This window comes from Stenotrophomonas sp. 112478_Sma (genome assembly GCF_056479905.1).
In genome coordinates this window covers 1,550,364-1,605,562 of sequence record NZ_CM151072.1, presented here as the reverse complement: position 1 = coordinate 1,605,562, position 55,199 = coordinate 1,550,364, and the positions used below count along the sequence as shown (strand labels likewise).

56 protein-coding genes, 4 tRNA genes and 1 pseudogene (2 of these 61 cut by a window edge) are annotated in these 55,199 nt (G+C 67.2%); 25 read left to right on the top strand and 36 right to left on the bottom strand.

What is annotated here, in order from left to right; all coding sequences use genetic code 11:
- The 5 genes from ACZK08_RS07625 to ACZK08_RS07605 all read right to left on the bottom strand — a co-directional run.
- Nucleotides 1-1,252, bottom strand: the 5' portion of a protein-coding gene (locus ACZK08_RS07625; RefSeq protein ID WP_065181291.1) for a cryptochrome/photolyase family protein. It extends 164 nt beyond the left edge of the window; 1,252 of the gene's 1,416 nt are visible here — the first part of the coding sequence; its start codon is at nt 1,250-1,252; its stop codon lies off the left edge, out of view.
- An 85-nt stretch (nt 1,253-1,337) separates the two neighbouring features.
- Nucleotides 1,338-1,958: an inorganic diphosphatase gene (locus tag ACZK08_RS07620; RefSeq protein ID WP_065174967.1), complete on the bottom strand. Its 621-nt coding sequence runs from the start codon at nt 1,956-1,958 to the stop codon at nt 1,338-1,340.
- Between the two features lie 10 nt (nt 1,959-1,968).
- Nucleotides 1,969-3,333: a purple acid phosphatase family protein gene (locus tag ACZK08_RS07615; RefSeq protein WP_065181290.1), complete on the bottom strand. Its 1,365-nt coding sequence runs from the start codon at nt 3,331-3,333 to the stop codon at nt 1,969-1,971.
- A complete protein-coding gene (locus ACZK08_RS07610) occupies nt 3,330-4,442 on the bottom strand; it encodes an NHL repeat-containing protein (RefSeq protein WP_065181289.1) in 1,113 nt (370 codons plus the stop codon). The genes ACZK08_RS07615 and ACZK08_RS07610 overlap by 4 nt, the downstream gene beginning before the upstream one ends.
- Nucleotides 4,442-6,955, bottom strand: coding sequence for a TonB-dependent receptor (locus ACZK08_RS07605; protein ID WP_065181391.1), 2,514 nt, complete (start codon nt 6,953-6,955; stop codon nt 4,442-4,444). Before ACZK08_RS07605 ends, ACZK08_RS07610 begins: the two co-directional genes overlap by 1 nt.
- 210 nt (nt 6,956-7,165) lie before the next feature.
- Between ACZK08_RS07605 and upp the strand changes: the two genes are divergently transcribed.
- Nucleotides 7,166-7,798: a uracil phosphoribosyltransferase gene (gene upp, locus ACZK08_RS07600; RefSeq protein WP_053517320.1), complete on the top strand. Its 633-nt coding sequence runs from the start codon at nt 7,166-7,168 to the stop codon at nt 7,796-7,798.
- A 52-nt stretch (nt 7,799-7,850) separates the two neighbouring features.
- Here the strand turns inward: upp and ACZK08_RS07595 are convergent, their stop codons facing one another.
- From ACZK08_RS07595 to rsmD, 6 genes are all read right to left on the bottom strand, one after another.
- The gene (locus ACZK08_RS07595; protein WP_053517318.1) at nt 7,851-8,738 is read right to left on the bottom strand and encodes an MBL fold metallo-hydrolase; all 888 of its coding nucleotides are present in this window, start codon (nt 8,736-8,738) and stop codon (nt 7,851-7,853) included.
- A gap of 120 nt (nt 8,739-8,858) precedes the next feature.
- Entirely contained in the window at nt 8,859-10,589 is a 1,731-nt protein-coding gene (gene ggt, locus ACZK08_RS07590) for a gamma-glutamyltransferase (protein ID WP_065181288.1), read from the bottom strand.
- A complete protein-coding gene (locus ACZK08_RS07585) occupies nt 10,586-10,867 on the bottom strand; it encodes a YfhL family 4Fe-4S dicluster ferredoxin (protein WP_053517316.1) in 282 nt (93 codons plus the stop codon). Before ACZK08_RS07585 ends, ggt begins: the two co-directional genes overlap by 4 nt.
- Nucleotides 10,868-10,999: 132 nt before the next feature.
- A complete protein-coding gene (locus tag ACZK08_RS07580) occupies nt 11,000-11,491 on the bottom strand; it encodes a hypothetical protein (protein ID WP_053517314.1) in 492 nt (163 codons plus the stop codon).
- Nucleotides 11,492-11,549: 58 nt separating this feature from the next.
- Nucleotides 11,550-12,059 (bottom strand): pantetheine-phosphate adenylyltransferase, encoded by a 510-nt coding sequence (gene coaD, locus ACZK08_RS07575; protein WP_053517312.1) that lies wholly within the window; start codon nt 12,057-12,059, stop codon nt 11,550-11,552.
- Nucleotides 12,060-12,085: 26 nt separating this feature from the next.
- On the bottom strand, nt 12,086-12,664 hold the full coding sequence (gene rsmD / locus ACZK08_RS07570; protein WP_065181287.1) for a 16S rRNA (guanine(966)-N(2))-methyltransferase RsmD: 579 nt from the start codon (nt 12,662-12,664) through the stop codon (nt 12,086-12,088).
- A gap of 635 nt (nt 12,665-13,299) precedes the next feature.
- On the opposite strand from rsmD, the gene htpG reads away from it, so the two are divergent.
- Nucleotides 13,300-15,192, top strand: coding sequence for a molecular chaperone HtpG (htpG, locus tag ACZK08_RS07565; protein WP_053517309.1), 1,893 nt, complete (start codon nt 13,300-13,302; stop codon nt 15,190-15,192).
- Nucleotides 15,193-15,262: 70 nt separating this feature from the next.
- Here the strand turns inward: htpG and ACZK08_RS07560 are convergent, their stop codons facing one another.
- Nucleotides 15,263-15,562: a hypothetical protein gene (locus ACZK08_RS07560; RefSeq protein WP_065174961.1), complete on the bottom strand. Its 300-nt coding sequence runs from the start codon at nt 15,560-15,562 to the stop codon at nt 15,263-15,265.
- Between the two features lie 129 nt (nt 15,563-15,691).
- Between ACZK08_RS07560 and ftsY the strand changes: the two genes are divergently transcribed.
- From ftsY to ACZK08_RS07545, 3 genes are read left to right on the top strand one after another with little or no spacing between them, the layout of a single operon-like run.
- Nucleotides 15,692-16,993 (top strand): signal recognition particle-docking protein FtsY, encoded by a 1,302-nt coding sequence (gene ftsY / locus ACZK08_RS07555; RefSeq protein ID WP_065181286.1) that lies wholly within the window; start codon nt 15,692-15,694, stop codon nt 16,991-16,993.
- The gene (gene mutY, locus ACZK08_RS07550) at nt 16,986-18,098 is read left to right on the top strand and encodes an A/G-specific adenine glycosylase (RefSeq protein WP_231107715.1); all 1,113 of its coding nucleotides are present in this window, start codon (nt 16,986-16,988) and stop codon (nt 18,096-18,098) included. The genes ftsY and mutY overlap by 8 nt, the downstream gene beginning before the upstream one ends.
- Before the next feature lie 5 nt (nt 18,099-18,103).
- On the top strand, nt 18,104-18,373 hold the full coding sequence (locus ACZK08_RS07545) for an oxidative damage protection protein (protein ID WP_053517303.1): 270 nt from the start codon (nt 18,104-18,106) through the stop codon (nt 18,371-18,373).
- A gap of 18 nt (nt 18,374-18,391) precedes the next feature.
- Here ACZK08_RS07545 and ACZK08_RS07540 read toward each other — a convergent pair whose 3' ends face one another.
- The 10 genes from ACZK08_RS07540 to ACZK08_RS07495 all read right to left on the bottom strand — a co-directional run bounded on the left by ACZK08_RS07540 (nt 18,392) and on the right by ACZK08_RS07495 (nt 25,440).
- Nucleotides 18,392-18,841: a DUF6491 family protein gene (locus ACZK08_RS07540; protein WP_053517332.1), complete on the bottom strand. Its 450-nt coding sequence runs from the start codon at nt 18,839-18,841 to the stop codon at nt 18,392-18,394.
- A gap of 106 nt (nt 18,842-18,947) precedes the next feature.
- On the bottom strand, nt 18,948-19,766 hold the full coding sequence (locus ACZK08_RS07535; RefSeq protein ID WP_065174957.1) for an ATP-binding cassette domain-containing protein: 819 nt from the start codon (nt 19,764-19,766) through the stop codon (nt 18,948-18,950).
- Complete coding sequence (locus ACZK08_RS07530; RefSeq protein ID WP_065174956.1) at nt 19,759-21,000, bottom strand: lipoprotein-releasing ABC transporter permease subunit; 1,242 nt, start codon at nt 20,998-21,000, stop codon at nt 19,759-19,761. Before ACZK08_RS07530 ends, ACZK08_RS07535 begins: the two co-directional genes overlap by 8 nt.
- A gap of 23 nt (nt 21,001-21,023) precedes the next feature.
- Complete coding sequence (locus ACZK08_RS07525) at nt 21,024-21,473, bottom strand: hypothetical protein (protein WP_081284346.1); 450 nt, start codon at nt 21,471-21,473, stop codon at nt 21,024-21,026.
- On the bottom strand, nt 21,424-21,672 hold the full coding sequence (locus tag ACZK08_RS07520) for an FAD assembly factor SdhE (protein WP_053517299.1): 249 nt from the start codon (nt 21,670-21,672) through the stop codon (nt 21,424-21,426). The genes ACZK08_RS07525 and ACZK08_RS07520 overlap by 50 nt, the downstream gene beginning before the upstream one ends.
- A gap of 90 nt (nt 21,673-21,762) precedes the next feature.
- A complete protein-coding gene (locus ACZK08_RS07515) occupies nt 21,763-22,548 on the bottom strand; it encodes a succinate dehydrogenase iron-sulfur subunit (RefSeq protein WP_053517298.1) in 786 nt (261 codons plus the stop codon).
- 67 nt (nt 22,549-22,615) lie between these two features.
- The gene (gene sdhA, locus ACZK08_RS07510; protein ID WP_111185438.1) at nt 22,616-24,406 is read right to left on the bottom strand and encodes a succinate dehydrogenase flavoprotein subunit; all 1,791 of its coding nucleotides are present in this window, start codon (nt 24,404-24,406) and stop codon (nt 22,616-22,618) included.
- Nucleotides 24,407-24,437: 31 nt separating this feature from the next.
- A complete protein-coding gene (sdhD, locus tag ACZK08_RS07505) occupies nt 24,438-24,824 on the bottom strand; it encodes a succinate dehydrogenase, hydrophobic membrane anchor protein (RefSeq protein WP_053517295.1) in 387 nt (128 codons plus the stop codon).
- Complete coding sequence (sdhC, locus tag ACZK08_RS07500; protein WP_004153151.1) at nt 24,821-25,213, bottom strand: succinate dehydrogenase, cytochrome b556 subunit; 393 nt, start codon at nt 25,211-25,213, stop codon at nt 24,821-24,823. The genes sdhD and sdhC overlap by 4 nt, the downstream gene beginning before the upstream one ends.
- A gap of 56 nt (nt 25,214-25,269) precedes the next feature.
- Nucleotides 25,270-25,440: a DUF1674 domain-containing protein gene (locus tag ACZK08_RS07495; RefSeq protein ID WP_074901279.1), complete on the bottom strand. Its 171-nt coding sequence runs from the start codon at nt 25,438-25,440 to the stop codon at nt 25,270-25,272.
- A gap of 39 nt (nt 25,441-25,479) precedes the next feature.
- Between ACZK08_RS07495 and ygfZ the strand changes: the two genes are divergently transcribed.
- Complete coding sequence (gene ygfZ / locus ACZK08_RS07490; protein ID WP_065181282.1) at nt 25,480-26,352, top strand: CAF17-like 4Fe-4S cluster assembly/insertion protein YgfZ; 873 nt, start codon at nt 25,480-25,482, stop codon at nt 26,350-26,352.
- Nucleotides 26,353-26,421: 69 nt separating this feature from the next.
- On the opposite strand, the gene ACZK08_RS07485 is transcribed toward ygfZ, so the two are convergent.
- On the bottom strand, nt 26,422-27,504 hold the full coding sequence (locus ACZK08_RS07485) for an ABC transporter ATP-binding protein (RefSeq protein WP_065181281.1): 1,083 nt from the start codon (nt 27,502-27,504) through the stop codon (nt 26,422-26,424).
- A gap of 354 nt (nt 27,505-27,858) precedes the next feature.
- Here ACZK08_RS07485 and zwf point away from each other — a divergent pair, with 354 nt between their 5' ends.
- The 5 genes from zwf to eda all read left to right on the top strand — a co-directional run bounded on the left by zwf (nt 27,859) and on the right by eda (nt 33,785).
- A complete protein-coding gene (gene zwf / locus ACZK08_RS07480; protein WP_065174952.1) occupies nt 27,859-29,295 on the top strand; it encodes a glucose-6-phosphate dehydrogenase in 1,437 nt (478 codons plus the stop codon).
- Nucleotides 29,292-30,299 carry a glucokinase gene (gene glk / locus ACZK08_RS07475; RefSeq protein ID WP_065181280.1) on the top strand — a complete coding sequence of 336 codons (1,008 nt, stop codon included), beginning with the start codon at nt 29,292-29,294 and terminating at the stop codon, nt 30,297-30,299. Before zwf ends, glk begins: the two co-directional genes overlap by 4 nt.
- The gene (gene pgl, locus ACZK08_RS07470; RefSeq protein ID WP_053517289.1) at nt 30,296-31,018 is read left to right on the top strand and encodes a 6-phosphogluconolactonase; all 723 of its coding nucleotides are present in this window, start codon (nt 30,296-30,298) and stop codon (nt 31,016-31,018) included. Before glk ends, pgl begins: the two co-directional genes overlap by 4 nt.
- Nucleotides 31,019-31,076: 58 nt before the next feature.
- Nucleotides 31,077-32,996, top strand: coding sequence for a phosphogluconate dehydratase (gene edd, locus ACZK08_RS07465; protein ID WP_478452648.1), 1,920 nt, complete (start codon nt 31,077-31,079; stop codon nt 32,994-32,996).
- Between the two features lie 129 nt (nt 32,997-33,125).
- Nucleotides 33,126-33,785 carry a bifunctional 4-hydroxy-2-oxoglutarate aldolase/2-dehydro-3-deoxy-phosphogluconate aldolase gene (eda, locus tag ACZK08_RS07460; protein WP_065181278.1) on the top strand — a complete coding sequence of 220 codons (660 nt, stop codon included), beginning with the start codon at nt 33,126-33,128 and terminating at the stop codon, nt 33,783-33,785.
- A gap of 107 nt (nt 33,786-33,892) precedes the next feature.
- Here eda and ACZK08_RS07455 read toward each other — a convergent pair whose 3' ends face one another.
- The 3 genes from ACZK08_RS07455 to ispG form a co-directional block, all read right to left on the bottom strand.
- On the bottom strand, nt 33,893-34,540 hold the full coding sequence (locus ACZK08_RS07455) for a response regulator (RefSeq protein WP_065174949.1): 648 nt from the start codon (nt 34,538-34,540) through the stop codon (nt 33,893-33,895).
- A gap of 201 nt (nt 34,541-34,741) precedes the next feature.
- A complete protein-coding gene (locus tag ACZK08_RS07450) occupies nt 34,742-35,491 on the bottom strand; it encodes a phosphatase PAP2 family protein (RefSeq protein WP_053517284.1) in 750 nt (249 codons plus the stop codon).
- Nucleotides 35,472-36,737 carry a flavodoxin-dependent (E)-4-hydroxy-3-methylbut-2-enyl-diphosphate synthase gene (gene ispG, locus ACZK08_RS07445; protein WP_065181277.1) on the bottom strand — a complete coding sequence of 422 codons (1,266 nt, stop codon included), beginning with the start codon at nt 36,735-36,737 and terminating at the stop codon, nt 35,472-35,474. The genes ACZK08_RS07450 and ispG overlap by 20 nt, the downstream gene beginning before the upstream one ends.
- A 114-nt stretch (nt 36,738-36,851) precedes the next feature.
- Between ispG and ACZK08_RS07440 the strand changes: the two genes are divergently transcribed.
- On the top strand, nt 36,852-38,078 hold the full coding sequence (locus tag ACZK08_RS07440) for an ATP-binding protein (protein WP_065174948.1): 1,227 nt from the start codon (nt 36,852-36,854) through the stop codon (nt 38,076-38,078).
- Entirely contained in the window at nt 38,075-38,644 is a 570-nt protein-coding gene (locus ACZK08_RS07435; protein WP_053517280.1) for a response regulator transcription factor, read from the top strand. The genes ACZK08_RS07440 and ACZK08_RS07435 overlap by 4 nt, the downstream gene beginning before the upstream one ends.
- Before the next feature lie 46 nt (nt 38,645-38,690).
- Here the strand turns inward: ACZK08_RS07435 and pgi are convergent, their stop codons facing one another.
- From pgi to pcnB, 6 genes are all read right to left on the bottom strand, one after another.
- Nucleotides 38,691-40,205, bottom strand: a complete 1,515-nt coding sequence (gene pgi, locus ACZK08_RS07430; protein WP_065181276.1) for a glucose-6-phosphate isomerase — start codon at nt 40,203-40,205, stop codon at nt 38,691-38,693.
- The gene (gene panD / locus ACZK08_RS07425; RefSeq protein ID WP_053517331.1) at nt 40,202-40,582 is read right to left on the bottom strand and encodes an aspartate 1-decarboxylase; all 381 of its coding nucleotides are present in this window, start codon (nt 40,580-40,582) and stop codon (nt 40,202-40,204) included. Before panD ends, pgi begins: the two co-directional genes overlap by 4 nt.
- Nucleotides 40,583-40,701: 119 nt before the next feature.
- Entirely contained in the window at nt 40,702-41,541 is an 840-nt protein-coding gene (panC, locus tag ACZK08_RS07420) for a pantoate--beta-alanine ligase (protein WP_065181275.1), read from the bottom strand.
- On the bottom strand, nt 41,538-42,353 hold the full coding sequence (gene panB / locus ACZK08_RS07415) for a 3-methyl-2-oxobutanoate hydroxymethyltransferase (RefSeq protein WP_053517276.1): 816 nt from the start codon (nt 42,351-42,353) through the stop codon (nt 41,538-41,540). Before panB ends, panC begins: the two co-directional genes overlap by 4 nt.
- A gap of 34 nt (nt 42,354-42,387) precedes the next feature.
- The gene (gene folK, locus ACZK08_RS07410; protein ID WP_065181274.1) at nt 42,388-42,873 is read right to left on the bottom strand and encodes a 2-amino-4-hydroxy-6-hydroxymethyldihydropteridine diphosphokinase; all 486 of its coding nucleotides are present in this window, start codon (nt 42,871-42,873) and stop codon (nt 42,388-42,390) included.
- 3 nt (nt 42,874-42,876) lie between these two features.
- Nucleotides 42,877-44,256 carry a polynucleotide adenylyltransferase PcnB gene (gene pcnB / locus ACZK08_RS07405; RefSeq protein ID WP_065181273.1) on the bottom strand — a complete coding sequence of 460 codons (1,380 nt, stop codon included), beginning with the start codon at nt 44,254-44,256 and terminating at the stop codon, nt 42,877-42,879.
- Nucleotides 44,257-44,308: 52 nt separating this feature from the next.
- Between pcnB and ACZK08_RS07400 the strand changes: the two genes are divergently transcribed.
- Nucleotides 44,309-44,383, top strand: a tRNA-Glu gene (locus ACZK08_RS07400).
- A gap of 173 nt (nt 44,384-44,556) precedes the next feature.
- Here the strand turns inward: ACZK08_RS07400 and ACZK08_RS07395 are convergent.
- On the bottom strand, nt 44,557-45,978 hold the full coding sequence (locus ACZK08_RS07395; RefSeq protein WP_053517272.1) for a sugar porter family MFS transporter: 1,422 nt from the start codon (nt 45,976-45,978) through the stop codon (nt 44,557-44,559).
- A 192-nt stretch (nt 45,979-46,170) separates the two neighbouring features.
- On the opposite strand from ACZK08_RS07395, the gene fdxA reads away from it, so the two are divergent.
- Nucleotides 46,171-46,494, top strand: coding sequence for a ferredoxin FdxA (gene fdxA, locus ACZK08_RS07390; protein WP_049411316.1), 324 nt, complete (start codon nt 46,171-46,173; stop codon nt 46,492-46,494).
- A 122-nt stretch (nt 46,495-46,616) separates the two neighbouring features.
- Here the strand turns inward: fdxA and ACZK08_RS07385 are convergent, their stop codons facing one another.
- Nucleotides 46,617-47,135, bottom strand: a complete 519-nt coding sequence (locus ACZK08_RS07385) for a hypothetical protein (RefSeq protein ID WP_065181272.1) — start codon at nt 47,133-47,135, stop codon at nt 46,617-46,619.
- 32 nt (nt 47,136-47,167) lie between these two features.
- A complete protein-coding gene (dapA, locus tag ACZK08_RS07380) occupies nt 47,168-48,061 on the bottom strand; it encodes a 4-hydroxy-tetrahydrodipicolinate synthase (protein ID WP_053517270.1) in 894 nt (297 codons plus the stop codon).
- A 164-nt stretch (nt 48,062-48,225) separates the two neighbouring features.
- Between dapA and ACZK08_RS07375 the strand changes: the two genes are divergently transcribed.
- From ACZK08_RS07375 to ACZK08_RS07330, 10 genes and pseudogenes are all read left to right on the top strand, one after another.
- Entirely contained in the window at nt 48,226-48,786 is a 561-nt protein-coding gene (locus tag ACZK08_RS07375; RefSeq protein WP_025879444.1) for a glycine cleavage system transcriptional repressor, read from the top strand.
- Between the two features lie 81 nt (nt 48,787-48,867).
- The gene (locus tag ACZK08_RS07370; RefSeq protein ID WP_065174941.1) at nt 48,868-49,347 is read left to right on the top strand and encodes a peroxiredoxin; all 480 of its coding nucleotides are present in this window, start codon (nt 48,868-48,870) and stop codon (nt 49,345-49,347) included.
- An 81-nt stretch (nt 49,348-49,428) separates the two neighbouring features.
- Entirely contained in the window at nt 49,429-50,829 is a 1,401-nt protein-coding gene (locus ACZK08_RS07365; protein WP_065181271.1) for a PhoH family protein, read from the top strand.
- Entirely contained in the window at nt 50,826-51,332 is a 507-nt protein-coding gene (locus ACZK08_RS07360) for a hypothetical protein (RefSeq protein ID WP_065181270.1), read from the top strand. The genes ACZK08_RS07365 and ACZK08_RS07360 overlap by 4 nt, the downstream gene beginning before the upstream one ends.
- 11 nt (nt 51,333-51,343) lie before the next feature.
- Nucleotides 51,344-52,012 (top strand): YoaK family protein, encoded by a 669-nt coding sequence (locus ACZK08_RS07355; RefSeq protein WP_053517265.1) that lies wholly within the window; start codon nt 51,344-51,346, stop codon nt 52,010-52,012.
- A gap of 97 nt (nt 52,013-52,109) precedes the next feature.
- On the top strand, nt 52,110-52,919 hold the full coding sequence (thiD, locus tag ACZK08_RS07350; RefSeq protein ID WP_053517263.1) for a bifunctional hydroxymethylpyrimidine kinase/phosphomethylpyrimidine kinase: 810 nt from the start codon (nt 52,110-52,112) through the stop codon (nt 52,917-52,919).
- Nucleotides 52,916-53,843: pseudogene (locus tag ACZK08_RS07345) on the top strand (alpha/beta hydrolase family protein). The gene thiD and the pseudogene ACZK08_RS07345 overlap by 4 nt, the downstream one beginning before the upstream one ends.
- Nucleotides 53,834-53,910: transfer RNA gene (locus ACZK08_RS07340), tRNA-Arg, on the top strand. The pseudogene ACZK08_RS07345 and the gene ACZK08_RS07340 overlap by 10 nt, the downstream one beginning before the upstream one ends.
- 58 nt (nt 53,911-53,968) lie before the next feature.
- A tRNA-Arg gene (locus ACZK08_RS07335) sits at nt 53,969-54,045 on the top strand.
- A gap of 32 nt (nt 54,046-54,077) precedes the next feature.
- Nucleotides 54,078-54,154 (top strand) — tRNA-Arg (locus tag ACZK08_RS07330).
- 483 nt (nt 54,155-54,637) lie between these two features.
- Here the strand turns inward: ACZK08_RS07330 and ACZK08_RS07325 are convergent.
- A protein-coding gene (locus ACZK08_RS07325) for a LysR family transcriptional regulator (protein WP_065181268.1) crosses the window boundary here: on the bottom strand, nt 54,638-55,199 show its 3' portion. Its footprint extends 359 nt past the window's final position; only the last 562 of its 921 coding nucleotides appear in the window; its start codon lies beyond the right edge, outside the window — the gene reads right to left on this strand; its stop codon occupies nt 54,638-54,640.

The following is a 55,199-nucleotide window of genomic DNA, read 5'->3' as shown; positions in this document are numbered from 1 at the left end:
CCCAGCGGGTGATGTAGCGCGCCTGAGGATCGAACTTTTCGGCCTGGGTGACCGGATTGAACACGCGGAAGTAAGGCGCTGCATCCGCACCGGTACCGGCCACCCACTGCCAGCCCATCGTGTTGTTCGCCAGGTCGGCATCGACCAGTGTGTCCCAGAACCAGCGTGCGCCATGCAGCCAGTGCGCGCGCAGGTGCTTGCACAGGTAGCTGGCGACGATCATCCGCACCCGGTTGTGCATGTAGCCGGTATGCCACAGCTCGCGCAGGCCGGCATCCACGATCGGTACGCCGGTGTTGCCGCGCTGCCAGTCATGCAGCTGGCCGGCGCTGGGCGTGGCCCACGGAAAGCGGTCGAAGCGCGGGTTGAGGTTGCCGGTGGGGGTCTCCGGAAAGTGATGCAGCAGGTGGTAGGCGAAGTCACGCCAGCCCAGTTGCCGCAGGTAGCCGTCGATGTCGGCGTCGGTACCGGCGCTGCGCAGCCCTTCCAGCGCATGGGCGATGCGCCAGGGCGCGATCTCGCCGAAGTGCAGGTGCGGTGACAGCCGCGAGGTGCCGACCCGGTCCGGCAGGTCGCGCTGCGCGCGATAGCCTCGCAGCGCGCCGTCCTCGAACACCGAAAGCGCCTCCAGCGCGCCGGCCTCTCCCGGCTGCCAGTGCTCCCAGAAGCCCTCGTCCCAGCCGAGCGCCGGTGCCAGCCCGAGCGCCTGCAGCGACTCGCCTTCGACGGCATGCGCTGCCAGTGCCGCGGGCGCCGCCTGCAGCCCGGGCAGGCGCCAGTGACTGAGCACGTTGCGCCAGTAGGGGGTGAACACCTTGTACGGCTGCCCCTGCTGGGTGGCGATGTCCCACGGCTCGAACAGCAGACTGCCGTTGCAGCTCTGCGCATCGATGCCCTGCTCGCGCAGCGTGCGCTTGATGGAGGCATCACGTGGCTGGGTGGCGGGCTCGTACTTGCGGTTCCAGTACACCGCCGTGGCACCGGTCCGTGCGATCAGTGCCTGCAGCACCGGCAGGCTGTCGCCGATCTGCAGCACCAGGGAAGAACCGCGGCCACGCAGATCCGCATCCAGCGCGGCAAGCGAGCGATGACGCCACGCGTTGGATGCCGCTCCCGGCGCCCACTCGCCTTCTTCGTGCGGCGCGTGGATGTACACCGGGACCACATCGTGCCCCGCATCCAGTGCGGCCTGCAGGGCCGGATTGTCCTGCAGCCGCAGGTCGCGACGGAACCAGACCAACGCTACCGACACGTGCACCGCCTTTGCTGTGGAAGGCGGCCATGATAGCCAGCACAGGTGAAGACCGCGCAGGGGTGCAACGCCGTCCGCAGGCGGACTACTTCCCGGCGTCGAAACGCTGCATGGCTTCGCGGATCAGCGTACGCGCCTCGGCCGCGTTGCCCCAGCCCTGCAGCTGCACCGGGTTGCGTCCGGCTGGCAGATCCTTGTACACGCGGAAGAACGCCTCGATGCGCTGCCGCTCGATCTCCGGCAGATCGGCCAGATCGCGGACGCCTGCATAGCTCGGATCAACCTTGTCGGTCGGCACGCCGATGACCTTCTCGTCATGTTCGCCGCCATCGATCATCTTCAGATAGCCGATCGGGCGGAAGCGGATGATCACGCCGGGGTGCAGGGGCTCACGGGTCAGTACCAGCGCGTCCAGCGGATCGTTGTCACCCGCCAGCGTGCGCGGCATCGAACCATAGTTGGCCGGATAGGCCACCGGCATCGACTGGAAGCGGTCGACGTGGACCAGCCCGTCGTCCTTGATCTCATACTTGGTGAAGCTGCCAGCGGGAATTTCCACGGCCAGGTTCACCTCCTGCGGTGCCTGCTGCGGCTGGGCCGCCAGGAACGGATGCAGCACCGCATCAGCGGCGGCCACCGCACCGGCCAGCAACAGCAGGGCGGCACCGATGGCAGCAAGAGGAACGATGCGTCGGGGCATGGTCATCGGCGTCTCCTTATTCCCAGCAACGGTCGGCGCGACCCTTGGCAGTCTGCGCGCGCGGGCAGTCGCGTGGCGTGATGCGGCCTTCGGTCAGCTCCGTGCGCTGCTTGCCCCCGCTGGCGTCACGGTGCAGCTCGAAAGCATCGTACAGCTGCCCGGTCACCGTGCGCGCCTCATAGCGCAGGTGCTGCGGATCGATGCGCAGCACCTGGAACAGCTGGGTGTCCTCGGCCACCGGGGCCATCGTCCTTCGGGCTTCATCGGAAAGACGGTACTGCTTCGGTCCCGCCACGGTCACCACATACTGTGGTGTGGCGGCCTGTCCTTCGCCACGGCGGCCATAGGTGTGGTCGTGCCCCTGCAGCACCAGGTCCACCTGGTGACGACGCACCACCGGCAGCAACACGTCACGCAATGCGGCGTTCTCGCGGCCTTCGCGCGGCGAGTAGAAGGGCTGGTGCAGCAGTACGATGGTCCACGGCTGCGGATTGCCGGACAGCACCTTGTCCAGCCAGTGTGCCTGGGCCTGGGCGGTGCCGAGATCGAGTGCCGAGGTTCCATCAAGCACCGCCACGCGCACGCCCTGCGCATCGAACCAGTAGCTGGTCTGCTGCGCGGCAGCGGCGCCATTGCCCGGCAGTGCGAAGGTCACCGGCCAGTGCCGGCCCAGCACACGGCGTTCCTGCGGAGTGTCCTCGAACTCCTCGAAATACTCGTGATTGCCGATGGCAGGCGCCACCAGTGTTTCCTGCGCCAGCCAGGCGGTGGCGGCGAACCATTCGCCCCATTCACTGTCGTCCACACCGTCGCCGCCGCTGACCAGGTCACCCGCGAACAGGCTCAGGCGAGCGTCCGGTGCCGCCTTCTGCGCGGCCCGGATCACTCGGCTGACGTGACTGAGATTCTTGTTCTGGGTATCGCCGAAGTACAGCAGCGTCAGCGGCTGCCCGGCGGCCGCCAGCGTGCGCAGCTGGTTCCATGCACTCCAGCCTGCCCTGCCCTGCACACGGTAGATGTATGCGGTATCCGGCTGCAGGCCATCGATGTCAACGCGGTGATGGTGCGACAGGCCGTTCTCGGTCTGCAGCGCCTGCGTGGTCGCGCGCAGCGCGCGAATGCCTTCGATGGCCGGCGAATCGCCGGCACGCGCGATCTCCAGCAGTGGCGCCTGTACGCTGCCATCCGTGCGCCAGGCCACGGCGAATCCGTGGCTGGGGTCGGCCGAGGGCGAGGCAACGATGCGATCCGGCAGTGGCGATGCCGCATAGTGGCGGCTACCCGCAGGCACCTGCGTGTTGGGTTCGACCGCCGCGGTGACCAGCAGAGGCAGGGCCAGCAGCAGGCTGGCGACGAACGCGCGCGTGCTGTGCCGCCTCATGCGCCACACTCCAGCGGCAGCGCCAACTGCCTGGCAACGCTTTCCCAGTCAAAGGCGACCACGCCCTGATCGTCATGCACCGCATACAGCGCACCGTGCGGGAACCGCGTGCTGGGCTGCTGCATCAGCCAGATGCCATCGGTGTTGGCCACGGTATTGCCCTGGAAGGCACCGACCGGCTTCAGCGTGTGCCGATCGAACAGATGGAACACGCTGCGCTGCTTGCCCTGCTCGGTGGTGATCCACCAGCCGTCCTTGCCGCAGGTCCGCAGGGTCACCCCTTCGGCCTGCGCCTTGAACACGTCACGGCCGAAGGTGGTGCCGGTGAAGCGGCCTGCCAGCGTATAGACCTTGAACTCGCTGGCGTAGCTCTCATCCTCTTCGGCAATCAGCAGACGGTCGTTGTCCGGATCGCCCCAGATCGATTCGACCACGCGCAGCGCACCGGCCTCACTGGTGTCGCCGATGTCGGCGATGCGATTCGCGTCGATCTTCGCGCCGTCGCGGGAAACGTGGTACTGGCGCACGCGCTTGTCCAGTTCCGCCAGCGGCGGCAGGATGTCGCGGCCCTGTGCGTCCTCGCCGTTGTCCCAAGAGTCCGTGACGTAGACGCTGTAGCCGTCCGCCCTGCGATCGACCCACAGCCCATAGGGCTTGCGCAGATCTTCGGCAGCGAACGTCGCCAGTGGTATGAAGTCCGGCAGGGACAGGACCTGGACCCGGTGATTGTCGCGTTCCACGATCCACAGCAGGTCGTCGGTCACGGCGATGCCATTGGGGCGATCGAACTGTCCCAGGCCGGTACCGGTGGCACCGACGTCGCGCAGGTGACGGCCGGTGCTGCCGTCATACACCACCAGTTTGTCGGTGGCCTTGGCGGTGGCGATCAGCCAGATCTGCCCGTCCGGCGTGCGCCAGCTTGCAGGCGAATCGATGTTGTCGGCGGGCGTGAGTGGCGACACGAACGCCTCGGCAACGGTGGCCACCGTGCGCGCCGGAGGCGTCGGCGACGCCGCATGTGCCGCCGGCGCGCGGTCGGCCGCTGGCGTGCAGCCCACGACCAGCGCGGATGCGATCGCTGCCACGAGCACCGGAACGTGCCGCCCCATCACAGCGCCACCTTCAGGCCCAACGCATAGGTGCGCCCATATTCTTCCATCTGCAGCGTGCGCGAGCGCGTGCCCTGGTACAGCTCCAACGGCTTGTCCAGCAGGTTCTGCGCCTCGAAGTACAGGCTGACGCGCGGGCTGAACCGATAATCCAGCGAGAAGTCGAGCTGCGTGTTGGGTGCCACGTAGATGTCGAATGCACGGCCCTTGCCGATGCTGTCCAGATATTCGCTGCGGTACACCGCAGCCAGGCGGGTGCTCAGGCCATATTTCTCGTAGCCGACATGCGCGCTGTACACGTGCTTGGAGGCACGCGGCAGCGTGAAGTCCTCGCCGGCACGGTCCGCGATGCCGGCATCGAATTCGGTATCCAGCCAGGTGCCGCTGGCCCCGACCAGAAGACCGTCGAAGCCTGCCGGCAGGAAGGCCAGCTGCTGCTGCCAGTTGAACTCGGCGCCGCGTACCGTGGCCTTGCGGCCATTGATCGGCTGGGTCACGTCGAAGCCGTCGTAGTCCGGATCATTGGTACGCACGGTTTCCACGATATAGCCGTCGATGGACTTGTGGAACAGGCCAAGCGAAACGATGCCGGTGCTGCCGATGTACTTTTCCACCGACAGGTCGATGTTCTTCGACTCGTACGGATCCAGCTCGGGATTGCCCAGCCGCACTTCCTCGTCGCCGCGGCTGTAGCCCACACGGGGCGAAACGTCGCCGAAGGACGGGCGCGAGACGGTCTTGTTGGCCGAGGCGCGCAGCACCCAGTCATCGGCTGCGTCGTAGCGCAGATGCAGGCCCGGCAGCACATTGGTGTAGCTGGTGTTGGCCACGCGCGGGGTGACGGTGAAGCTGCGCCCGTTGGCCGCCACCTCGACCTGGTTGCCCACCGCCTTGAAACGGGTGTTCTCCACGCGTGCGCCGCCGATGATGCGCAGCGCGCCGATATCCCAGGTCCCCATCGCATAGCTGGCGAAGATGTCTTCGCTGGCCACATAGTCCTCTTCCAGTGAGGCCAGGGCATTGGCGCCGGCATCCTGCGGCCGGGCGCTGTACTGGCTGCCATTGGCCGCCCAATAGGCCCGCATCGCCGCCGAATCCATGCCATCGCCCAGGTTGCCATGGCGATGCTCGGGGGCCGACGTGGTCCAGCTCGACAGTGCCACCTTCGGGCCCACCCGCAGCTCACGCTCGTCGGTATTGACATCGCGGTCGCGCCAGCGGCCCAGCAGGCCGAACTTCAGGCTGCTGCTGTCGCCGTCGAAGCGTACGTTGACCTGCGCGCTGTGCTCCTTGTCGTTGACCTGCTTGGGCGAAAGCACGATGCGGTCGAAGGCGTAGTTGCCGTTGTCCAGCCACTGCGGGTTGTCGAAACTGTAGGTCGGCAGCCGGCTGCGCTGGTCCAGGGTGCCGTTGAAGTCATCACCATCCAGTGTGAACCGCGCCTCCATCTCGTCGTTCACCCGCTCCTCGGTGCGGGTGTAGCCGATACGGTAATCGACCACCGCGCTGGTCAGCCGGTTCTCGCCACCGAGGCTGGCTGCGAAGGTGTTCTCCTTCTTGGTGCGGTAACGCATGCGCTTGTCGATCGCATCGCCCGGCATGTCATCCAGCCGGTACTGGTCGGTGCCGGTGCGCACCATGTCGGCATCGTCGAAATTGAAGATCACCCGCTGGCGGGTCTCGGCATCGTCGAACTGGCTGTACAACGTGCGCAGGTAGTACTTGCTGTCTTCATTCGGGCGCCAGTCCAGGTTGAGGTTGGCGCCGATGCGCTTGCGCTCGATCTCGTACTTGCGGTGCTGCAGGTTGATCGCGGTGACATCCCCCGGTGCAGCATCATCCTCGCCGTCGTACTCCACTTCGGTGTTGTCCGATTCAAACCTGCGCTTCTGGTAGTTCACGCCCAGCGCGATGCCGAACGTATCGGCGAACACTTCGCTGTAGTTGAAGGCGGCCTTCGGGCTGGTTTCGCCCGAGAGCTGCTGGTGGCTGCCCTCGATCTTGGCACGCAGGCTGCGCCCGTCGCGATCGAATGCCGAGGCCGATTCGACCAGGACCGCACCGCCGATCGCGTCGCCGGGCATGTCCGGCGTTGGCGACTTGACCACGCGCAGCCGCTCGGTGGAGTCGGAGGGAATGACATCCAGCGGTGCAGCGCGGCTGGAGTCCTCCGGCGTACCCACGGCGATTCCATCGACGCTGACGCTGTTGAGGTTGGCGTCCAGGCCCCGGATGACCACGAAACGGCCTTCGCCCTGGTCGCGGGTGACGCTGATGCCGGGTAGACGCTGCAGCGATTCGGCCACGTTCTTGTCCGGATACTGGCCAAGGGCGTCGGAAGACACGGCGTCTTCGATCGCGTCGCTGCTGCGCTTCAGATCGACCGCGCGGATCTGCGATTCGAGCTGCGCACGCACCTCGACGCGGTCCAGGTCGATCGCATCGACCGCCGCTGCCCCCGTGGCGGCGACCGTCTGCTGCGCGGCGGCCTGCAGCGGAGCGCTGGCCCCCATCGCCAGGGTCAGCGTGATGGCAACGGCCAACGGAGTCTTGATATGCACTGGGAATCCCCATTCCTGTTAAGAATGGGTCTGGACGGTATGTCCGCAAGGTTGCATGGCCATGACAGACGCCCTCGATCCGCGCCCGCTGGCTGCGCTCCGTTTGGGGTTCCGCACCCCGATCCGGCAGAATGATCGCCTCTCCCTTCCCCCTTTCCGACCATGAAGATCGTCGAAGTGCGCCACCCGCTGGTGCAGCACAAGATCGGCCTGATGCGCAACGCTGCGCTCAGCACCAAGGATTTCCGCGAACTCGCCAACGAGCTGGGCACGCTGCTGGCCTATGAGGCCACCGCTGACCTGGACACCGAGCCGCACACCCTGCCCGGCTGGGCCGGTCCGGTGACCGTGCAGCGCATCGCTGGCGCCAAGATCACCGTGGTGCCGATCCTGCGCGCCGGCCTGGGCATGCTCAGCGGCGTACTGTCGCTGATCCCTGCCGCCCGCGTGAGTGTGGTCGGCCTGCAGCGCGATGAGGAAACCCTGCAGCCGGTGCCGTACTTCGAGCGCCTCACCGGGCGCCTGGAAGAGCGCGATGCGCTGATCCTGGACCCGATGCTGGCCACGGGCGGCACCCTGATCGCCACCATCGACATGCTCAAGCGGGCCGGTGCGCGACGCATCAAGGGCATTTTCCTGGTCGCCGCTCCGGAGGGCATCGACGCGGTCAAGGCAGCGCATCCGGATGTGGAGATCTACACGGCGGCAATCGACGCCCAGCTCAACGAAAAGGGCTACATCCTGCCGGGCCTCGGCGACGCGGGCGACCGCATCTTCGGCACCCGCGTCGGCTGACCGGTGCGACGGGGTCAGATCCCTTTCGCAGAAAGGGCTCCGACCCCGGCACTCACCCCAGCGCGCGCGCCTTCAGTTCACCCTGCTCGTGCAGGGTCACGAAACGCCCCTTGTCGTCGCGCCCCAGCTGGGCCAGTGCGACCTGCGGGTCGTGGGTAAAGAACAGATGCACGTTGCGCGCCAGCTTGTCCTCCAGGAACTGCCGCTTCTCGTCGATCAGCAGTTCCGCGTTGCGGTCATATCCCATGGTGATCGGCACGTGCACCCACGAGCGCCCCGGAATCAGGTCAGCGCAGAACACCACACCACCGCGCGCGACCTCGCCTGCATGCCCATGGCCGACGATCTCGGCCAGCATCAGCCCCGGCGTATGCCCATCGCTGTAGCTGAAACGCACGCTGCTCCCCAGCGCCCGGGAGAACTCGCCGTCGACCACTTCCAGGCGCCCACTGGCCTGCAGCAGCCCGGGCAGCTCCGGGATGAAACTGGCGCGGTCGCGCGGGTGCGGCTGAAGTGCGCGCTGCCAGTGCTGTGCACCGACCACATAGGTGGCATTGGGAAACAGCAGTTCGGGCTCGCGCCCCTCGCTCCATGCTGCCAGCAGGCCGCCGGCGTGGTCGAAGTGCAGGTGGCTGAGGACCACCACGTCGATGTCCTCGTGTTCGAAGCCCGCCTCACGCAGCGAATCGATCAGCACGTGCTGGCTTTCCTGCACGCCATAGCGCTCGCGCATGCGCGGATCGAAGAACGCGCCGATGCCGGTTTCAAACAGGACCGTCTTGCCTTCCAGCGGGCTGGCCAACAGCGCGCGGCATGCCAGCTCGATACGGTTCAGCTCATCCGGTGCCGCCCATTTTTCCCACAACGCACGGGGTGCGTTGCCGAACATCGCACCGCCGTCGAGGCGCTGCGAGTTACCACGAATCGACCAGAGTTTCATGCGCCGATTATCGTCGGCAGGCCGTTAAATAATCGCTAGAACGAAACTGCAGCGCCCTGCCGTTGCGGGCAGGGCGCTGCGGCTCACCGTCGGCCGGATGGGACCCGGCGAGCCCGGCCGTTACCTGCCGGGCACCACCTGGGCGCTGCCGACCGGGTTGCGCGGATCGCTGCCGCCGAACAACCGGTTGCTCCTGCGATCCCATTCCACCGTCTGCAGATTGCCCCAGACGTGGCTGGAGCCGCGGCCACCGGCGGCGACATTCCCCGGCAGATCGATCTTGTGGCCCATCGCCTGCAGTTGCTTCACGGTGGCCGCGTCGAACGCGTTGTCTTCGGCCTCGATCAGGTCCGGCAGCCACTGGTGGTGGTAGCGTGGCAGCGCCGCGACCTGCTGCGCGTCCAGGCCGGCGTCGTAACCAAGGATGCCCAGCAGCACCATGGTGATGATGCGGCTGCCGCCGGGGGTGCCCAGCACCACGACCTTGTCGGCGTTCTCCATGAAGGTCGGCGTCATCGAGCTGAGCATGCGCTTGCCCGGCTTCGGTGCGTTGGCCTCGTAGCCCATCACGCCGAACGCATTGGGCGTGCCCGGCTTCAGCGCGAAATCGTCCATCTCGTTGTTCAGCAGCACACCGGTGCCCTTGGGTATCAGGCCCGAGCCGTACAGCAGGTTGACGGTCTGGGTGGCGCCGACGCGGTTGCCATCACGGTCGATGATCGAGAAATGGGTGGTCTCGTCGTCCTCCAGCGGCGTCGGATTGCCCGACAGCAGGTCGCTGGGCGTGGCCTTCTCCGGATGGATGGTGGCACGCAGGCCCTGGGCATAATCCTTGCTGGTCAGCACTTTCTGCGGGATCTGCACGAAGTCCGGATCGCCCAGGAAGAACGTGCGGTCGCGGTAGGCGCGCCGCATCGATTCGACTACCAGATGGGCGCGGTGCGCCGGGTCCATCTGCTTGAGGTCCCAGCCTTCGAGGATCTGCAGCATGCTGGCCAGGGCGATGCCACCGGACGACGGCGGCGGCGCCGTGGTGATCTTCCAGCCGTTGTAGTCGAAGACGATCGGCTCGCGCTGCTTCACCCGGTAGCCGGCCAGCTCCTCGGCGGTCCAGCGGCCACCGGCCTGCTTCACCCCGGCCAGCAGCAGCTTGCCGGTCTGGCCCTTGTAGAAGCCATCGAAGCCACCCGCCGCCAGCCGCTCCAGCGTCTGCGCCAGTTCCGGCTGCCGGAACACATCACCGGTGGCGATCGGCCTGCCGTTGCGCAGGTACACCTCGCGGGTCCCGGGGTAACGCTCCATCACCTCGCGGCGCGAGGCATAGCCCTTGGCCATCCGCTCGTACACCGGGAAGCCGTCGCGGGCGATGCGGATGGCCGGTTGCAGCGAAACCGCCAGGGGCAGCCTGCCGTGCCGGGCCGAAAGCTCCACCAGCGCCGCAGGCAGGCCGGGGATACCCGCCGACCAGGCGCCGTTGACCGAGCGGTCGCGGTCCAGGTTGCCCTTCCCGTCGAGGAAGGCCTGCGGCGTGGCAGCAGCCGGCGCGGTCTCGCGCGCATCCAGCATCACGTCCTTGCCGGTGGCCGCGTCATGCAGCAGGAAGAAGCCGCCACCGCCCAGGCCGGAACTGATCGGCTCGACCACCGCCAGCGTCGAGGACACCGCCACCGCGGCGTCGAACGCGTTGCCTCCCTGCGCAAGGATGTCCACGCCGGCCTGGGTGGCCAGCGCGTGGCCGCTGGCAATGGCAGCGCCATCGGGACGTTCGGCACGGGCCGGCGCATCGGCCCAGGCAAGCGGGCTCAGCAACAGGCCGAGCAGCAACACGGGACGGACGAGCAGCGTCTTCATTCGGATGGGGGCTCCGCGTAGAGTTCGGGATGATCGTGCTGCAGCCGGCGCAGTTTGGCCAGCAGCTGGTCTTCCGTTTCCACGATCTCCGGGTCCGGATCGATGCATTCGACCGGGCAGACGACCACGCACTGTGGCTCGTCGAAATGGCCCACGCACTCGGTACAACGGGCGGGGTCGATCACGTAGATGGTTTCACCCATCGCAATGGCCTGGTTCGGGCAGGCCGGCTCGCAGACGTCGCAGTTGACGCAGAGCTCATTGATTTTCAGCGACATGGCGATACTCCTCGCCCGCGCCTTGGGACAAAGGACCGGCCAGCGCGGGCGCGCGGGCCGGTCAGGTCATCGGTGACGCCCGCTACAGGCGCCACCCGGGCCACGTTGCAACGTGGCCGCCACGGCTCGGTCTTACTTGGCTTCGACGAAAATGTACTCGGCACCGGTCGGCTGCACGGCCGCCTGCACGCGGGCGTTGTCGGCCGACTGGCCGATGAAGACGACGCGCACGCCCTTCATCGAATCCGGCGACACGTCCTTGAACACGGCCTGGATCATGTCCGCCATCTTGCCCGAGGCCGACGAACCGAAGGCCAGCATGTTGCCCGGCTGCACGCCACGGGCCACGGCCTGGGTCGCGCTCTCGGTCTGGCGCTCGTACTTGGCCTGGAAGTCCGGGTCCGATTCCGGCGAGAGGTAGTACAGGAACGGGCTGTTGGAGATATTGCCCATGTTCTGGATGGCGACTTCCTGCAGGTACTTCTTCCAGCCTGCGTCGTCGTCCTTGGACGGGGCGACCAGCGCCTGCTTGGCTTCGTCGACCGGAGCGGCCTCTTCCTTCTTGCAGGCGGTGAAGGCCAGGGCCAACGAGGCGATCAGCATCGCGCGCATGGTGGTGTTCATGGTTTCCTCCCGGAATGGTGCGTGGTGTTGTACGTAAGGGGTGCGGGTACGGCGGGGCTTATGACTGGGTCGATTTCGCCTCGCGGACCCTGCGCAGGGCTTCAAGCACCGCGGCCGGCACGAAGCCGGACACGTCGCCGCCCAGGCGCGCGATCTCGCGGACCAGCGAAGACGAAATGAAGCTGTGCTGCTCGGCCGGCGTCAGGAACAGGGTCTCGACTTCCGGGATCAGGTGGCGGTTCATGCTCGCCATCTGGAACTCGTATTCAAAGTCCGACACCGCGCGCAGGCCGCGCAGCAGGACCCCGCCCTGGACGGAGCGTACGAAATGGGCCAGCAGGGTATCGAACCCGCAGACCTCGACGTTGCCATGGTGGCCCAGGGCATCCCGGGCCAGCTGCACGCGCAGTTCCAGCGGCAGGGTCGGCCCCTTGGACGGGCTCTGCGCCACGCCGACCACGACCTTTTCAAACAGCGGCGCGGCCCGGTTCACCAGGTCGATATGACCGTTGGTGATCGGATCGAACGTGCCGGGGTAGACGGCAATGCGGCGGTTGGCCACGGTCATGGGCGGTTGCAGATGTTCAGATGAAGTCAAAGTGTAGCAGCGGCGCGGCGGTACAGGGCAAAGCGCACCTCACGGGTGCCGCCCTCGCGGTGCAGCAGCCAGTCCGGCGGCAGCACCGGGACGTGACCGGCCGGCGACTCCAGGTAGAGCCAGGCGTCGGCTGCCAGATGCCGCGGCAGCTGGGCCAGCACGTCCTGCCAGAGGCCATCGGCGAACGGCGGGTCGATGAACACCAGATCCGCCTGCTGCGCGGGCGCGCCCTGCAGCCAGCGCAGGGCATCGGCCTGGACCACGGTGATCTGCGCGCTGGCCTGCAGCTTGGCGACGGCGGCCGACAGATTGCGGCCGAGCTGGGCATCGCGCTCGACCAGGGTGGCGTGAGCGGCGCCGCGCGAGACGGCTTCCAGGCCCAGCGCGCCGCTGCCGGCAAACAGGTCCAGCACGCGGGCCCCGGCCAGTCGGGGCATCAGCCAGTTGAACAGGGTCTCGCGCACACGGTCACTGCTGGGCCGCAGGCCCGGCAGGGTCGGCACCGGCAGGCGGGTATTGCGCCAGCGCCCGCCGATGATGCGGACCTGGCCGTCATTGCCTCCACGGCCGCTCATCGGGGCCACCGGCGAAGGGTGTTCGAGAATTTCAGCATGAGCGGGATTGTAGTTCGGGCGGGCGGCGCCCGGCACCCGCAGTAGCCAGAGCAACGGCTGGAGCAACGGCAAAGGCTGGCTGTGGGTTGGCGGGGTGGGTCAGGTTGTGGGGGACGCCGTGAATCCGTCCATGGAGGCTTGGCCGCGGCATCCATGCCGCGGACACCCCCACAACCTGATCCACCCCGCCTTCGACCGTTTCCTGCGATCTGTCGGAACGGCTCTTGGGGTCAGATCCGTTTTCCTGTGGAAAACGGATCTGACCCTGGCTTGGATCTCGAGATCTGAGAGATTTCATCCACGCACGGCGTGGATCTAGTGGCCACCGGCCAACTGTCGAAGGCGGGGCACTGTGGGTTCGCGGGGTGTGAGCCGCATGGATGCGGCGACCAAGCCTCCATGGACGGATTCACGGCGCCCCCGCGAACCCACAGTGCCCCGCCATCCCACGGAGTGCCCGCTCTTGCTTTGGCTCTGGCCTCTGCGGGTGCAGGGCGCCGCCCTGCCCGACCAACCCCCTTGATTTCGGGACAATCACCCCTACCCCTTGGCGAGGCCGCACGCGCTGGCGCGGCATTGCACACGGAGCCCTATCGATGACCGAGACGACCCAGACCGAAACCCTTGGCTTCCAGACCGAAGTCAAGCAGTTGCTGCAGTTGATGATCCACTCGCTGTACTCCAACAAGGAGATCTTCCTGCGCGAGCTGGTGTCCAATGCCGCCGACGCGGCCGACAAGCTGCGCTTCGAGGCGCTGACCCAGCCGTCCCTGCTGGAAGACGACAGCGACCTGCGCGTGCGCGTCAGTTTCGACCCGGCCGCCCACACCATCACCATCGAGGACAACGGCATCGGCATGAGCCGCGCCGAGGCCATCGCCCACCTCGGCACCATTGCCAAGTCCGGCACCGGCGACTTCCTGCGCCAGCTGTCCGGCGACCAGAAGAAGGATTCGCAGCTGATCGGCCAGTTCGGTGTCGGCTTCTACAGCGCGTTCATCGTCGCCGACGAAGTCGAAGTCACCTCGCGGCGGGCCGGCCTGGCCAGCAGCGAAGGCGTGCGCTGGACCTCGCGCGGCGAAGGCGACTTCGACGTCGCGACCCTCGACAAGCCCGAGCGCGGCACCCGCATCGTGCTGCACCTGAAGGACGGCGAACACGACTTTGCCGATGGCTGGCGCCTGCGCAGCATCCTCAAGAAGTACTCCGACCACATCGGCCTGCCGATCCAGATGCCGAAGGAAGGGGGTGAAGAGGGCGCGGCGGTCGAATGGGAAACCGTCAACCGTGCCAGCGCGCTGTGGACCCGTCCGCGCACCGAGATCAGCGACGCCGAGTACAGCGAGTTCTACAAGCACGTGGCACACGACCACAGCGATCCGCTGGCGTGGAGCCACAACAAGGTCGAAGGCAAGCTGGAGTACACCTCGCTGCTGTACGTGCCGGGCCGTGCACCGTTCGATCTGTATCACCGCGATGCGCCCAAGGGCCTGAAGCTGTATGTCCAGCGGGTGTTCGTGATGGACCAGGCCGAGCAGTTCCTGCCGCTGTACCTGCGCTTCATCAAGGGCGTGGTCGATTCCAACGACCTGTCGCTGAACGTCTCGCGCGAGATCCTGCAGTCCGGCCCGGTCATCGATTCGATGAAGGCCGCGCTGACCAAGCGCTCGCTGGACATGCTGGAGAAGCTGGCAACCGACAAGCCCGAGCAGTACGCCACGTTCTGGAAGGAGTTCGGCCAGGTGCTGAAGGAAGGACCGGCCGAGGACTACAACAACCGCGAGAAGGTGGCCGGCCTGCTGCGCTTCGCCTCCACCCGTGGCGAGGGCGATGCCCAGACCGTCTCGCTGGCCGACTACATCGGTCGCATGGCCGAAGGCCAGGACAAGATCTACTACCTGACCGGCGAGAGCTACAGCCAGGTCCGCAACAGCCCGCACCTGGAAGTGTTCCGCAAGAAGGGCGTGGAAGTGCTGCTGCTGACCGACCGCATCGACGAATGGCTGATGGGTTACCTGACCGACTTCGACGGCAAGGGCTTTGTCGACATCGCCCGTGGCGACCTCGACCTCGGCGCGCTGGAGACCGAGTCGGACAAGCAGGAACAGGAAGCGGCGGCCAAGGACAAGCAGGCCCTGATCGAGCGGCTGAAGGCGGTGCTTGGCGACGACGTGGCCGAAGTCCGCGTGTCGCACCGGCTGACCGATTCGCCAGCGGTGCTGGCCATCGGCGAACAGGATCTGGGGCTGCAGATGCGCCAGATCCTGGAAGCCAGCGGCCAGAAGGTGCCTGACAGCAAGCCGGTGCTGGAGATCAATCCGGGGCACCCGTTGATCGCCAAGCTCGATGGCGAGGCCGACGGTGATCGTTTCGATGATCTCGGCCGCGTGCTGTTCGACCAGGCCGCGCTCGCGGCCGGCGACAGCCTGAAGGACCCGGGCGCCTACGTTGCGCGCCTGAACAAGCTGCTGCTGGAACTGTCGGCCTGACACGCTGGGTGGTCGCCGGGCATGGCCCGGCGCTGCCAGGCGCTGGCTGTCATCTGCCAGGCCGGGCTGCTCAGGCCCGGCGATCCAGCAGCGACCCCAGCATCTGGTCCTGGCGGCGGACCAGCGAAGCGTTGGCGGCGAAGGCCACCACCTCCGCGTTTGCCGCCAGCAGATCAGCCAGCGGCGCGGCGGGATCGGCGCCGGCAGCGGTCACCCGGGTCTGCACCCCACCCTGCTCCACCGCCGCGCGCTGCACCTGCAGGCGCGGTGCATCGGCTGTCGCCAGGTTGGCCACGTTGTGCGCGGCCACCTGCACGCCTTGCCCTGCTGCCCGCATGCCGCTCCAGGCCGTTGCCATCACGTTGTCCATGGCGGTCTCCGGGCCGCCCGGTGCAGCCCTCCGAAGCCATTAGCGGCTGCCCGGCCGCGACCTTGAGTCCACATCGGGCAGACGGGCCCGGGTGGTAGCATATCCCTCTGATTTCAGCGCCTTTTGCCAATGCTCAGTTTTTTCCGCCGCAAGAAGCCCCAGGACGCCGCCACACCGGACGCGCCCAAGACCCAGCACTACTCGGCTGAAGAGCTGGCGGCGGCATTCCCGTCGGCCGCGCCCGTCGAGGACACCACGGTCGTAGCCGACGCCCCGCCAGCCGTGGCTCCGGCTGAGGCGGTGCCCGTCCCGGCGCCGCCCGCCGCTGCCCCGGCGTCCCCGCCGGCGCCGGCAGCGACCGAACGCGTCCTGGCACCGGAAGACTTCGAGGCCGAGGCACGTGCCGCCGCAGCCGTGCTCGCCCCGCTGGCTCCGGTGATCCCCGCACAGCAGCCCTCCGCACCGGCCGCCGACCTGCCGGTGCTGGTGGATGCCGCACCGGCCCCGGCGGGCAAGTCCGGCTGGCGCGAACGCCTGCGCAACAGCGTCATCGCGCGCAGCTTTGGCGGCCTGTTCTCGCGCAATCCCAAGCTCGACGATGACCTGCTGGACGAACTGGAAACCGCGCTGATCACCGCCGATGTCGGCGTCGGTGCGACCACCGAGCTGGTCGAAGGCCTGCGCAGACGCATGAAGGCACGTGAGTTCGCCGATGCCAACGCACTGCTGGGCGCACTGCGTGCCGACCTGATCGCGATCCTGCAGCCGGTCGCCAGGCCACTGGTGATCGATCGCAACGCCAGGCCCTTCGTGGTGCTGACCGTTGGCGTCAACGGTGTCGGCAAGACCACCACCATCGGCAAGCTGGCCAAGCGCTTCAAGGACGACGGACACAGCCTGATGCTGGCCGCCGGCGATACCTTCCGTGCCGCTGCCGTGGCGCAGCTGCAGGCCTGGGGCGAGCGCAACGGCGTGGCCGTGGTGGCCCAGGGCCAGAATGCCGACGCCGCCTCGGTGGCCTACGACGCGCTGCAGGCCGGCAAGGCGCGCGGCACGTCGGTGCTGATTGCCGATACCGCCGGCCGCCTGCATACCCAGTCCGGCCTGATGAACGAGCTGGGCAAGATCCGTCGTGTGCTCGGCAAGATCGATCCCGCTGCGCCGCACGAGGTGCTGATGGTGATTGACGGCACCACCGGCCAGAACGCGCTGTCGCAGCTGCGCCAGTTCAACGCCGCGGTGAACGTGACCGGCCTGGTGGTGACCAAGCTGGACGGCACCGCAAAGGGCGGCGTGGTGTTCGCACTGGCCCGTGAGTTCGGCATTCCGATCCGTTTCGCCGGCATCGGTGAACGCCCGGAAGATCTGCGTGAATTCGATCCGGAAGCCTTCGTCGACGCGCTGCTGCCCGAAGCGCTTGGCAGTGCCTGAGGCCACCGTCGTGCCTGCGGGCGACCCGTTCGTCGCCCGCCTGCTGCACTGGTTCGACGACCACGGCCGCCACGACCTGCCCTGGCAGCATCCGCGCAGCCCCTATCGGGTCTGGCTGTCGGAGATCATGCTGCAGCAGACCCAGGTGGCCACGGTCATCCCGTACTTCCAGCGGTTCCTGCAGCATTTCCCGACCCTGCCCGCGCTGGCCGCGGCCAGCAACGATGCGGTGATGGCGCAGTGGGCCGGGCTCGGCTACTACGCCCGTGCGCGCAACCTGCATGCGGCGGCCCAGCGGTGCGTGGAACTGCATGACGGCGAACTGCCGCGTGATTTCGACGCGCTGCATGCGCTGCCCGGCATCGGCCGCAGCACCGCAGGCGCGATCCTCAGCCAGGCCTGGAACGACCGGTTTCCGATCCTCGACGGCAACGTCAAGCGCGTGCTCAGCCGGTATCACGGCATCGAAGGCTTCCCCGGCCTGCCAGCCATCGAAAAGCAGTTGTGGGCCATCGCCGAAGCGCACGCGGCCCAGGTGCCGGATGGCCGGATGGCCGACTACACGCAGGCGCAGATGGACCTCGGTGCCACCGTGTGCAGCCGCGCCAGGCCCGCCTGCGTGATCTGCCCGCAGCAGCAGGACTGCGTGGCGCGCCGCGAAGGCCGGACCGCCGAGCTGCCCACGCCGAAGCCCGGCAAGGCCCTGCCCGAACGCGAAGCCGTGGCCCTGCTGCTGCGCGATGCCCAGCAGCGCGTGCTGCTGCAGAAGCGACCGGAGACCGGCATCTGGGCGCAACTGTGGACCCTGCCGCAGGCCGACGCCGGTGAAGCGCTGCAGGACTGGTTCGATGCACACGTGGACGGCTCGCTGGAAGATGCCGACGAGCTGCCGGTGCTGCAGCACACCTTCAGCCACTACAGGCTGCACCTGCAGATCCTGTCGCGACAGGTACGCGGCCTGCGCGTGGAAGAATCCTCGCTGCGCTGGGTCACCGCCGACGAACTGCCGACGCTGGGCTTGCCGGCTCCCATCCGCAAGCTGCTTGATGGCACTGCGATCAAACCGCCACAACGCAGATCCAAGAAACCCCGCAACCACGAGTGAGTGCCATGCCCCGAACCGTCTTCTGCCAGTACGAACAACGCGATGCCGAGGGCCTGGACTTCGTGCCCTATCCGGGCGAACTGGGCCAGCGCATCTTCAACCACATCGGCAAGCAGGCCTGGGCGGCATGGCTGGCGCACCAGACCATGCTGATCAACGAGAACCGCCTGTCACCGCGCGACCCGAAGCATCGCGCGTTCCTGGAAGGGGAACTGGTCAAGTTCCTGTTCGAGAAGGACGCGGAGAAGCCCGCCGGCTTCGTCCCGGAAGCCTGATCCGGAGATGGCGCCGGCCTAGTTCGCCGGCTCCTCGCGCTCCTGCACCTGCGCCTGCCGCAGCTCCTGTTCCGAAGCACGCAGCGCCTTCACGTCAAGCTTGCGGATGCTGCTGATGAAGCACGGCAGGCGCGGGCCTCCGGTCGGGTCCCGGACCAGCACCTTGTCGAAGCGGGCCGACACGCGGTTCATGCGGCTGGTCAGGCCAATGGCGGTCGCAAACGACAGATCCTGGCAGGGGCCGTTCAATTCCAGCAGGTAGGCCTCGCTGGGCCGGGTCCATACCGCCAGTGCACTGTCGCCCAGTTCGGTCCAGCCGTTGAGGCTGCCGAAGAACTGCATGTCATTCTGCGGTGCGCCGGCGTGCGCCCGGTACAGGTCCAGCCGCTCGGCACTGCTCAGGCGGCCGGTGGTCGCACACGCGGCCAGGGCAAGGCAGAGCCCTGCGATCACAAGCGGGGTCTTCATGTCGATCTCCACGGGGAACCGGGGCCATCATGCGCCTGCCCGGGTATGGGCGGCGAGAATCCCGGCGCCACCGTTCAGGCGCCGGGAGGTGCACGTTGCCGGCCGCTCAGACGTCGGCGTGGGCCAGCTCGTGCAGGCGCCCTTCGCGCAGTTCCAGCACCCGGTCCAGGCGCCGCGCCAGACCGCGGTCGTGGGTGACCAGCACCAGGCTGGTATGGCGGGCACGATTGAGTTCGAGCATCAGGTCGAACACGGTGCCGGCCGTGCGATCGTCCAGGTTTCCGGTCGGCTCGTCGCCCAGCACGCAGGCCGGATGATTCACCAGCGCGCGCGCCACCGCCGCACGCTGGCGCTCGCCACCGGAAAGCTCACCCGGTTTGTGGTCCAGGCGATGGCCCAGCCCGACCGACTCCAGCAGCAAGGTTGCGCGCGCGGCCGCCTCCTCCACTTCAGGACGACCACGGACGAAGGCGGTGGCCCCGTTGACGATGCTGGCCAGCGCCGTCCCCACCACGCCCAGGCCGGCGAACATCGCCCGCTGTGACATCGGCGAATGCGAGCGGGACAGCAGCAGCGGCATCATCACGTTTTCCAGCGCAGTGAATTCCGGCAGCAGGTGATGGAACTGGTAGACAAAGCCCAGCGCCTGGTTGCGCAGCAGGCCACGCGCGGTATCCGACAGCGCCGACATGCGTTGACCGGCCACGTACACCTCGCCGGCACTGGGTACGTCCAGTCCCCCCAGCAGGTGCAGCAGCGTGCTCTTGCCGGCACCGGACGCGCCGATGATGGCCACGGTTTCACCCGCGGTGACGGTCAGGTTCAGGCCGTCGAACACCGGGGTCTGCATGCGCCCTTCGGCATAGATCTTGCCGAGGTGCTCGGCGCGGATCACTTCCTGGCCGCGGTCAAAGGCTTCATTCATAGCGCAGGGCCTCCGCCGGCTGGGTGCGTGCCGCCCGCCAGGCGGGATACAGGGTGGCCAGGAAGCTCATCAGCAGTGCGACCACGGTGATCACCACCACGTCGCCGGTCTGCATGTCCGTCGGCAGGCCGGTGATGTAGTACACGTCTTCCGGCAGCAGCTTGACGTTGAATACGCGCTCGATGGCACCGAGGATGCGTTCCAGGTTGAAGGTCAGGGTGATGCCGCCGATCAGTCCGGCCAGCGTGCCGAAGATGCCGATCAACGAGCCCTGCACCATGAACACCTGCATCACCCCGGCCGGGGTCAGGCCAAGCGTGCGCAGGATGGCGATGTCCGCCTGCTTGTCGGTGACCAGCATCACCTGCGAGGACACCAGATTGAACGCGCCCATGGCGATGATCAGCGACAGCAGGATGCCCATCACCACTTTCTCCATGCGCAGCGAGTGGTAGAGATTGGCGTTCTGCTGGGTCCAGTCACTCACGCGATAGGCGCCGCCGAGGTTCTGCGCAAGGTCCACGCCGACTTCCAGCGAGCGGTCCATGTCGTGCAGCTTCAGACGCACGCCGGTCGCGCCATCGGCGCGCAGCACGCGCTCGAGATCCTTCATGTTGGCGAAGCCGACGCCGCGGTCGACCTCGTTGTAGCCGGCCTCGAAAATACCGCTGACGGTGAAGCGTTTCATCCGCGGAACGGCGCCTGCAGGTGTGCCCTGCACTTCGGCGAAGGTCACCAGCACCTGGTCGCCGACATCGACGCCCAGCCAGATCGCCAGTTCCTTGCCCAGCAGCAGATTGAAGCTGCCGGGTTTCAGGCTGTCGTAGCTGCCCTTGACCACCTTCTGGTCGATCACCGACACCTTCGGCTCCAGTGCCGGGTCGATGCCCTGGATGATCGCACCCTGCACGCGCGGGCCGCTGATCATCGACTGGATCTCGATATAGGGTGCGGCGCCCGCCACGCGCGGGTCCTTGTTGGCCACGTCCACCACGCGCATCCAGTCCGGCATGGGCTCGCCGTCGCGACTGATGGTGGTATGCGCCGTCATCTGCAGCAGGCGGCTGCGGATTTCCTTCTGGAAGCCGCTCATCACCGCCAGGGTGGTGATCAGCACCGTAACGCCGAGCGCGATGCCCAGGATCGATGCCATCGAAATAAAGGAGATGAAGCCGTTGCGGCGCTTGGCGCGCAGGTAGCGCAGGCCGATGGCCACGGGAATGGGTTTGAACATGCAGGCACGCCGGACGATTCAGCCTATGGTGCCATCGACCGGGCTCGACGGGAAACGGCGCGTGCGGCGACGGCCAGTCGCAGTTCACGTCGCTGCCGGGCATCGAGCACATCCGGCCAGAACAGCAGCCGCCGTTGCCGCCGCCCCTGGCGCCCATGCAGCAACAGCCACGGGCCGCGGATCACCAGCTGTGGAGCGTCCAGCGCCTGCCCCGCCACCTGCAGCGGAGCGGGCAACGCCGGCAGGCACACCCTCACCTTCGGCCGGCGCAGGCGCCAGAAGAGCTCGGCCAGGCCCAGCGCCCAGACCAGCAGTACGACGGGAACCAGGGCGTCTCGGGGCAGATCCGAAGCGCGCAGCAGCCAGGGGGCGGCGAGCAGTACCGCCAGATGGGCACCCGCCTGCAGCCGTGAAGGGCGCCACTCAAGGCTTGAGGGCGCGGATCCTGTCCATGAGCGGGATGGCGTGCGCATGCGGGCAGACCTCGTAGCCCATGAACCAGCGCCACAATTTATCGTCCTCACAGTCGAGCAGGAACAGGAAAACCTCGCGCTCTTCGGTCGGCGCAGCGCTCCATTCGCGGTCGAGGTAACGTTCGAACAGCTGGTCCAGTTCGCGCATGCCACGCCGGCAGCGCCAGCGCAGCTTCTTCAGCAGGGTTTCTTCATCCATTGCAGGCCTCCAGATACAGCGAAGCCACGCATGGCGTGGCTCGGCTGGGGTGCGTGCGGCCGCCGTCGATGCGGCCGCATGCGGGATGGATCAGGCGCGACGCTCCATCATGAGCTTCTTGATCTCGGCAATCGCCAGCGCCGGGTTCAGGCCCTTCGGGCAGGTGCGGGCGCAGTTCATGATGGTGTGGCAGCGGTACAGCTTGAACGGATCTTCCAGATCGTCCAGGCGCGCACCGGTGTCCTCATCGCGCGAGTCGATGATCCAGCGGTAGGCCTGCAGCAGGATCGCCGGCCCCAGGTAACGCTCGCCGTTCCACCAGTAGCTCGGGCAGCTGGTCGAGCAGCAGGCGCACAGGATGCACTCGTACAGGCCATCGAGCTTCTTGCGGTCTTCCGGCGACTGCAGGCGCTCGCGATCCGGCGGCGCCGGGGTCTGCGTGCGGATCCACGGCTTGATCGAGGCGTACTGCGCGTAGAAGTGGGTCAGGTCCGGCACCAGATCCTTGACCACGTTCATGTGCGGCAGCGGGTAGATCGGCACTTCCTTCTTGCCGCAGTCCGCGATGGCGCGGGTGCAGGCCAGCGTGTTGGTGCCGTCGATGTTCATCGCGCACGAACCGCAGATGCCTTCGCGGCAGGAGCGACGGAAGGTCAGGGTCGGGTCGATCTCGTTCTTGATCTTGATCAGCGCGTCCAGGACCATCGGACCGCAGGCGTCCAGATCGACCTCATAGGTATCGGTGCGCGGATTGCTGTCGTCGTCCGGACTCCAGCGGTAGATCTTGAAGGTACGCACGTTCTTGCCGCCGTTCTTGACGGGGAAGTGCTGGCCCTTCGTGATCTTGGAATTCTTGGGGAGTGAAAACTCGGCCATGGCTGCTCTCGTTGGCTCAGGCGGCCCGCGCCCTCAAGGCGCGGATTGCATGGTAGGCGGGGTCGGATCAGTACACGCGCGGCTTCGGCGGCACCACGGACACGTCATCGGTCAACGTGTACATGTGCACCGGACGGTAGTCGAAGCTGCACTTGCCCTTCTCGTCGACGCTGACCAGGGTGTGCTTCTGCCAGTTGACGTCGTCGCGGTCCGGGAAGTCCTCGTGCGCATGCGCGCCGCGGCTTTCCTTGCGCTGTTCGGCCGAGTTGATCGTCGCCACCGCGTTGAGCAGCAGGTTGTTCAGCTCGTAGGTCTCGATCAGGTCCGAGTTCCACACCAGCGAACGGTCCGAGACCTTCACGTCCTGGAACGAATCGAAGATCTTGTCCATCTTCTCGCAGCCTTCCTTCAGCGTCTGGCTGGTGCGGAAGACGGCCGCGTCGGCCTGCATGGTGCGCTGCATGCGGTCGCGGATGACCGAGGTCGGGGTATCGCCGTTGGCGTGGCGCAGCTTGTCCAGCAGGCCCAGCGCCTTGTCGCAGGCATCGGACGGCAGCGGCTTGTGCGCCGCGCCCGGCTTGATGGTCTCGGCACAGCGGTTGGCCACCGCGCGGCCGAACACCACCAGATCCAGCAGCGAGTTGGAGCCCAGGCGGTTGGCGCCGTGCACGGACACGCAGGCGGCTTCGCCGATGGCGTACAGGCCCGGCACCACGGCATCGGGGTTGTCGCCGACCTTGCGCACCACTTCACCGTGGTAGTTGGTCGGGATGCCACCCATGTTGTAGTGCACGGTCGGGATGACCGGGATCGGCTGCTTGTGCACGTCGACGCCGGCGAAGATGCGGGCGCTCTCGGCGATGCCCGGCAGCTTGTCATCGATCACGCCCGGGCCCAGGTGGGTCAGGTCGAGCAGGATGTGATCCTTGTGCTCGCCGACACCGCGGCCTTCGCGGATCTCGATGGTCATCGAACGGCTGACCACGTCGCGCGATGCCAGATCCTTGTAATGCGGTGCATAGCGCTCCATGAAGCGCTCGCCGCTGCTGTTGCGCAGGATGCCACCTTCACCGCGGACACCCTCGGTGATCAGGCAGCCGGCGCCGTAGATGCCGGTCGGGTGGAACTGCACGAACTCCATGTCCTGCATGGCGATGCCGGCACGCATGGCCAGGCCGCCACCGTCGCCGGTGCAGGTATGCGCGGAAGTTGCGCTGAAATAGGCTCGGCCGTAGCCGCCGGTGGCCAGTACCACGCCCTGGGCGCGGAACAGGTGCAGCGTGCCGTCGGACATGTCCAGGGCCAGCACGCCGCGGCAGACGCCTTCGTCGTCGAAGATCAGGTCGAGCGCGAAGTACTCGATCATGAAGCGCGCGTCGTGCTTCAGCGACTGCTGGTACAGCGTATGCAGCATCGCGTGGCCGGTACGGTCGGCCGCCGCGCAGGTGCGCTGCGCCGCCGGGCCTTCGCCGTACTTGGTGGTCATGCCACCGAACGGGCGCTGGTAGATCTTGCCTTCGGCGGTACGCGAGAACGGCACGCCGTAGTGCTCGAGCTCGATGATGGCCGGAATGGCCTCACGGCACATGTATTCGATGGCGTCCTGGTCGCCCAGCCAGTCCGACCCCTTGATGGTGTCGAAGAAGTGGTAACGCCAGTCGTCCTCACCCATGTTGCCGAGCGCGGCGGAGATACCGCCCTGGGCGGCGACGGTGTGCGAACGGGTCGGGAAGACCTTGGTCAGGCACACGGTCTGCAGGCCCTTGGCGGCCAGGCCGAACGTGGCACGCAGGCCGGCGCCGCCGGCGCCCACCACGACCATGTCGTACTTGTGTTCGGTGATCTTGTAAGCGGACATCTAGTCTGGATTCCTGTGTAGGTGCCTGGGCTCAGGCAACGCCGAGGGCGATGCGGCCCACCGCGAACACACTGACGATCATGCCGAGCACGGCGACGAACTTCACCGCGGTCTGCAGCACCAGGGCCAGCAGCGATTCGTGGATGTAATCTTCCAGCACGACCTGCATGCCGAGCTGTGCGTGCCAGAACATGGCGATCAGCAGGCCGATCAGCGGCACCGCGTTCCACGGCTTGGCGATGGCAGCAGTGGCAGTCGCGTAGTCGGAACCCAGCAGGCCCAGCACGAAGACCAGGAACCAGATCCCCAGCACCACCAGGGCGGCGGCGGTCAGGCGCTGGTGCACGAAGTGCTCGGTGCCGGTCTTGGCCGAACCCAGGCCACGCACGTTCTTCAGCGGAGTACGGAACTTGCTCACGCGGCACCTCCAAACATCACGTAGGCCCACACCAGCAGGGTGATCACCAGGCTGCCGATGACCGACAGCCAGCTGCTGCGGATGAAGGCGGGGATGCTGAAGCCGATGGCGAAGTCCTGCACCACATGGCGGATGCCATTGCACAGGTGATAGGCGAACGACCATGTCCACGCGAACAGGAACACGCGGCCATACCAGGCCCCGGCATGGCCGGTGAAGCAGTTCCACGAATCGGGCCCCATCATCAGGGCCAGCAGGCCCGCAGCGATGATGAGGGCACCAACAGACAGAAAGACGCCAGTGGCTCGATGCAGGATCGAGGTGGCCATCTGAATCTGCCAGCGATACACCTGAAGGTGCGGGGAAAGTGGGCGTTGTCTGGTCGCCATTCGCTGGGCTCGTTGTCTCGGCTGGGCGGCACGCGGCCGCGTTGGCTCAATGCTGATCAGAAATCGATGCAGCGTCCGTTTTTCTCCCAATCGCCATACCGCACCGGATCGAGTCCGCCGCGGCCGCCGAATTCCTCTGCCTTTTCCTGTTCCACGGGCACGGGTGCCGCAGGGACCAGCGGGGCTTCAGTTTCGTCGTCGGGAGTGGGGGTTGTTTGGCCTATCATGGTCGGTCTCGCAACGCACAAATTTTAGACCTCGTTCACGTGCCTGACAACCTGCCCCCTGCTTTCGTCGGATATCCACGCCTTCCGGGCCACCAGCTGGTGAGCCTGCAGGGCGTGGACGCAGCTGCCTTCGCCCACGCCCAGTTCAGCAGCGATGTCCTCGCTCTGCCCCAGCAGCACTGGCAGTGGAGCGCCTGGCTGAGTGCCAAGGGCCGCACCCTGGCGGTGTTCCAGCTGCTCCGGCTGGCTGAGGATCACGTGATGCTGGTGTTCGCCGATGGCGACGCGGATGCGACTGCGTCGCAACTGCAGCGTTTCGTGTTCCGCCGCAAGGTCAAGGTGCAGCTGCGCGACGATCTGGCCGTGGCCGGCGCGTTCACCGCACCGGAAGCGGCTACCGGCGCGGCGATCGCCGCCGATGCAGGCGGTTGGGAGCTGGACCTGGGCAGCGACGCGCTGCCGCGCGCGCTGCGCATCGGTGCCGCTGACACCTTCCCGGCCGGTGGGCCGGACGACGACGCGGCCTTTGTATTGGCCTGGCGCCAGGCTGACCTGCGGTATGGCCTGCCCCGGCTGGAGCAGAGCCAGCGCGAGGTGTGGACGCCGCAGCAGTTGGGGCTGGACCGTCTGAACGGCTACAGCGTGAAGAAAGGCTGCTACCCGGGCCAGGAAATCGTCGCCCGCACCCACTTCCTCGGCAAGGCCAAGCGCGCGGTGCAGCTGCTGCACACCCATGCGCCGGCGCAGGCCGGTGACGGCGTGCAGCAGGACGGCGCGGCACTGGGCACGATCGCCAGCGTGGCCGGCGATCTCGCGCTGGCGGTGCTGCCGCTTGAAACGAGCGACGCTGCGCTGCAGGTCGGCGATGCGCCCGCGCAGCGGATTGCACTGCTGGATGGCCTGGCGCGCTGAGGCTGCGCCCCATCCACGCAGGGCGGGGATCTGCCGATGACGCCGGGCATGGCCCGGCGCCACCAAGTCTTACAGGCGCTCGCCGGTTTCCGCGTTGAAAAAGTGCAGGCCCTGCGGATGGATCGCCACGCGGATGTCCTCGCCCACGGCCGGCAGCGCCTGCGGCGCCACCCGCATGGTCAGTGCATGCTGGCCGCTGCTGAGGTTGACGAAGATCTCGTTGCCGACCGGCTCGATGCCCTCGATGCGCGCGGTGAACGCATGCGCGTCGTCGCCCGTGGCGGGCTGCAGGTGCTCCGGGCGCACGCCGACGTTGATCGGCTTCTGCAGCCATGCGGGGTCGATCGTGGCCTGGCCCAGCGGCGCGCGCCACTCACCCTCGACCACCGTCACGCCGCCCGCATCGCCCTGCAATGTCCCGCGCAGCACGTTCATCGCCGGGCTGCCGAGGAAACCGGCCACGAACAGGTTGGCCGGGCGGTCATACAGCGCCATCGGCGTATCGATCTGCTGGATGATGCCGTCCTTGAGCACCACGATGCGCTGGCCCAGCGTCATCGCTTCGACCTGGTCGTGCGTGACATAGATCATGGTCGTACCCAGCTTGCGGTGCAGCTGCGCGATCTCGGTACGCACGCTGTGGCGCAGCTTGGCATCGAGATTGGACAGCGGCTCGTCGAGCAGGAACACCGCAGGTTCGCGCACCAGCGCGCGCCCCAGCGCAACACGCTGACGCTGGCCACCTGACATCGCCTTGGGCAGCTTGTCCATCATCTCGGTCAAGCCAAGCGTCTGCGCCGCTTCGGCAATCCGCCTGTCGATGGTCGCCTTGTCGTGGCCACGCAGCTTCAGGCCGAACGCCAGGTTCTCGGCCACGGTCATGTGCGGGTAAAGCGCATAACTCTGGAACACCATGGCGATGTCGCGATCCTTCGGTGCCACATCGTTGACCACGCGGTCACCGATGCTCAGCGTGCCACCGCTGATCTCCTCCAGGCCCGCCACCATCCGCAGCAGGGTCGACTTACCACAGCCGGAAGGACCGACCAGCACCATCAGTTCGCCATCGGCGACCTCGAAAGTGGCGTCCTTCACCGCAACCTGGCCGTTGTCGTAGACCTTGCGCACACCCTGCAACTGCACTTTTGCCATATCACCTGATCCGGTCTGCCCGACGCCGGGCTGTCTTTTGGGACTGCCTCGGCCCTCCCGATGGCAGCAATGATTGCGCGACTGCCGCATGACGGCGAGCACTGCAATCGAATACAGTTGCCCATTCTGCCATGTAAACGTTTTCACGTGGCACTATCCGATGGTCGGTGCGCACCGACCTGCGTCGGCGGACAATGGAACGTTCGCCGGTGCGGTGGTTTCGCATGGAACGGCCTGCTGGTATCCCCTGCAGATCGCGTTCCGCGAACCTCGGACAGGCAGTTGCGCGGATGTCCCCCGAACCCAGCCATGAAGCGATTGACAACGATGTCACCCGGATCTGAAACTCGAGCGATGCACGACACCCTCTTCCTGTTCGGTGCCACAGGTGATCTGGCCCAGCGCTATCTGTTCCCTTCGCTGCTGCGCCTGCTTGGCGATGGTCTGCTGCCGGAGGATTTCCGCATCCGTGCGCTGGCCCTGTCCGGCCATGACACCGAGGCCTTCCATGACATCCTGCGCCCGCGCCTGCAGCAGGCCATGCCGATGGCCTCGCAGGACGACATCGCCGCGCTGCTGCGCCGCATCGACTACCGTTCGGTGGACCTGCGCGATGTCGACTCGGTCGCCGCCGCCGTCTCCGACCTGGTGGACCGCCGGTGCGTGAGCTACCTGGCCATTCCGCCGGGCCTGTACATCTCCACCTGCGAAGGCCTGGCCAAGGGGGGCGCCCTCGCCGCACCGGCCCGGCTAATGCTGGAGAAGCCGATCGGCAGCGACAGCGAAAGTGCCGAAGAGATCATCAGCACCATCGGCCAGTGGATCGACGAAGACCGCGTGTTCCGCCTGGATCACTATCTGGGCAAGGCTGCGGTGCAGAACCTGATCGCCCTGCGCTTCGGCAACACCCTGCTGGAGGCGGTGTGGAACCGCAACTACATCGAGTCGGTGCACATCCTGGTCGCAGAGAGCGAAGGCGTGGACGGCCGCGACGCGTACTACGCACGCTCCGGCGCCCTGCGTGACATGGTGCAGAGCCATATCCTGCAGCTGCTGTGCCTGGTGGCGATGGAACCGCCGGCGTCGCTCGAAGCCGACCGCATCCGCGACGAGAAGGTCAAGGTGCTGCGCGCCCTGCGCCCCCTCGACGCCCAGCATGCGGCCCGCGACAGCGTGCGCGGCCGCTATACCGCCGGCACCATCAACGGCCAGCCGGCACAGGCCTACCAGCCGCCGGAAGGCAGCGACGTGGAAACCTTTGCCGGCGTCACCGCGCACATCGACAACTGGCGCTGGTCCGGCGTTCCCTTCCATCTGGTCACCGGCAAGCGCCTGCCCGAGCGCACCACCCGCGTGGTGGTGACCCTCAAGCCGGTCACCCATTGGCTGTTCGAGCGCCCGCAGCGCGCGCAGGCCGCACCCAATCGCCTGGTGTTCCAGCTGCAGCCGCAGGAAAACATCGAGCTGGGCCTGATGAGCAGCCTGGCCGGTCCGGAATGGGGCGCGCTGGAACTGCATCCGCTGGAACTGGAGCTGTCGGTGCCGACGGGACTGCACCGCCGCATCGCTTACGAGCGCCTTTTCCTGGACGCCTTCAACGGCAACCATGCGCTGTTCGTGCGCGACGACGAAGTGCGCGCCGCCTGGGCGTGGATCGACAGCGTCGCCGATGCCTGGAAGGCAGCCGGCCTGCCGCTCCAGCCTTACCCTGCTGGCCAGTGGGGTCCGGCGGATGCCAGCGACTTCCTGCCACAGGGCGTGGATGCGCCGGACACCGGAGCTTCGGCATGAGTGGCAGCTCGCAGCCGGTTCTGGTCGCCGACATCGGCGGCACCAATGCCCGCTTCGCACTGGCCGACACTTCGCTGGATGCGCCCCTGCAGAAGGACAGCATCCGCGAGTTCGCAGTCGCCGAGTTCCCGTCGCTGGGCGATGCCGCCCGCCACTACCTTGAGCAGGCCGGGGCCACCGCGCGCCGCGGCGTGTTTGCCGTGGCCGGCCGCGTCGATGGCGACGAGGCACGCATCACCAACCATCCGTGGGTGATCTCGCGCAGCCGCACCGCAGCGATGCTCGGCTTCGACGAGCTGCACCTGATCAACGACTTCGCCGCACAGGCGATGGCCGTCGCCCTGCTGCAACCGCAGGATGTGGTGCAGATCGGCGGTGCGCACTGGACGCCGGCCGCGCCGGGCCAGCCACGCAACTACGGAGTGATCGGCCCCGGCACGGGCCTCGGCGTCGGTGGCCTGGTGGTGCGCCACGGCCGCAGCTACCCGCTGGAAACCGAAGGCGGTCACGTCAGCTTCCCGCCGGGCACGCCGGAAGAAGTGCGGATCCTGGAGATCCTGTCCGAGCAGTTCGGCCGGGTGTCCAACGAGCGTCTCATCTGCGGTCCCGGCCTGGTCAACATCCATCGTGCGGTCTGTGAGATGGCCGGTGTCGATCCGGGCCATCTGCAGCCGGCCGACGTCACCGCCCGTGCCGCCCTCGGCGATCCGCAGGCGATGCGCACCGTGGATGTGTTCTGCGCAGTGTTCGGCGCCATCGCCGGCGACCTGGTGCTGATCCAGGGTGCCTGGGATGGCGTGTTCCTGACCGGCGGCCTGGTGCCCAAAATGCTGGATTCGCTGCAGCACTCCGGCTTCCGCCAGCGCTTCGAGCACAAGGGCCGGTTTTCCTCGATCATGGCGCGGGTGCCTTCGCTGGCGATCATGCACCCCTGCCCCGGCCTGCTGGGCGCTGCCGCCTATGCAGCCGATGCCGAACGTGACGCTCCGGGAGTTGCCGCATGAGCCCTGTCTTCCAGGACGACCGCATCGATTTTGTCAGTCACGGCGATGCCGATGGCTGGATCGAAGCGGTGGCCACCGAAATGGCACAGACCATCAACCGCGACATCAACGAAGTCGGCCGCGCACGCATCCTGCTGTCCGGTGGCACCACGCCGGCGCCGGTGTACCAGGCGCTGGCAGAAATGGAAGTGCACTGGGACCGCGTGGAAGTGAGCCTGGCCGATGAGCGCTGGCTGTCGCCGCAGGATCGCGACAGCAATGCCTGGCTGGTACGCGAGCACCTGCTCAAGCGCGCCGAAGGTGCACATTTCGACCCGCTGGTGCGCATCGGCAAGCCGCTTCCGGAATGCGTGTACACCGCCAATCTGCAGGCGCAGCACAGCCAGCCGCCCAGCCTGGTCGCGCTCGGCATGGGCAATGACGGCCACACGGCCTCGTTGTTCCCCGGCTCGAAGGACCTGGCCCGCGCGCTGGAAAGCCCCCTGCCCTATGCCGCACTGGATGCGACCGGCTGCCCGGGCGCCAACCAGTGGCCGCTGCGGATCACGCTGACCCCGCACGGCCTGCGCCAGTGCCGCCAGCGCCTGCTGCTGCTGCGCGGCAAGCAGAAGCTGCAGGTGCTGCGGCAGGCGCTGGACAGCAACAATGCCCAGCAGTACCCGATCCTCAACGCAATCCACCTGGAGGGCGCGCGCCTGCGCGTCCACTGGGCAGATTGATGTCGGTGGCGGCATATCGCCGCCGCCCACCTCTCGCCACCTCGAACGCCGGTAGCCAATGAGCCTCCATCCGCAACTGCAAGCCATCACCGACCGCGTCATCCGTCGCAGCGCTGCCTCGCGCGCGGCCTACCTGGCCGCTGTCGACGCCGCCCTGCGCGAAGGCCCCTTCCGCAGCCGCCTGAGCTGCGGCAATCTCGCCCATGGTTTCGCTGCCTGCGGCGGCGCCACTGACAAGAGCCGCCTGCGCGGCGGGGTGACGCCGAACCTGGGCATCATCACCGCCTATAACGACATGTTGTCGGCCCACCAGCCGTTCGAGACCTATCCGGAGCAGATCCGCGGGATCGCCCGTGAACTGGGCGCCACCGCGCAGGTGGCCGGCGGTGTGCCGGCGATGTGCGACGGCGTCACCCAGGGCCGCGGCGGCATGGAACTGTCGCTGTTCTCGCGCGATGTGATCGCGCAGGCCACCGCGATCGGCCTCAGCCATGACATGTTCGATACCACGGTCTACCTTGGCGTGTGCGACAAGATCGTGCCCGGCCTGCTGATCGGCGCGCTCGCGTTCGGCCACCTGCCGGCGGTGTTCATTCCGGCCGGCCCGATGACACCGGGCATTCCGAACAAGCAGAAGGCCGAGGTGCGCGAACGCTATGCGGCCGGCGAAGCCACCCGCGAAGAACTGCTGGAGGCCGAGTCGGCCTCCTACCATGGCGCAGGCACCTGCACCTTCTACGGTACCGCCAACTCCAACCAGGTACTGCTGGAAGCGATGGGCGTGCAGCTGCCAGGCGCATCCTTCGTCAACCCGGGCACTGCGCTGCGCGATGCGCTCACCCGCGAGGCCACCGAGCGTGCGCTGGAGATCACCGCGCTGGGCGAGGATTTCCGTCCGCTCGGCCGGATCATCGACGAGCGCGCGATCATCAACGCCGTCATCGCCCTGATGGCCACCGGCGGCTCGACCAACCACACCATCCACTGGATCGCGGTCGCGCGTGCCGCCGGCATCGTGCTGACCTGGGACGACTTCGACGAGCTGTCGCAGCTGATTCCCCTGCTGGCTCGCGTCTATCCGAATGGCGACGCCGACGTGAACCGCTTCGCGGCGGCCGGCGGCCCGGCTTTCGTGTTCGGCGAATTGATCAGGGCCGGGCTGATGCACGGCGACCTGGTCAGTGTGGCGCGCGGCGGCATGGCCGATTACGCCCGCGAACCGCAGCTGCGTGACGGCACCCTGTTCTATCTGCCCGGGCTGGAGCGCAGTGCCGACGAGGAGGTGGTGCGCGGCGTCGACGCTCCGTTCGAGAGCCAGGGTGGCCTGCGCCTGCTGCGCGGCAACCTGGGCCGGTCGTTGATCAAACTGTCGGCGGTGAAGCCGCAATACCGTTCGATCGAAGCACCGGCCGTTGTCGTTGATGCGCCCCAGGTGCTCAACAAGCTGCATGCTGCCGGGCTGCTTCCCCAGGATTTCGTGGCGGTGGTGCGCTACCAGGGCCCGCGCGCGAACGGCATGCCGGAGCTGCATTCGCTGGCGCCGCTGCTGGGCCTTCTGCAGAATCAGGGCCGACGCGTTGCGCTGGTCACCGATGGCCGGTTGTCCGGGGCGTCGGGCAAGATCCCGGCAGCGATCCATGTCACGCCGGAAGCCGCGCGTGGGGGTCCGCTGGCGAAAGTCCGCGAAGGCGACATCATCCGCCTGGATGGCGAGGCGGGCACGCTGGAGGTCCTGGTGGACGCTGCGGAATGGGCAGCACGCACTCAGGCCCCGAACACCGCGCCCGCGGCGAATGATCTGGGCCGCAACCTGTTCGCGATCAACCGTCGTGTGGTCGGGCCGGCCGATCAGGGCGCCATTTCGATTTCGTGCGGGCCGGCAGCGGCCGATGGCGGGCCGTGGGATTACGACGCCGAGTACGAACTGGGACACGATGCGGCGGCTGCGGCAGCGCCGCATGAGGCGAAGGACGCCTGAGGGTTGAAGAGCGCTGCGGGTGTGTTGCGGCGGCGAGTGTGCTGGTGGCGGCGTCACACTTTCCGGCGCATCAACGCCGCGAAGTGATCACTGAAAATCAAATTCGGAAGCAAAGGCAGAAGCAGAGCTATGGGTATCGAACAACATCAGCTGAAGGCGGCGGAGCTGTTGCATGCGGCGGGCATCCTGCCGGTGGTGACGATTCATACGCTGGACCAGGCCCGTGCGGTGAGTGCGGCGCTGCTGGAAGGCGGTCTGCCGGCGATCGAGCTGACGTTGCGCACGCCGGTGGCGATGGAGGCATTGGCCATGCTCAAGCGCGAACTGCCGGACGTGGTGGTGGGTGCCGGTACGGTGCTGACCGTTGAGCAGATGCAGCAGTCGATTGATGCCGGCGCGGACTTCCTGGTGACCCCGGGTACGCCGCCCGCGCTGGCCGATGCGCTGGCCGCTGCACCGCTGCCGGTGGTGCCCGGTGCGGCGACGCCGACCGAGCTGCTGTCGCTGCATGCGCGCGGATTCCGGGTGTGCAAGCTGTTCCCGGCCACGGCGGTCGGCGGCCTGGCGATGATCAAGGGCGTGGCCGGTCCAATTGCCGATCTGAAGCTGTGCCCGACCGGCGGCATCACGGAAAACACCGCCGCCGAGTACCTCGAGCAGAAGAACGTCGTCTGCATCGGTGGCTCATGGATGGTGCCCGGCAACTGGATTGCGGACGGCGACTGGGACAAGGTGCGCGCCAGTGCCGCGCAGGCGGCGGCCATCGTCAAGCGCGTGCGCGGCACCTGAGCGCCCGATGGGTGAGCGCGGGGCCGACGCTCGGCCCCGCGACCGCGGGCCGGAACTGGAAGACAGATTCCGGGCGCGCGACGCACCTCAGCCGTTGGCTGAAACCCTCACAGCGGCCGTGCCGGATCCACCAGCCCGTACTGGCTGGCCATGCGCGCCAGCGCGATGTTGTCGTGGATACCCATCTTCTCGAACAGGCGCGCCTTGTGCGTGTTGACGGTCTTGGCGCTGAGGCTGAGGCGGCGCGCGATGTCTTCCTGGCGCAATCCCTGGGTCAGCAGCAGCGCCACTTCCAGCTCGCGCGGAGACAGGGTGTCGAACGGCGAACCATTCCCCTCCACCGTCGACAGCGCCAGATTCTGCGCGATGCTGGTGCCCAGGTAGCGGCGCCCGCCTGCCACGTCGCGCACCGCGCGCAGCAGTTCCTGGGCGTCGCAGCCCTTGCCGATGTACCCGGCCGCGCCGGCTTCCAGCAGCCGCTTCGGCAGCGGGCCATCCTCCAGGACGGACACGATCACCACGCGCGTGCTGCGATGGCCGCGCACGATGCGCTCGGTCACTTCCATGCCGCTGACACCCGGCAGGTGCAGGTCGCACAGCACCACGTCCGGCTGCAGCTGGCGGATTTCGCGCAGCGCGTCCTCGCCGGTCTCGGCCTCGCCCACCACCTCGATGTCGGTCTCACCCGACAGGATCATCTTCATCCCGGTGCGGACCAGTGCGTGGTCGTCCACCAGGTAGACTCGAATCGTCATTCACGTACCTCTTCGAATGCGGCCATTGCGGGTCAAGCTAGGCAGGGTGCCGAACCCTCGCAAGCGCGGTCGAAGTGCATACCGGGCAAGAGTGCCGGGTTGATCACAGTCTCACGCATTGTGCTTACCCCCTGTCTTGCAGAACCCACTGCAACGAAACAGCTCATCTATCACGTAGACGCCCGCGAAGAGCCATCCACGTCACTCCCCCTGTGTTGATGCTTCGCTGGCCGTCGATGGCGGCGAATCGCGGCGTCGCCAGGGATGCCGACGACTGAACATGACCAGGTAGCACCCTACCACCCAAACCAGTGCTGCACACCATCCGGCCAGGATATCCGACGGGTAATGGACCCCGAGATAGACCCGGGACACGCTGACCAGCAAGCTGAACGCAGGGGCCAGCACCAGCACCGGCCAGCGCCAGCGGGTATTCCAGGCCAGAAGTACCAGGGTTGCCGCCAGGGTCATCGACCCCATGGCGTGACCACTGGGGAAACTGAACGTCGATTCCGGTGCGATGGACTCCCACAGGCTGGGGCGGTCCCGCTGGAAGAACCGCTTGCTGCCCATGTTCAACAGTGCCGATCCGAGGAAACTGACAGCCACGAAGGTGGCCTCGCGCCAGCGGCGGTAGCCCAGCAGTGCCGCGACGATCAGCACATCGGCGGGAATCAGGAACCACTCGTAACCCAGCCGGGACAGCAGCACGAAGAACCGGTCCAGCCACGGCGAATGCAGGCCGTGCATCTGCCACAGCAGCGGCGCGTCGAAATGGAACGATTCAAACTCATGCACCTCGTCGGCCAGCGCGACGAAGCCGGCCAGCGGCAACAGCACGCCGGCGAACAGCAGGACCAGGCGCCACGCATTGCGCGCCATCCAGTGACGGAAGCCGGAGGCCGGCTCCGGCGCGGCAAGGATCGCGGGCTTATCCTGCGCTTCGGACATAGGTTCGTTCGACGTAGTCGTCGATCAGGGCGACGAATTCCTGGGCGATGTTCTCGCCACGCAGGGTCACCTTCTTCTCGCCATCGACGAACACCGGCGCCGACGGCGCCTCCCCGGTTCCCGGCAGCGAGATGCCGATGTTGGCGTGCCGCGATTCTCCCGGGCCGTTGACCACGCAGCCCATCACCGCCAGGGTCATGTTTTCCGCCCCCGGGTGCTGCACTTTCCACAGCGGCATCTTCTCGCGCACGTGGTTCTGCACCACCTTGGCCAGCTCCTGGAAGAACTCGGAGGTGGTGCGGCCGCATCCCGGGCAGGCCGTCACCAGCGGCGTGAACGCGCGCTGGCCGGTGGTCTGCAGCAGCTCCTGGGCGACGATCACTTCCTGCGTCCGCGACTGGCCCGGCTCGGGCGTCAGCGAGATGCGGATGGTGTCGCCGATACCTTCCTGCAGCAGCACGCTCAGCGCCGCTGCCGACGCAACGATGCCCTTGCTGCCGATGCCGGCTTCGGTCAGGCCCAGATGCAGCGCGAACTCCGAACGCTGTGCCAGGTCACGGTAGACCGCGATCAGCTCCTGCACGCCACTGACCTTGGCCGACAGCACGATGCGGTCGCGCGGCAGGCCCAGCTCCACGGCCTGTTCGGCCGAATCCAGCGCTGACCGGATCAGTGCCTCGCGCAGGACACGTCCGGCGTCCCAGGGCTGCTCGCGCTCGTTGTTCTCATCCATCAGCCTGGCCGCCAGCGCCTGGTCCAGCGAGCCCCAGTTGGCGCCGATGCGCACCGGTTTGTTGTAGCGGATGGCGAACTCGATCAACTGCGCGAACTGCAGGTCCTTCTTCTTGCCGAAGCCCACATTGCCCGGATTGATGCGGTACTTGGCCAGTGCTTCGGCACACGCCGGTTCGGCGGTCAGCAACTGATGGCCGTTGTAGTGGAAATCACCGATCAGCGGCACGTTGATGCCCATCATCGCCAGCTTGTCGACGATGCGCGGGATCGCGGCCGCGGCCTCGACGGTGTTGACGGTCAAGCGCACCATTTCCGAACCGGCGCGCCAGAGCTCGGCGACCTGCTTCACGCTGGAGGCCACGTCGGAGGTGTCGGTATTCGTCATCGACTGCACCACCACCGGCCTGCCGCCGCCGACGGTGACTCCGCCGATCTGGACGGCGTGGGTCTGGCGACGGGACCAGGCGGTGGGCTCGGAAGGCGGGGTCGGGCGGGTAACGGCGTCGTGCATGCGGGCATTCTAGCGCCCGCCTCCGGTTTCCGGGTGACTCGCATTCAGCCGCCGGCACGGCTGCGGCCGATTGTCGCAGGCACACCCGCCCGCGAACGCATACGATGGGCGCGAATGACCGGTCCCGACGCCCCGTTTCTCCGCACCCTGTGCAGCCTGCGATGGCTGGCCGTGGCCGGCCAGGCCGCCACCATCCTGGTCGCCACCTGGGTGCTGGGCCTGCCGCTGCCGCCACTGCCGCTGTGGGCCGGCGTCGCCGTGCTCGCGCTGTTCAATGTCTACACCCAGCTGCGGCCGGAAGGGGCCGATACCGCGCCACTGACAGCCTTCGGCCACATCCTGGTGGACGTGATCATCCTGACCTGGATGATCAGCTGGAGCGGCGGCATGGCCAATCCGTTCAGCTCCCTGTTCCTGATCCTGATTGCGTTGGCCGCCTTCGCCCTGCCCCTGCGCTGGGCGTTGGCGGTGGCCCTGGCCTGCCTGCTCGGCTACGCCGCCAGCGGACTGTTCGGCCAGCCGCTGCCGGACGGCTACTTCCGTGCGCAGGACCTGAACCGCTGGGGCGTGGTCGCCAATTTCCTGATCTCCGCCACTGTCGTGCTGACGTTCTCCACGCGCCTGGCCCTGGCCCTGCGGCAACGGGAACTGGAGCTCTCGGCACTGCGTGAACGCTTCGCCCGCAACGAGGGCATTGTCGCCCTGGCCACCCACGCCGCCTCGGTGGCGCATGAACTGAACACGCCGCTGGCGACCATGACCCTGCTGGCCGACGACGTTGCCGAGCGCAGCGAGGAGCCGGAAGTACGCGAGGACATGGAAACCCTGCGCGAACTGCTCGTGCAGTGCCGCGAACGGGTGCTGGCACTGGCCGCGCCGGCATCGGCCGACATGCCCGGACGCAGCCGCTCCAGCGCCCAGCAGGTGCTGGAACAATGGCGGCTGGTGCGGCCGACCATCGACCTGCACCGCAACGACGATGCGCCGCTGCGGCTGCCGCTGGACCCCGGCGTGGGCCACCTGCTGATGGTCCTGCTCAACAACGCAGCCGATGCCGGAGAGCAGGCCGGGCGCCCGCGCGTGGACCTGAGCCTGCGCATCGACGGCGACGACCTGATCGGCGAAGTCCGCGACTACGGCCACGGCTTCGATGCCCGTGCCGCCGTGCTGCCGGGCACGCTGTTCGGCAGCAGCAAGAGCGAGGGCATGGGCGTCGGCCTGGCCCTGTCCCATGCCACCATCGAACGCCTCGACGGCGAGATGTGGATGCGCCCGGCCCAGGGGGCCGGCAGTCGCGTCGGCTTCCGCCTGCCGCTGGCCCCACGCGAGGACACCCCATGAGCCTGCACCACTCCACCCAGGGCCTGCTGGTCGACGACGACGAGCTGTACCTGCGTACCCTGCAGCGCAGCCTGGCGCGCAAGGGACTCGAAACGCAGACCGCGCAGGACGCGGCCACTGCGCTGATGCTGGCCCGCCAGCATCCACCGGCCTTCGCGCTGATCGACCTCAAGCTCGGCAGTGATTCCGGCCTGGCCCTGATCCAGCCCCTGCGTGCCCTGCGTGCGGACATGCGGATCCTGCTGGTCACCGGTTATGCCAGCATCGCCACAGCCGTGGAAGCCATCAAGCTGGGCGCAGACGATTATCTGCCCAAGCCGGCAACGGTACCGATGATCCTGCGCGCGCTGGGCGAAGAGGACGACGGCCCGGCCGACGACGGCGAGATGGAAGTTCCCGACGCGATGACGCCGATCAGTCGCCTGCAGTGGGAACACATCCAGCAGGCGATGCACGAGACGGGCGGCAACGTGTCCGCTGCCGCCCGCCTGCTCGGCATGCACCGACGGTCGCTGCAGCGCAAACTGGCCAAGCGGCCAAGCCCGGAACGCGATCCGAGCCGTTGAGCCCGGCACGCCGGGCCAATGCCCGGCGACACATCCCCGACCTGGCTCAGCCCTTCAGCTGCGCCAGGATCTCGCGGGTCATCGGGTCGGCGATCGCCACGCCCTCGCCCTGCAATGCCGGCAGCAACTGGTTGGCCAGCTGCTTGCCCAGCTCGACCCCGAACTGGTCGAAAGCGTTGATGTTCCAGATCACCGACTGCACGTACACCGCGTGCTCGTACATGGCGATCAGCGCACCCAGCGCCTGCGGCGTCAGTGCATCGAGCAGGATCAGCGTACTCGGACGACCGCCCGGGTAGTCGCGGTGCGGATCGTCGCTGCCCTGACCGTTGGCCAGCGCTTCGGTCTGCGCCAGCAGGTTGGCCAGCAGCGCCTGATGATTGACGGTATAGGGATCGTCGTTGTGCACACAGCCGATGAAGTCAGCCGGGACGATGCTGGTGCCCTGGTGCAGCGCCTGGAAGAAACTGTGCTGCACATCGGTGCCCGCACCGCCCCACCACACCGGCACGGTATCGGTGGTCACCGGCTGGCCATCACGCTGCACGCGCTTGCCCAGGCTTTCCATCACCAGCTGCTGCAGATAGGCCGGCAGCAACGCCAGGCGCTGGTCGTAGGTCATCACCGCATGGGTGGCGCAGCCCAGCAGGTTGCGGTTCCAGATGTCGGTCAGGCCATGCAGCACCGGCAGATTGCGCTCCAGCGGTGCATCCAGTGCGTGCGCGTCCATCTGCGCCGCACCCTCCAGCAGCTGTTCGAAACGCTCGAAGCCGATCGCCAGCGCAATCGGGAAGCCGACCGCCGACCACAGCGAGTAACGGCCACCGACCCAGTCCCACATCGGCAGCACGCGCTCTGCGGCGATGGCGAAGGCCTTCGCTGCGCGCTCGGGATTGGCGCTGACGGCATACAGGCGTTCACTGCCACCCAGCCAGTCGTGCAGGATCTGGCCGTTGAGCAGGGTTTCCTGGGTGCCGAAGGTCTTGGAGATCAGGATGCCGGCGGTGCGCGCCGGGTCAAGCGTGGCCAGCGTGCGCTGCATGGCCGCGCCGTCCACGTTCGATACGAAATGCACGCGCAGGCGCGCGCCGCTGACCGGGCGCAACGCATCGGCGACCAGCCGCGGGCCAAGATCGGATCCCCCGATGCCGACGCTCACCACGTCGGTCACGCCGCTGTCTTCCAGCGCACGCACGAGGACTCCCATGCGCTGACGGATTTCGCGTGCAGTGGCATGGGCATCGGCGGCCACCGGCGCGTCGACCACGTCACCGCGCAGCGCCGTGTGCAGCGCCGCGCGGCCTTCGGTCAGGTTGACCTGCTCGCCGCGCATCAGGCGGTTGATGGCGCCCCCGACATCGCGTTCTGCTGCCAGCGCCAGCAGCGCCTGCAGCGCCGCGGCGTCGTACTTCTGCCGGGCAAAGTTCACGTACAACGGACCGACCCGCAGCGCCAGCTCCTGCACACGGCCAGGTTCGGCGGCGAGCAGGCTGGGGATGCTTGCGCCCTTCAGGCGCTGGGCGTGGGAATGCAGCGAGTCGAATCCGTTGTTCGTTGTCATGCGGCCTGGGTCGGGATCGTGTCGTTGGTGTGGGTGATCTGGTTGCTGCCATCCACGTACACCAGCTTCGGCTTGAAGCTGTCCGCTTCCTGCTCGGTCATGCTGGCGAAGGCGGCGATGATGATGATGTCGCCGACCTGCACGTGGCGCGCGGCGCCACCATTGAGCGAGACGATGCCGCTGCCGGCTTCGGCGCGGATCGCATAGGTCGAGAAGCGCGCACCGTTGGTCACGTCCCAGATGTGGACCTGCTCGAACTCGCGGATACCGGTGGCAGCCAGCAGGTTGTCATCGATGGCGATCGAGCCTTCGTAGTTCAGCTCGGAGTGGGTGACGGTGGCGCGGTGGATCTTGGTCTTGAGCAGGGACAGGTGCATGGCACGGTACAACGCAGAGGAAAGCGTGGATTCTAGCACCCGCACAACGCGGGGCATCACGACCGGCAAACCGTTCAGGTAGAGCCGGGCCATGCCCGGCGCCACCATCACAGCGGAACTCAGAACTCCAGGTTGTCGATCAGCCGGGTCGTGCCCAGCCGCGCGGCGATCAGCGCCACCCGGCCGCCACCCTCAAATGCCGGCTCGGCCAGCTCGGGCGTGCGCAGCACGGCGTAGTCGACCTGAAAACCAGCCGCCTGCAGCGCGGCGGTGGCATCGGCCTCGATGCGCTCGCGCGGCTGGCCTGCCACATAGCCTTCGCGCATGGCCAGCAGGGTCCGATGAAGGGTCGTCGCGACGGGGCGCTGTTCCGGGCTCAGATACTGGTTGCGCGAACTCTTGGCCAGCCCATCGTCATCACGGACGATCTCCGCACCGACGATCTGGACCGGGAACGACAGCTCGGCCACCATCTGGCGGATCACCGCCAGTTGCTGGTAGTCCTTGCGGCCGAACACAGCCACGTCCGGCTGCACCTGCAGGAACAGGCGGGCGACCACCGTGCAGACGCCATCGAAATGGCCCGGACGGCTGGCACCTTCCAGCACCTCGCTGATGCCGGGCGCGTGCATGCGCGTGGTCTTGTCCACGCCCAGCGGATACATCGCCTCGACGCTCGGCAGCCACACCGCATCGCAGCCGACCTGCTCCAGCCCCGCGACGTCGGCCTCGGGCGTGCGCGGATACCGGCTGAAATCCTCGTTGGGCCCGAACTGGGTCGGATTGACGAAGATGCTGGCCACCACCCTGTCGGCGTACTGGCGGGCCAGGCTCACCAGCGCGTGATGGCCACCGTGCAGGTTGCCCATGGTCGGCACCAGCGCGACGCGCAAGTCTTCGCGCTTCCACTGGGCGATCTGCCCGCGCAACGCGCCGAGCTCATTGAAGGTCTGGATCATTGGGCGTAAGCGTGCTGTTCGTCGGGGAAGCTGCCGTCACGCACGGCGTCGGCGTAGGCGCGGGTGGCTCCAGCCACCGAGCCCCCTTCGGCAAGGAAATCCTTGACGAATTTCGGTCGGCGATGGCCGCTGTCCAGGCCCAGGAAGTCATGCAGGACCAGCACCTGGCCATCGCACTGCGGACCGGCACCGATGCCGATGGTGGGCACCGGCACTGCAGCGGTGACCTCGGCCGCGACCGGGGTCGGCACGCATTCCAGCACGATGATGCTGGCGCCCGCGTCGGCCACGGCCCTGGCGTCCTCCACCAGCTGCCGGGCCGCATCGCCACGGCCCTGGATCTTGAACCCGCCCAGGCGCAGCACCGACTGCGGGGTCAGGCCCAGATGCGAGCAGACCGGAATCTCGCGTTCGACCAGGTAACGGACGATATCGACCTTGAAGCCGGCCCCCTCGATCTTGACCATCTCCGCGCCTGCCTGCAGCAGCTGCAGCGACGCATCGAGGGCGCGTTCCGGGGTTGCATCGGCACCGAACGGCAGATCGGCAACCAGCAGCGCGCGCTGCAGCACGCGGGCCACGGCGCGGGTGTGATAGACCATGTCGGCCACGGTCACCGGCAGGGTGGAATCGTGCCCCTGCACGACCATGCCCAGCGAATCACCGATCAGGATCAGGTCGACGCCGTTGGCGTCGAAGGTGCGGGCGAAGCCAGCGTCGTAGGCGGTCAACATGACCAGCTTCTGGCCATTCCGCTTGGCCTCGGCCAAGGCGGGAACGGTCCAGGGCTTGCTGTCTGCGTGGGTGCTCATGTGCTGATAACCGGGGGAGATAACCCGGGCATTATCACCCTATCGGCGCAATCCCGCAGGCATCCACCCGCATCACTGCATCCCGCACGCGACCATGGCCGGGAATGGCCAGATCCGGCGCGATCTCGGCCAGCGGCACCAACACGAAGGCACGCTCGTGCAGGAAGGGATGCGGCACCTGCAGACCCGGCTCATCCAGTACCTGCGCGCCATACAGCAGCAGGTCCAGATCCAGTGCCCGCGGTCCCCAGTGCACGGCTGGATCGCGCACGCGACCGAAATGCCGCTCCAGCTCCAGCATCGCCCGCAGCAATCCGGAGGCCGGCAGGCGCGTTTCCACCGACGCCACCGCGTTGACGAACGGCGGCTGATCCTCGTTGCCCCAGGCCGGCGTGGCATACAGGCGCGACGCCTGACAGCGCCGCGTGTCAGGAAGCGCGTCCAGCGCGGCAATCGCCGCACGGACGGTCGCGGCCGCGTCGCCAAGATTGGCGCCCAGGCCGATCCAGGCCAGCGTCACGGCCTACTCGCCAGCGCTGCCGGCCGTGGCACCGGAGCGCCGACGGCGGCGCCGGCGCTTGCGCGGTGCGCCCTCTTCCTCGTCGCCCGGTTCGGCATGCATCGCATCCAGCGCGGATTCCAGCTCGCGGCCCGGTTGCACCTGCGCCTCACGCCAGAACGCCACATCTGCCTCGTGTTCGGCCGACGCGACCTGGCGCAGCGTCAGGAAATCGAACGCTGCACGGAAGCGCGGGTGGGTGAGCGTGCGGAACACGCGCTTGCGCTGGCGCGAGCCGAAACGCGACTGCAACAGCCAGATCTCCTGCATCGGCAGCGAGAAACGGCGCGGCAGCGCGATGGTGCTCAGCTGCTGCACCGTCACGCGGTCGGCAGCACGACGCTGCGCTTCTTCCGGCGCCACGCCCTGCTTGAGCAGGGTGGCCTGCGCCCGGCAGAACGCCGGCCACAGCAGCAGCGCGAAAAGGAACGCGGGCGAGACAGGCTCATCGTTGGCCACGCGCGCATCGGTATTGGCCAGGCCCTCGACCAGCATGCGGCGCAGTGCACCGGTGCGGTTCGCCTTCAGCGCCCTGCCACTTTCAGGGAACAGGACGTCGAGCAGGCCGTAGCGCTCAAGGCCTTCGAAACTGGCAACACCGTGGCCGGACAGGAACAGCTTCAGCACTTCCTCGAACAGCCGCGCGGGCGCGGCTTCGTTCAGCAGGCCTGCCAGGTGCGGGATCGGCGCGGCGGTGCCCTCTTCGATCTGGAAGCCGAGCTTGGCCGCCAGGCGCACCGCGCGCAGCATGCGCACCGGGTCCTCGCGATAGCGCTGTTCGGGGTCGCCGATCAGCTTCATCAGGCGCGCCTGGACGTCTTCGAAACCGCCGACGTAGTCGCGCACCGAGAAATCCTCGATCGCGTAGTACAGGGCATTGCAGGTGAAGTCGCGGCGCACCGCGTCGTCTTCGATGCTGCCGTACACGTTGTCGCGCACGAGCATGCCGTTTTCCATTTCGCGGTCGCCGCTGCCGTCATCGACGTTGGCGCGGAAGGTGGCGACTTCGATGATCTCGCGGCCGAACACCACATGGGCCAGGCGGAATCGGCGGCCGATCAGGCGGCAGTTGCGGAACAGCTGTTTGACCTGTTCGGGCGTGGCATCGGTGGCCACGTCGAAATCCTTGGGTTGGCCATTGACCAGCAGGTCGCGCACCGCGCCGCCGACAAGGTAGGCGCCGAAGCCGGCATCGCGCAGGCGATAAAGCACGCGCAGGGCGTTCGGGCTGATGTCCTTGCGGGAAATGGTGTGCTGGTCGCGCGGGATGACGCGCAGGCTGAACGGTGATGGAGCAGGAGAAATGATGTTGGCGCTTCCGGTTGAAGTTTCGGGATTGCCCAATGGCATCGAGGTGCATATACTAGCGCTCCTGCCTCGGCAGCGACACATATACGCTCCCTTCGTCTAGTGGTTAGGACGTGGCCCTCTCAAGGCTAAAACAGGGGTTCGAGTCCCCTAGGGAGCGCCAGTCGCCACAGCAGGAACCGAAAAAGCCCGCCTCGTGCGGGCTTTTCTGTTTCCCGGGGTTTGCCTGTTGCGTCGAGCGGGTCGCCTCGGGGGCGAGCCGCCCCTGCCTGTCCTGGAGCGGCTGGCCTGCCGCCGCCACGGAACAGGAAGGCGCTGGAAACCAGGGCGGCGCCATCAGCCTTCCATCTGCTCCAGCTCCTTGCCCTTGGTCTCGCGGACGTAGCGGACGACGAAGAAGATCGAGAGGATCGCTGCAACCGTGTAGATGCCATAGGCACCGGCCAGGCCGATACCCGCCAGCAGCAGCGGGAAGGTCACGGTGATGGCGAAGTTCGACGTCCACTGCGCCGCACCGGCCACCGCGAGCGCTGGGCCGCGGATCTGGTTCGGGAACATCTCGCCCAGCATGACCCACATCACCGGGCCCCAGGACATGTTGAAGAACACCACATAGACGTTGGCCGCCACCAGCGCCAGCCGGCCCATGCCATCGGACAGGTGCAGGCGCCCTTCGACCAGGCTGCCGCTGGCGAATGCCACCACCATCAGCACCAGGGCAACCGACATGCCGACCGAACCGACCCACAACAGCGGCTTGCGCCCGATCCGATCGATCAGCATCACCGTCAACAGGCAGGCGCCGATGCTCAGCGCACCGGAAAGAACGTTGATCAGCAGCGCATCGCTTTCCGAGAAGCCGACGGCCTGCCACAGGACCGCGCCGTAGTAGAACACCACGTTGATGCCGACCAGCTGCTGGAACATCGCCAGGCCGATGCCCACCCAGATGATCGGGCGAAGCCTGCCGGTGCCCTTGTCCAACAGGTCGCCGAAGCGCGGCTTGTGCTGGTCCTGGTCCAGGCTGGCCTCGATCTCCGCCTGTTTGGCGGCCGCCGCGGCGTCGCCGTACAGCCGCGACAGAACCGCCCTGGCCTGCGCCTGGCGCCCCTTCACCACCAGGAAGCGCGGGCTTTCCGGAATCACCAGCAGCAGCAACAGGAACAGCGCCGACGGCAGCGCCTGCATCCAGAACATCCAGCGCCAGGCCTCCTGCCCGAACCACAGGGGCTCGGTGGAGGTGCCTGCCGCACGGGCCAGCAGGTAGTTGCTGAGGAAAGCGGCGAACAGGCCGCAGATGATCGCCATCTGCTGCACCGTCGCCAGGCGGCCCCGGTAGCGTGCGGAAGCGACCTCGGCGATGTAGGCCGGCGACATCACGCTGGCCGCACCGACGGCGAAGCCGCCCAGCACGCGAGCGGTCACGAACAGCCAGGAGGCGTGCGCGGCGCCCGCACCCAGCGCCGACAGCAGGAACAGCACCGCCGCCACGATCAGCACGCCGCGTCGGCCCAGGCGGTCGCCCAGCCAGCCGGCGAGAAACGCGCCGATCGCGCAGCCCAGCAGCATCGAGGCAACCTCGAAGCCCAGGGCCGCCTCGCTGGAGTTGAAGGCCTGCCGCAGGCCATCAACCGTGCCGTTGATTACGCCACTGTCGAATCCGAACAGGAAGCCTCCCAAGGTGGCCACGCAGCTGATCAGGACGATGAACGCGGTGTTCTCTCCACCATCGGCGGCGGCAGGCTGAGCTGGGGACATGGGCATTCCAGGAGGGAGGACAGTCCGGCTGCCACGGCAGCCAGCAGCGCGCAGCCTCGCACAGGCGCCGCCCCATCGCCAATGGGCCGTGCCCTCGAGCCCGGCAGATCCCCCTTTTCAGGCCCGCGCCGACACCGGGGGGCAACCTGTTCTAGAATTGGCGGGTTCAGGAATCGATCCACCCCCAAGCCCATGCCCTTTGTCGTCACTGAAAACTGCATCAAGTGCAAGCACACCGATTGCGTGGAAGTGTGCCCCGTGGATTGCTTCCACGAAGGCCCGAACTTCCTGGTGATCGACCCGGATGAGTGCATCGACTGCACCCTCTGCGAGCCGGAGTGCCCGGTCAACGCGATCTTCCCCGAGGACGATGTCCCCGCCGGACAGGAGGGCTTCGTCGCCCTCAATGCCGAACTGGCCAAGGCCTGGCCGGTACTGACCGTGCGCAAGGACCCGCCGGCGGACGCCGGTGAGTGGGATGGCAAACCGGACAAACTGAAGCTGCTCGAGCGCTGAGGCGCCAGCACCCGCCGCCATGAAAAAGGGCGCCATGGGCGCCCTTTTCCTGTTCCGGCAATGCCAGACCCTGCCCGGCCGAACCCGGGCGCGTGGCCCGGTCCGCAGCTGCCGGCGGTTCCTTACTTCGCCAGCGCGGCCTTCAGTGCGGCAATCAGCTTCACCGGGGCCTCGGCGGTCGCCGGCAGACCACGCGGATCGACCGCAGAGACATAAGCGCCGGCATCGACGGCCACCACGCGCACCAGGAAGTTACTGCCTTCATAGGCCACGTCGTAGGAGCCCAGCAGCTGGGCACGGCTGGCGATGGTCACGCCCTGCACGCCTTCCAGCGCGGTGCCGACCTTGGCGAACGCCTCGTCCTTGCTGCCCGGAATGGTGAAACCGGTATTGCCCACGGCCGGGGCAGCCGGAGCGGCCACAGCAGCCGGGGCGGTGGTCGAGGCCAGCCTCGGCACCTGGTTCTCGCCCGACGCGGACGGCAGGTTCAGGTCCGGCGGCACTTCCAGCGGACGCATCTCCGGGGCCAGGGCGTAGTCGCCCTTGGCACCGCGCTTGAAGCAGCCGGTGGTGGTCACGACCGTGGTGAGGGCGATGAGCCCGAAGGACAGCACGCGGACGGCGGAAACGGATTGACGCATGTGGATCTCCTGGATCAGACCAAGACGGAAGGTCAGTGGCTGGAAAGGGCTTCAAGCGCGGCGATGTCGCCGGCCAGATGATCGGCTGCCGGATGATGCGCTGCCGACAGTGGCAGCAGCGGCAGGCGCAGGTCGTGGCCGATGCCGATGCGGCGCAGCAGCGCCTTGACCGGAATCGGGTTGGATTCGATACCGCAGAAATCGTGGTACGGCTGCAGGCGCGCGTCCCAGGATGCGGTGGCGTCATGGTCGTGGGCGGCAGCCAGCTCGCACATCCGGCGGTACGCACCAGGCAGCGCGTTGGAGCCGACCGAGATCAGCCCGTCGATACCGGCCTGGATCGAGCGCGCAGCCGTGCCGTCGTCGCCACTGAGCACGGCGAACCTGGAACTGCGCAGCGCCAGCAGGGCCTTCACGCGCCCGATGTCGCCGACGGCCTCCTTGATGCCGACAATGTTCGGATGATCCGCCAGCTCGGCCACAGTCTCCGGCAGCATGTCGCATCCGGTGCGCCCGGGTACGTTGTACAGCACCACGGGCAACCCGCCGTGGTCGGCCACGGCCCGGTAGTGCGCGATCAGTCCGGCCTGCGTCGGACGCACGTAAGGCGGTGTCACCACCAGAGCGTGACTGGCACCCTGCGCGGCAGCGCGACGGGTCTGTTCGATGGTCTTGGCGGTGCCGGACAGGCCGGTACCGGCCAGGACCGGGATGCGTCCGCCGATGCGTTCGACCGCACTGGCCAGCAGCTGGTCGTACTCGGCATCGGACAGCGTCGCCGCTTCGCCGGTCGAGCCGGCGACGACAACGCCATGGACGCCACCTTCCAGTTGCAGATGCAGCAGGCGCTGCCAACCGTCGGGATCGAGGGCACCGTCGGCCCGGAACGGGGTCGCCAGCGCGGTGATGAGGCCGGAAAGGGACAAGGACGTGCTGCTCTTGGCTGGGAAGGGAAAACGCCCGCCACGAAAGGGCGGGGGCGACTTGAATGTTACTTGCGGCGCGAAAGCACGGGCAAGTATGCTGCACTCCGGTGGATCCCCGCCTCTGGCGGGCATTCAGACTCACGCATGCATTACCCGGAATCGCCTTGACCGACACCACCCCGCGCCCCGCGCCGAGCGAAAACCACCTCCTGATCAACGCCTATACGACGCATCCGGAGTCCCCACTGCTGTCCGTCACCCGACGCATTGCCGACAGCGGCTGCAATCTGGTGGACGCGCGCCTGGCCACGGTTGGCCGCGACGTATCGGTCACCGCGCTGGCCACCGGGTCGTGGGACTCGGTCGCCAAGCTGGAAGCGATGCTGACCCGGCTCGAGCGCGAGGAAGGCCTGAAACTGGTCTGGTACCGCACCGAGGCCAAGCAGGCGCAGTCCAATCTGCTGCCGTACATCGTTGAAGTGATCGCCGCTGACAAGCCGGGCATCCTGTTCCAGCTGGCCGACTTCTTCGACCGCCAGGGCATCACCATCGAGACCCTGCAGAGCACGCGCTATCGCGCCATGCAGACCGGTGCGGAAATGTTCAGCGCGCAGGTCACCATCGGCGTGCCGGCCAACATGCACATCGCCGCCCTGCGCGATGATTTCCTCGAATTCTGCGACCACCTGAACCTGGACGCGATCATGGATCCGATGAAGTTCTGATTTTTCGCGCGTTCGTCACGGGCGCGCGGCGTTTCATGCAACTGTCGTAGAAATACCCCAGGCTCCGGAACCAAGGACCTCATGAACAACGGCGATACCCTGGACCGCACCACCCTCTCGCTCCCGCTGGCCCTGTCAGGCGGCGAACACACCACCCTCGGCGACCTCGCGGGCCAATGGCTGGTGCTGTACTTCTACCCCAAGGACAGCACCCCGGGGTGCACCACCGAAGGCATCGACTTCAACGCGCTGCTGCCGGAGTTCCGCAAGGCCGGCGCCACCGTACTCGGCGTCTCCCGTGACTCGGTGAAATCACACGACAACTTCTGTGCCAAACAGGGCTTCGCGTTCCCGCTGGTCAGCGATGGCGACGAAGCGCTGTGCAACGCCTTCGATGTGATCCGGATGAAGAACATGTACGGCAAGCAGGTACGTGGCATCGAGCGCAGCACCTTCCTGATTTCTCCCGACAGCCGCATCGCGCAGTCCTGGCGCAAGGTCAAGGTCGCCGGCCATGCCGACGCCGTGCTTGCCGAACTGAAGGCCGCCCAATCCAAGTGATTCCCATCGCCCACTTTGTCCGCCATCACCCTGCCCCGCAGGTCGTGGTGGTTTTTCCCTGTCCGTAACCAGGAATCGACGATGACCCGAGGCAAGCGCATCTACGTGCTGGATACCAACGTGCTGATGCACGATCCGACCGCGCTGTTCAAATTCGAGGAGCATGACGTCTACCTGCCGATGCAGGTGATCGAGGAGCTGGACAACGGCAAGAAGGGCACGTCCGAGGCAAGCCGCAACGCCCGCCAGGTCAGCCGCTTCCTCAACGAGCTGGTGCAGGCCTCCGGCCTGGACAATCTGGCCGACGGCATTCCGCTGCAGCGCCCACAGGGCCTGCAGCTGCGTGGCAAGCACAGCGCCGGCAAGCTGCGTTTCCAGACCAGTCATTTCGACGCCGGCAAGAGCTTCGGCCAGGTCATCCCGGACAATGCCATCCTCGGTGCCATCCTGGCGCTGAAGGAGCAGACCCCGGAGATCCCGGTGGTGTTCGTCTCCAAGGACATCAACCTGCGGATCAAGGCGGCCATCGCCGGCATCGTTTCGGAAGATTACGAAAACGACCGCGCACTGGACGATTTCAGCCTGCTCTACACCGGCGCCACCGAGCTGCCGGAGGATTTCTGGAAGCTCCATGGCGACGACCTGCGCAGCTGGAGCGACAAGGGCCGCACCCATTACGAGATCCTGGCCAGGGACGACGAGGAGTGGTACCCGAACCAGTACGTCTACCTGCCGGGCGAGGACGAGGTGGAGCTTCGCGTCAGCCGCGTGGTCGGCGATGGCAAGGTGGTGCTGTCGCTGGTTGATGATTTCCGCCACGGCAGCCATGCCGTGTGGGGCATCAGCGCGCGCAACCGCGAGCAGAACTTCGCGCTCAATGCACTGATGGATCCGGAGATCGACTTCGTCACCCTGCTCGGCACCGCCGGCACCGGCAAGACCCTGCTGGCACTGGCCGCGGGGCTGGCACAGACGATGGACCAGCAGCGCTACCGCGAGATCATCATGACCCGGGCCACCGTCAGCGTCGGCGAGGACATCGGCTTCCTGCCGGGCACCGAGGAAGAGAAGATGACACCGTGGATGGGCGCACTGACCGACAACCTGGAAGTGCTCACGCACAACCAGGAAGGCGGAACCTGGGGACGCCAGGCAACCAACGATCTGCTGGCCAGCCGCATCAAGATCCGCTCGATGAACTTCATGCGCGGCCGCACCTTCCTGTCGCGCTATCTGATCCTGGACGAGGCGCAGAACCTCACCCCGAAGCAGATGAAGACGCTGATCACCCGTGCCGGTCCCGGCACCAAGATCGTCTGCCTGGGCAACGTCGAGCAGATCGACACCCCGTACCTGACCGAGACGACATCCGGCCTGACCTACGCGGTGGACCGCTTCAAGAACTGGCCGCACAGTGCGCACATCACCCTGCGCCGTGGCGAACGCTCGCGGCTGGCCGATTACGCTTCGGAGGTGCTGTGAACCGTTCTGCCCGCCTGCTGCTGCCGACGGCTGCGATCACCCTCGCAGCCGTCCTTGGTGCCTGCACCACCACCCGCGGGCCGGCCAGCGTGCCGACCGCCGAACGCACCGGCCAGTCGTGGGTGGTCACCCGGCCGATCCTCGCCGCGCAGGTGCTCGACACCTGCTCGCGGCACAGCCCGGGCCGGGATGCCGGCCGCGTCACCGGCTACTGGGCCCCCAGCCGGCAACAGGTGGACCAGCTGGAAGCCGCACTGCCTTCGCTGCAGGCGCAGGTGCCCGACGTACTGGACTTCGACCGCCAGTACGTCGGCATCGAAAGCGCCGGCAAGCGCCTGATCTACATCAATGCGTTCCGCCTGCCTGACGACAGCGGCATCAAGCCGGCGCGCGAGGCCATCCGCGTCTGCGATGGTGGCAAGCAGTTCTGGGGCGCGGTGTTCGACCCGGCCACCGGTGCGTTCAGCGAGCTGCAGTTCAACGGCGGTCTCGGCGGTCCCTGAGGGTCGCGCCGATGGGCATACGCCTTCCCACCTGGGTCTGGATCGGTGCCGTAGCGCTGTCGTGCGTGGCCGGCATGGTCAACGTGGTCGGCTTTCTGGGTTTCGAGCATCAGGCCGTCAGCCACATGACCGGTAGTACCAGCCAGCTCGGCATGGCACTGGCGCAGGGCGACTGGCGCGCGGTCGGGCACCTGTGGGGCCTGCTGATCGCTTTTTCGCTGGGTGCGATGCTCAGCGGGCTGCTGATCCAGGACAGCGCACTGCAGCTCGGCCGGCGCTATGGCGTCGCTCTGGCACTGGAATCGGCGCTGTTGCTGGCCGCCATTCCCTTGTTCAAGCAGCAGCAGATCTGGGGCGCGTTGTCGGCAGCGATGGCCTGCGGGTTGCAGAACGCGATGGCCACCACCTTCAGCGGCGCGGTGATACGGACCACCCACCTCAGCGGCATGTTCACCGATCTTGGCATCGGCCTGGGCCATCTGTTGCGCGGGCTGCCGCTGCAGGTGCGGCGGCTGACGCTCAGCGGACTGATCATCAGCGGCTTCCTGGCCGGTGGCGTGATGGGTGCGTGGCTGTTCCTGCGCTGGCAGTACGATGCCCTGCTTGCCCCCGCGCTGCTGACCGGCGCGACCGGGCTGGTCTATGTGCTGTACCAGCAATGGGTACGCTGGCGGTACTGAGCGTCGCCGCACGCACGCGCAGCATGAGGCGTCCGCCCCTGCCGGCAGCCCGTAGCGGGCACTACCCCCATCCCGGTGACCACGGCACAATCGCCGCATGAGCCCGACCACTCCCGTTTCCGCCCTCACCATCGCCGGCTCCGACTCCGGCGGAGGCGCCGGCATCCAGGCCGACCTGAAGGCCTTCGCCGCACACCGCGTGCATGGCCTCTCCGCGATCGCCGCATTGACCGCGCAGAACACCCGCGGTGTCACCGCCGTGCATGTGCCGCCAATCGAATTCCTGCGCGCGCAGCTCGACGCGTGCTTCGATGATTTCGACATCCACGCGGTGAAGCTGGGCATGCTGGCCAATGCCGAGGTGATCCACGCCGTGGCCGATGCGCTGCAGCGTCACCGGCCCGCACATGTGGTGCTGGATCCGGTGATGGTCGCCACCAGTGGTGCGCGCCTGCTGGAAGACAGCGCGCTGCAGGCAATGCGCGAGCGTCTGCTTCCGCTGGCCACGCTGGTCACTCCCAACACACCGGAGGCAGAACTGCTGGTGGGCCGCACGATCGGCGATGGAGACGACGCCGAGCGGGCTGCGTCGGCACTGCTGGATCTCGGGGCCGGCGCGGTGCTGCTCAAGGGCGGCCACCTGCACGAGGGCAACCGCGTGATCGATCGCTACTTCGATGGCGTCAGCAGCGAGGAATTCAGTCACGCGCGCTTGCCGCTGGATGCCCACGGCACCGGCTGCACACTGGCCTCGGCCATCGCCGCGCAGCTGTGCAATGGCCTGAGCCTGGCCAACGCCTGCGAAGCGTCGATCGACTACGTGGCACGCGGGCTGCAACTGGGCTACATGCCGGGGCGCAGCGATGTGCGCGTGCTGGATCATTTCGGCGCAGCGCCCCACGCATGAGCCTGCCATCACGGACACTGGCCGTGGAATGCGGCGACGGCCATCGCTTCGAGGTGATGGCCTGCGTACCCGAGCAGCCGCTGGCGCGGCTGCTATGGCTCCCCGCACTGGGCGTGGCCGCGCGCCACTACCTGCCCCTGGCACAGGCCCTGGCTGCGAAAGGCATCGCGGTCTACCTGCACGAGTGGCGTGGCAACGGCAGCAGTTCGCTGCGCCCTTCGCGCACGCGAGACTGGGGCTATCGTGAAGTGCTCGAGCAGGACCTGCCTGCCAGCCAGGCTTTGCTCGCCAACGCCGATGCCGGCGAAGGCGTGCTGCCCTGGATCATCGGTGGGCACAGCCTGGGTGGGCAGCTGGCCTGCGTGCATGCAGGACGGCAACCGCAGCACTTCGAGCACCTGTGGCTGGCCGCCAGTGGCACGCCGTTCTGGCGTACGTTTCCGCCTCCGCGCGGATGGCTTCTGCCGCTGGTGTACCGCTTCCTGCCCTGGATCGCCCGCCGCCAGGGCGTGCTGCACGGCCGGCGCCTGGGCTTTGGGGGCACCGAAGCACGCGGCCTGATTGCCGACTGGTCGCGGGTGGGCCTGAGCAACCATTACGCAGCCGCGGGCATGACCGAGGATCTCGATGCGCAGATGGCACGCGTGCATGGCAGCGCGCAGGCCGTGGTGATGGAACACGACTGGCTGGCACCGACCGGTTCGATGCAGGCGTTGCTGGACAAACTGCCGAATGTGGCATCACACCTGCATGTGCTGTCCGACGGGGAGCTGGGCACGCGTGCCGACCACTTCGCGTGGATGAAGGCGCCACAGGCGGTCGCCCACCAATTTTTCATTCAGCTGGATGAAAATCTTCACAAAAACGGTTGACGGTACGCGCCGACATCCGCATAATTCCGCTCCTGTCGCAGGGCGCCCGTAGCTCAGTTGGATAGAGTACCTGGCTACGAACCAGGCGGTCGGGAGTTCGAATCTCTCCGGGCGCACCACTCGACAGGTTTCCGGCATCCGCCGCTGGAAATGAAGTAAAATTTGATTGTGTACCGCGCGCCCGTAGCTCAGTTGGATAGAGTACCTGGCTACGAACCAGGCGGTCGGGAGTTCGAATCTCTCCGGGCGCACCATACACGATCAACACAACAGGTTTATGTAATTGGCGCCCGTAGCTCAGTTGGATAGAGTACCTGGCTACGAACCAGGCGGTCGGGAGTTCGAATCTCTCCGGGCGCACCATTACACCGAAACAGCAGGCCTCGGCCTGCTGTTTTTTTTATGTGTGTTCTTCGGCAGGGCTGCGCCCTGCACCCGCCGAAGCCAAAGCCGGAGCAACAGCAACAGCGCGCGTTCCGACACCGCCCCCACCTTCGACAGGTTCACGCGGCTGTTGGTAGGTGTCGACCTTGGTCGACACATCTGTCAGATATCGAGTGAATTCATCCATGCATGGCGTGGATCTACCGTGTCGACCAAGGTCGACACCTACCAGAGCAGTACGCCGTTCCGACAGATAGCGGAAAACTGTCGAAGGCGGGGTGGGCCCGGTTGCGGGAGTGTCCGCGGCATGAATGCCGCGGCCAAGCCCCCAAGGACGGGTTTACGGCGTCTCCCGCAACCGGACCCGCCCCGTCCTGCCCCGGCAAACCCGCTTCGGCCGTGGCTGCTGCTGTTGCCGTGTTCCCGCCCGTAGCGGGTGCAGGGCGCAGCCCTGCCGCACACCTATCCCCCGGCCATTGCCCGCCACCACTGCGACAGCAACTCCGGCCTGCGCAGGCGCTCGCGCCACCAGCGCAATGCCGCGCCATCCTCACCGGTCCGCCAGGCCAACCAGAAGGTCTCCTCCGGCTTGTGTTCCTCGACCTCACGGATCACCAGTTCGCCTCGTGCCACCGCCGCGCGCGCGCACGGCTCGGGCAGAAAGCCGAAGCCCACGCCCTCGCATTGCAGTTTCAGCTTGCTGGCCATGTCGGGCACTGTCAGCATCTCCTGCCCCATCAGCAGGCCAACCGTCCGGGGCAGCAAGCGCCGCGCCGAATCGGACACCGCGATCGCACAGTGCTCGACCAGCTGCTCACGTCCCAGCACGCCCGGCACTGCCGCCAAGGGATGATCCGGGGCAACCGCGAACACGAACTCGACCGTACCCAACGGCTCGACCACGTAGCCACCACCGCTCGGCCCCTCGCCCGGCGCGCCCACCAGCAGATCGGCACGCCGGTCCAGCAGCGCCTCCCAGGTGCCGGACAGCGCCTCGCCGATCAAGCGCAGGCGGGTCGGCGCC

Bases quoted from the DNA above. Each gene is read 5' to 3' on its own strand.
- ACZK08_RS07610 (WP_065181289.1), bottom strand. From the start codon at position 4,442: ATGGGGCGGCACGTTCCGGTGCTCGTGGCAGCGATCGCATCCGCGCTG.
- ACZK08_RS07450 (WP_053517284.1), bottom strand. From the start codon at position 35,491: ATGTCCGAAGCGCAGGATAAGCCCGCGATCCTTGCCGCGCCGGAGCCG.
- ACZK08_RS07370 (WP_065174941.1), top strand. From the start codon at position 48,868: ATGAACAACGGCGATACCCTGGACCGCACCACCCTCTCGCTCCCGCTG.
- sdhA (WP_111185438.1), bottom strand. From the start codon at position 24,406: ATGTCCGCTTACAAGATCACCGAACACAAGTACGACATGGTCGTGGTG.
- ACZK08_RS07440 (WP_065174948.1), top strand. From the start codon at position 36,852: ATGACCGGTCCCGACGCCCCGTTTCTCCGCACCCTGTGCAGCCTGCGA.
- fdxA (WP_049411316.1), top strand. From the start codon at position 46,171: ATGCCCTTTGTCGTCACTGAAAACTGCATCAAGTGCAAGCACACCGAT.
- ACZK08_RS07580 (WP_053517314.1), bottom strand. From the start codon at position 11,491: ATGAACACCACCATGCGCGCGATGCTGATCGCCTCGTTGGCCCTGGCC.
- ACZK08_RS07495 (WP_074901279.1), bottom strand. From the start codon at position 25,440: ATGATAGGCCAAACAACCCCCACTCCCGACGACGAAACTGAAGCCCCG.
- ACZK08_RS07355 (WP_053517265.1), top strand. From the start codon at position 51,344: ATGGGCATACGCCTTCCCACCTGGGTCTGGATCGGTGCCGTAGCGCTG.
- ACZK08_RS07540 (WP_053517332.1), bottom strand. From the start codon at position 18,841: ATGAAGACCCCGCTTGTGATCGCAGGGCTCTGCCTTGCCCTGGCCGCG.
- ACZK08_RS07365 (WP_065181271.1), top strand. From the start codon at position 49,429: ATGACCCGAGGCAAGCGCATCTACGTGCTGGATACCAACGTGCTGATG.
- eda (WP_065181278.1), top strand. From the start codon at position 33,126: ATGGGTATCGAACAACATCAGCTGAAGGCGGCGGAGCTGTTGCATGCG.
- pgl (WP_053517289.1), top strand. From the start codon at position 30,296: ATGAGCCCTGTCTTCCAGGACGACCGCATCGATTTTGTCAGTCACGGC.
- panC (WP_065181275.1), bottom strand. From the start codon at position 41,541: ATGATCCAGACCTTCAATGAGCTCGGCGCGTTGCGCGGGCAGATCGCC.
- rsmD (WP_065181287.1), bottom strand. From the start codon at position 12,664: ATGAGCGGCCGTGGAGGCAATGACGGCCAGGTCCGCATCATCGGCGGG.
- ACZK08_RS07455 (WP_065174949.1), bottom strand. From the start codon at position 34,540: ATGACGATTCGAGTCTACCTGGTGGACGACCACGCACTGGTCCGCACC.
- sdhC (WP_004153151.1), bottom strand. From the start codon at position 25,213: ATGGCGACCAGACAACGCCCACTTTCCCCGCACCTTCAGGTGTATCGC.
- ispG (WP_065181277.1), bottom strand. From the start codon at position 36,737: ATGCACGACGCCGTTACCCGCCCGACCCCGCCTTCCGAGCCCACCGCC.
- ACZK08_RS07620 (WP_065174967.1), bottom strand. From the start codon at position 1,958: ATGACCATGCCCCGACGCATCGTTCCTCTTGCTGCCATCGGTGCCGCC.
- glk (WP_065181280.1), top strand. From the start codon at position 29,292: ATGAGTGGCAGCTCGCAGCCGGTTCTGGTCGCCGACATCGGCGGCACC.
- ACZK08_RS07435 (WP_053517280.1), top strand. From the start codon at position 38,075: ATGAGCCTGCACCACTCCACCCAGGGCCTGCTGGTCGACGACGACGAG.
- panB (WP_053517276.1), bottom strand. From the start codon at position 42,353: ATGAGCACCCACGCAGACAGCAAGCCCTGGACCGTTCCCGCCTTGGCC.
- panD (WP_053517331.1), bottom strand. From the start codon at position 40,582: ATGCACCTGTCCCTGCTCAAGACCAAGATCCACCGCGCCACCGTCACC.
- htpG (WP_053517309.1), top strand. From the start codon at position 13,300: ATGACCGAGACGACCCAGACCGAAACCCTTGGCTTCCAGACCGAAGTC.
- ACZK08_RS07560 (WP_065174961.1), bottom strand. From the start codon at position 15,562: ATGGACAACGTGATGGCAACGGCCTGGAGCGGCATGCGGGCAGCAGGG.
- ACZK08_RS07605 (WP_065181391.1), bottom strand. From the start codon at position 6,955: ATGGGGGCCAGCGCTCCGCTGCAGGCCGCCGCGCAGCAGACGGTCGCC.
- ACZK08_RS07530 (WP_065174956.1), bottom strand. From the start codon at position 21,000: ATGTTCAAACCCATTCCCGTGGCCATCGGCCTGCGCTACCTGCGCGCC.
- ACZK08_RS07485 (WP_065181281.1), bottom strand. From the start codon at position 27,504: ATGGCAAAAGTGCAGTTGCAGGGTGTGCGCAAGGTCTACGACAACGGC.
- ACZK08_RS07515 (WP_053517298.1), bottom strand. From the start codon at position 22,548: ATGGCCGAGTTTTCACTCCCCAAGAATTCCAAGATCACGAAGGGCCAG.
- ACZK08_RS07585 (WP_053517316.1), bottom strand. From the start codon at position 10,867: ATGTCGCTGAAAATCAATGAGCTCTGCGTCAACTGCGACGTCTGCGAG.
- edd (WP_478452648.1), top strand. From the start codon at position 31,077: ATGAGCCTCCATCCGCAACTGCAAGCCATCACCGACCGCGTCATCCGT.
- ACZK08_RS07535 (WP_065174957.1), bottom strand. From the start codon at position 19,766: ATGAATGAAGCCTTTGACCGCGGCCAGGAAGTGATCCGCGCCGAGCAC.
- ACZK08_RS07385 (WP_065181272.1), bottom strand. From the start codon at position 47,135: ATGCGTCAATCCGTTTCCGCCGTCCGCGTGCTGTCCTTCGGGCTCATC.
- zwf (WP_065174952.1), top strand. From the start codon at position 27,859: ATGCACGACACCCTCTTCCTGTTCGGTGCCACAGGTGATCTGGCCCAG.
- pgi (WP_065181276.1), bottom strand. From the start codon at position 40,205: ATGACAACGAACAACGGATTCGACTCGCTGCATTCCCACGCCCAGCGC.
- upp (WP_053517320.1), top strand. From the start codon at position 7,166: ATGAAGATCGTCGAAGTGCGCCACCCGCTGGTGCAGCACAAGATCGGC.
- ACZK08_RS07595 (WP_053517318.1), bottom strand. From the start codon at position 8,738: ATGAAACTCTGGTCGATTCGTGGTAACTCGCAGCGCCTCGACGGCGGT.
- ftsY (WP_065181286.1), top strand. From the start codon at position 15,692: ATGCTCAGTTTTTTCCGCCGCAAGAAGCCCCAGGACGCCGCCACACCG.
- coaD (WP_053517312.1), bottom strand. From the start codon at position 12,059: ATGACCGTGGCCAACCGCCGCATTGCCGTCTACCCCGGCACGTTCGAT.
- ACZK08_RS07525 (WP_081284346.1), bottom strand. From the start codon at position 21,473: ATGCGCACGCCATCCCGCTCATGGACAGGATCCGCGCCCTCAAGCCTT.
- ACZK08_RS07615 (WP_065181290.1), bottom strand. From the start codon at position 3,333: ATGAGGCGGCACAGCACGCGCGCGTTCGTCGCCAGCCTGCTGCTGGCC.
- thiD (WP_053517263.1), top strand. From the start codon at position 52,110: ATGAGCCCGACCACTCCCGTTTCCGCCCTCACCATCGCCGGCTCCGAC.
- ACZK08_RS07520 (WP_053517299.1), bottom strand. From the start codon at position 21,672: ATGGATGAAGAAACCCTGCTGAAGAAGCTGCGCTGGCGCTGCCGGCGT.
- ACZK08_RS07395 (WP_053517272.1), bottom strand. From the start codon at position 45,978: ATGTCCCCAGCTCAGCCTGCCGCCGCCGATGGTGGAGAGAACACCGCG.
- ACZK08_RS07545 (WP_053517303.1), top strand. From the start codon at position 18,104: ATGCCCCGAACCGTCTTCTGCCAGTACGAACAACGCGATGCCGAGGGC.
- ggt (WP_065181288.1), bottom strand. From the start codon at position 10,589: ATGAAGACGCTGCTCGTCCGTCCCGTGTTGCTGCTCGGCCTGTTGCTG.